The sequence below is a fragment of the Prauserella halophila genome (assembly GCF_024171895.1).
In the GTDB taxonomy this organism is placed as follows: Bacteria; Actinomycetota; Actinomycetes; order Mycobacteriales; family Pseudonocardiaceae; genus Prauserella; species Prauserella halophila.
The window spans coordinates 802041-858417 of sequence record NZ_JAMTCQ010000008.1 but is presented as its reverse complement, the minus strand read 5'-3'; the positions used below and the strand labels follow the sequence as shown (position 1 = coordinate 858417).

Here is a 56377-nt window from a genome sequence, read left to right as displayed (position 1 = left end):
CCTGGTCCGCGGCATCGTCGACAATCCCGACGATGTCCGCGTCGACCTGGTCACCAACCGCCGCGGGCGCACGCTCGAGGTCCACGTCCACCCGGACGACCTCGGCAAGGTGATCGGCCGCAGCGGGCGCACCGCGACGTCGCTGCGCACGGTGATGAACTCCGTCGGTGGCAAGGGCATCCGCGTCGACGTCATCGACACCGACCGCTGAACGGGAGCACCGTGCAGGTCGTGGTCGGCCGGGTGGCGAAAGCGCACGGCATTCGCGGTGAACTCGCCGTCGACGTGCGTACCGACTCGCCCGAAGAACGGTTCGCCGAGGGCTCGGTGCTCACGGGCAAGTCCCGTAACGGTGGTACGACACGACTCACCGTGGCAGCCGCCCGCTGGCACAGCGGGCGGCTGCTGCTGCGTTTCGAGGAAGTGCCGGATCGCACCGAGGCGGAACGGCAACGCGGGCTGCTGTTGCTCGCGGAAGCCCGCGAACTGCCGCCGATCGACGATCCCGACGAGTTCTACGATCACGAACTCGAAGGGCTGCGGGCGGAGCTGACCGACGGCTCGGTCGTCGGCACCGTGCGCGCGGTCGTCCATTCGCCGGGGGGAGAGCTGCTCTCCCTCGACCGGGACGGTGGCGAGGCACTCGTGCCGTTCGTGCGGGAGATCGTGCCCGAGGTCGACGTCGACGGCGGGCGCGTCGTGCTCGACCCGCCGGAGGGACTCCTCGACGACGGGCTCGACGACGGAGCGGTGGCCTCCGCCACAACCGACGCCACGACCGACGCCGACGCCACGACCGACACCGACGCCACGAGCGGCACCGAGGCGACGACAGACACCGGGGCGACGGCAGACACCGAGGCGACGGCCGACGTCGCGTCCCACACCGACGGCACGGCCGGATGACCGCCCCGTCGTCCGTGCTCGCTCCCGCCTCCGAACTCCGAAGGCTTCCGCTGTGAAACTCGACGTCGTCACGATCTTTCCCGAGTACCTGCAGCCGCTGCGGGCTGCGCTGCTGGGACGGGCGATCGACCGCGGCCTGATCGAGATCGGCGTGCACGACCTGCGGGACTGGACCTACGACGTGCACCGGGCGGTCGACGACGCCCCGTACGGCGGAGGCCCGGGCATGGTGATGAAACCGCAGGTCTGGGGTGAGGCGCTCGACGCCGTGTGCACCGACCGGTCGCGGCTGGTCGTGCCGACACCGGCGGGCAGGCCCTTCACGCAGGCCGTGGCACGTGAGTACGCCGAACAGGAGCACCTCGTCTTCGCGTGCGGTCGCTACGAGGGCATCGACCAGCGCGTGTTCGACGACGCCGCGCAGCGCATGCCCGTCGACGAGGTCTCCATCGGGGACTACGTGCTGGTGGGCGGTGAGGCGGCCGTGCTGGTCATGGCCGAGGCCGTGGTGCGGCTGCTGCCCGGGGTGCTGGGCAACCCCGTCTCGGCCGAACAGGACTCGTTCTCCGACGGCCTGCTGGAAGGCCCCAGCTTCACGCGTCCCGAGGTGTGGCGCGACCTGGCCGTCCCGGAGGTGCTGCGCTCCGGCAACCACGCCCGCATCGACCGCTGGCGTCGTGACCAGGCCCTCGAGCGCACCTTCCACCGGCGCCCGGACCTGCTCGACCGCCTGGCCGACGAGCTGGACGCCCACGACCGCACGGTTCTCGACGCCCTGCGCGCGCACGGCGGTGCATCGGACTCCGACGACGCCGGCCAGGTGCGCGACCAGGCATGACTCCGGCGGCCGACGGCCCCGTGTCCGGCGCGGACACCCCACGTGCCATACTTGACCGGTTGGCGCGACGTGTGAACACGCGCTGCCGAAACTCCTGGGCCGCCCGCTGTGAGGCCGGTGCGCGCCCGGACATGTCAAGCCACATTGCCACAAGGACGAGGACGGACCTGAAGATGAACACCCTGGACGCGCTGGACGCCGAGTCGCTGCGTTCCGACATCCCCTACTTCCGCCCGGGCGACACGCTCAAGGTTCACGTCCGCGTCATCGAGGGCAACCGCGAGCGGAACCAGGTCTTCGAGGGCGTCGTGATCGCTCGTCAGGGCGGCGGCATCCGCGAGACGTTCACCGTCCGCAAGATGTCGTTCGGCATCGGTGTCGAGCGCACGTTCCCGGTGCACACGCCGAACATCGCGAAGATCGAGGTCGCCAAGAAGGGTGACGTCCGCCGGGCGAAGCTCTACTACCTGCGCAACCTGCGCGGCAAGGCGGCCAAGATCAAGGAGCGCCGCGAGACCTCCGCCTCCTGAGCACTGTGGAGCTTCCCGTAGCCTGACGTCGTGGTCGAGCCTGTGCCTTCAAACTCCCCCCAGGACGAGCCGGAGAATCCGGACGACGAGCAGAACAATCCGTTCGCAACGTCCGCCGACGGATCCGGTCCTTCCGAGAGGGGCGAGGAGAGAGCACAGGCCGCCGACGGTGACGGGCCCAGGAAGCGCGGCAAGGGCACGTCGAAGAAGCAGCGGTCGTTCTGGAAAGAACTGCCGATCCTGATCGGGATCGCGCTCGTGCTGGCCTTCCTCATCCAGCAGTTCTTCGCCCGGGTCTACATGATCCCGTCGGGCTCGATGGAGCACACGCTGCACGGCTGCCCCGGCTGCACTCCGGACCGGATCCTGGTCGACAAGCTCGTCTACGACTTCGCGGATCCCGATCCGGGCGAGGTCGTCGTGTTCCGCGGTCCGGAATCCTGGGTCGGTCCGGGACTGGCCGACGACGGCGGCAATGTCGTGGCCGACTTCTTCCAGATGGTCGGCTCCGCCTTCGGTCTCGCCCCGCCGGACGAGCGCGACTTCGTCAAACGGATCATCGCGACCGGCGGGCAGACCGTCGAGTGCTGCGACGACCAGAACCGGGTCCTCGTGGACGGCGCGCCGCTCGACGAGTCGTATCTGCACCTCGCCGGTGGCCGGCCACAGGCCGAGTTCGACCAGGTGACCGTGCCCGAAGGGTACGTCTGGGTCATGGGCGACAACCGGAACAATTCGGCCGACTCCCGGTATCACAACGACGGTGGCGGCGCATCCGGTGCCGTTCCCGTGGACAACATCATCGGCAAGGCGCGGTTGATCGTGCTCCCGCCGTCCCGGTGGGGGATCATCCATGCGGAGAATCCGCAAGAGCAGTCCGCCGCGATGAGCGCGCCCGCCTGGCAACAGGGCATCCCGCTCGCCGCCGGTGCCGTGGCGGCCTGGCCCGTACGTGCGACCGGACGCCGCATCGGCACCGCCGTGGGCGGAGCGGTGCGACGCGATCGCTGACCTCCGGGCGAGTACTGGAGCGGTCCCGTGCCCAAGCCGTCGAAACGTTCCCCGGCGTCCTCGAAGCGGACGACGGGACGGTCGCTGCTGCCGGTGGGGCCGAGGCCGTCGCGCGCGATCATCCGCGGCGCGATGCCCTGGGCACTGCAGGGCGCACTGGACCGTCATGGACTCGGCCCGGTCGCGGGTGTCGACGAGGCGGGCCGCGGTGCCTGCGCAGGACCGTTGGTGGTCGCCGCGTGCATGCTGCGGCCCGGTGACGCGTCCCGGTTGCCGGAGCTCACCGATTCGAAGCTGCTGACGGCAGCGGCCCGGGACCGCGTGTACGACCGGGTGATCCACCGTGCGGTCGCCTACTCGGTCGTCGTCGTGCCGTCCGCGGAGGTGGATGTCCGCGGTATCCATGTCACCAACATCGAGGGCATGCGCCGGGCGGTGACGCAACTGGACGTGTCACCGGGCTACGTGCTGATCGACGGATTCCGGGTTCCCGGCCTGCCTGCGCCGAGCCTGTCCGTGCTCAAGGGCGATCGGGTGGCGGCGTGTGTGGCCGCGGCGTCGGTGCTGGCCAAGGTCACGCGTGACCGGATCATGGCCGAGCTGCACACCGAGCATCCGCAGTACGGCTTCGACGTGCACAAGGGATACACGACCGGCGGCCACGGCGAGGCGTTGACGCGACACGGACCGTGTGCGGCGCACCGGTGGTCCTACACGAACGTCGCCGTCGCGGCCGAGGAGCACGGCCTGCAGCCACCTCATCCGGTGCTGCTGACCGCGGCGGCGCTGCAGGCCAAACCGGCGCCCGCCGTCGACAATCAGGAAGCACTGTTCGACGTCCCCACCGGATGAGGCGGAAACCGGCGCGGCCCGAGCTCTCGGAGCCGCGGCGTTCCGGTGTCACAATGGTTGTTCGCCACCGACTGGTTGCAAGGCTTGCGAGGAGCAGATGAGCGCAGAGGATCTCGAGAAGTACGAGACCGAGATGGAACTGTCGTTGTACCGGGAGTACCGCGACATCGTCGGGCAGTTCTCGTACGTCGTGGAGACCGAGCGACGGTTCTACCTGGCCAACACCGTCGACGTGCAGGTGCGTGACAGTGGCGGCGAGGTGTATTTCGAGGTGCGGATGTCGGACGCGTGGGTGTGGGACATGTACCGCCCGGCGCGTTTCGTCAAGAGTGTCCGGGTGATCACGTTCAAGGACGTGAACGTCGAGGAGCTGGAGAAGCCCGAGCTGCGGTTGCCCGAGGAGGGCCCGTTCGGCGGATGACGTCCGGCGGGCGCCCGGTCTCGCCGTGGGCGTCGGTGCGATAGCACGGACCCCCGACGAACCGGAGCACTGCCTGCCCGTGCCAGCCGGGTTGTCCACAGTGCCCCGGTTGTCCACAACTTCGCAGAAACCCCCTGCCGCGGCGACGGCGATCCGGTGATCGTGGGTTCGGGGCCGGTGAGTGCCGGCCGCGGACCTTGGGGGTGAACGCGAGTGAGCACCACGTTGCGCGATCCGGGAGACGGACGTTCCCGGGCAGGCCGAGGCAGCCGATCCCACCTCGAACTCGGACGCCGGGGCGAAGACCTGGCTGCGCGATATCTGACCGACGGCGGCCTGATCGTGCTGAGCCGCAACTGGCGGTGCCGCGAGGGGGAGCTGGACATCGTCGCGACCGACCGGTCGATGCTGGTCGTGTGTGAGGTCAAGACGCGCTCCGGGCGCCGCTTCGGCGAGCCTGCCGAGGCGGTCACCGAGGACAAACAGGCGCGCATCCGGCGGATCACGTCACGGTGGCTGTCGGAGTTCCAGGTGTCCTGGTGCCCGATCCGGTTCGACGTGCTCTCCGTGGACTGTCCGCCGGTCGGTGAGCCGACGATCCGGCACATCCCGGGAGCGTTCTGATGCCTCTCGCACGTGCGTGGTCGGTCGCCCTGATCGGCATCGAGGGGCGGCCGGTGGAGATCGAAGCGGACATCGGTGCCGGATTGCCCGGAACGAAGCTCGTCGGCCTGCCGGATGCGGGTCTGCGGGAGGCCAAGGACCGGGTGCGGGCAGCGGTGCGCAACAGCGGCCAGCGCTGGCCCGACAGCAACGTCACCCTCGGACTGTCCCCGGCGGATCTGCCGAAGGACGGTTCGGGCTACGACCTCGGCATCGCGGCGGCCGTGCTCGCCGCGTCGGGCGCAGTACCGGCGCCGAAGCTGCTGGACACGGCCCTGCTCGGGGAACTCGCGCTCGACGGCAGAGTCCGGCCGGTGCGCGGCGTGCTGCCCGCGTTGCTGGCGGCGCGGAAGGCCGGGTATCGCCGTGCGGTCGTGGCGCTCGAATCGCTGGCCGAAGGTTCGCTGGTCGGCGGGATCGACGTCGTCGGCGCCGAGCGTCTCGGGGAGCTCATCTCCTGGTTGTGCGACGAGGGCTCGCTGGCGAGCGCCGAACCGGACCGCGGCCCTGCCCTGCCGGAGCACGCGGATCTGGCCGACGTCGTCGGTCAACCGGAGGCGCGCTGGGCCCTCGAGGTCGCCGCGGCCGGCGGGCACAACCTGCTGATGACCGGGCCGCCGGGGGTCGGCAAGACGATGCTGGCCAGGCGCCTGCCCGGTCTGCTGCCGGAGCTCGGTGACGACGAGGCCCTCGAGGTCACCGCGGTGCACTCGGTCGACGGCTCGCTGCAACCGGATTCCCCGCTGGTGCGGATGCCTCCGTTCGTCGCGCCCCACCATTCGATCTCGGTCGCTGCACTGATCGGTGGCGGCACCGGTATCGCGGCACCGGGCGCGATCAGCAAGGCGCATCGAGGTGTCCTCTTCCTCGACGAGGCGGCCGAGTACGGCGGCGAACGCCTCGACGCTCTCCGCACCGTCCTGGAGGAGGGCGAGGTGCGGATCGCCCGGTCACGGGGATCGGTGCGCTATCCGGCGCGGTTCCAGTTGGTGCTGGCCACGAACACGTGTCCGTGCGCGCCCCCGCGGGAAACGGAGTGCAGCTGCAGTCCGGCCGCGCGGCGGCGGTACCTGGCGAAGCTGTCCGGCCCGCTGCTCGACCGTGTCGATCTGCGGGTGCGGATGCGCCCGGTCACGGCGATGACCATGGCGGGCGGCGAGGCCGCCGAACCGACCGGGCGGGTCCGCGAACGCGTCGTCGCCGCCCGCGAACGTGCCGCGAAGCGGTGGTCGGACCACGGCTGGCAGACGAATGCCGAGGTGCCGGGCCCGGTGCTCCGTCGCGAGTTCGCCCTGCCCGCGGAGGTGACGCGACTGCTCGACCGCGGGCTGAACCGGGGCGCGATCACGGCTCGCGGGGCCGATCGCTGCCTGCGCATCGCGTGGTCCCTCGCGGATCTGGACGAGGCCGAGGAACCCGTCGCCGACCATGTCGCGGCGGCGCTGGAATTCCGGGACAGGAGGGCGGTATGAAGGACGGGTGCAACCCCGGAGAGGGCGGTCACGGCGACGGGACCCCCGATGCCGTGCACCGCGCTCGCGGGTACCTGCTCGGGGCCGCCGAACCACCCGCACCTGCGCTCGCCGCGTTCGTCGCCGGGCACGGCCCTGTGGATGCGGCCGAACGGGTGCGCCGAGGCGAGGTACCCGATGCGGTCGCGCAGGAGACCGAGGCGCGGCGCGCGACGGACCGGGCGGACAGGGATCTCGCGGCGGCGGCGCAGGCGGGCTATCGGCTCGTGACGCCGGAGGACGACGAATGGCCCGCATGGCCACTGCTGTCGCTCGAGGTGGCGACGGGCCGTGGGGTGGACGGCGTGGCACCGCCGCTGGGCCTGTGGATCCGGGGTGCGGCGCGACTCGACGAGGTGGTGGACGGTGCGGTGGCCGTGGTCGGCGCGCGGGCGGCGACCGAGTACGGCGAGCACACCGCGGCGGAACTCGCGTACGGGCTCGTGTCCGACGGTGCCACCGTCTTCTCCGGTGCGGCCTACGGCATCGACGGCTCCGCTCACCGCGGAGCGCTGGCCGCGGGCGGGCCCACCGTGGCGGTACTGGGCTGCGGCCTCGATGCCGGTTATCCCGCGGGTCATGTCGGACTGCTCAACCGGATCGCCGAGCGTGGTGCGGTCGTCAGCGAATACCCGCCGGGCACGCCACCCGCGCGCCACCGGTTCCTCGTCCGGAACCGGCTGCTCGCGGCCCTCACCGCGGGAACCATCGTCGTCGAGGCGGGAAGACGCAGCGGTGCCCGCAACACCTCGTCGACGGCGGGGGCACTCGGCAAGGTCGTCATGGCGGTCCCGGGGCCGGTCGGTTCGGCGACGTCCGTCGGCTGCCACGAGCTGATCCGCGAGGCGTACGCGACGCTGGTCGCGTCGGTGCCGGACGTGCTGAGCACCGTCGGACGGCTCGGCGAGGCCGTGCCCGACACCGCCCCGCGCCCCCGCAGGCCCACCGATGAGCTCGGACCGCAGGCCTTGCGGGTGCACGAGGCGCTGGGGGAGCGGCGAGGCCGGTCCCCGGATGCGGTCGCCGAGGAATCGGGTGTACCCCTCGCCCGCGTGCGGGCGCTGCTGCCGGAACTCGAACTGTCCGGGTTCGCCGAACGATGCGAGTCCGGGTGGCGACGAGCCGCCGGCGTCCCCGATCGGGTGACGTCGTTCGGCGGGGCGACGGAACAGGAGGAACGCGGCCCTCGCCCGGGCTGATTGCAGCTTGATCATCGAGGTGTGGCGATGCTTGACCCCATGGGTGGAGTGGCCCAGCGTCGGCGGCATGAGTTCTTCGACCGCGCGCGGGCGACCGGCCGCGGGCACCGCCGGTCGGCGCACGGACCTGCGCCGATTGCGTGAGCGGCTGCCGGCCCGCGTCGCAGCCGTCGTCGATGACTACGAGCGGCACTCGGCGTTCGAACGGGGGCTGTCGGACCACACGGTGCGCGCCTACACCGGTGACGTCGTCTCGATGTTGGCGTTCCTGCACGGAATCGCGGCCCCCGGGACCGACGACACCGACGACACCGACGGGACCGGCGGGACCGGCGGCACCTACGGGGCCGGTGGCACCGGCGGCACCGGTGACACCGACGACTCTGGCGAGCCCGAAGGAGCGCCCTGCGGGTCGGACCGTGCCGGCGGGGACGACTCTCATGGCGGGCACAGTGGGCACGGTTCTCACGGCGAAGGCGGTGCCGGCGGGCTCGACGACCTGGACATCGAGGTGTTGCGGGCCTGGCTCGCGCAGCAGCGTGGAGAGGGCCACAGCCGCACCACGCTCGCACGGCGGGCCGCCTCGGTGCGGACGTTCACCGCGTGGGCCGCCGACCGCGGGCTGCTGGCTGTCGATCCCGGACTCCGGCTGGCGGCGCCGAAGGCGCATCGCCGACTGCCGGGGGTGCTGCGGCAGGAGCAGACCGCCGACGTTCTGGGTGCGTCCGCCTCCGGTGCGCAGCAGGAGGATCCGGTCGCGCTGCGCGATCACGCGCTACTGGAGATGTTGTACGCGACGGGCGTACGCGTGGCCGAATTGTGCGCCGTCGACGTCGACGACATCGATCTCGGCAGCAGGCTCGTGCGGGTGTTCGGCAAGGGCTCGAAAGAGCGGATGGTCCCGTTCGGGCTGCCTGCGGAACGAGCGTTGCGATCCTGGCTCGACGCCGGCCGGGACGCGCTGGCCACCGCGTCGTCCGGGCCGGCGCTGTTCCTCGGTGCGCGGGGCGGGCGGATCGACCAGAGGACCGTGCGACGCGTCGTGCACGACGCCGTAGAGTCGGTCCCCGGCGCGGCGGGCACCGGCCCGCACGGGCTGCGGCACACGGCGGCGACGCACCTGCTCGAGGGGGGAGCGGATCTGCGAAGCGTTCAGGAACTGCTCGGTCACGCTACGCTGTCCACCACGCAGCTCTACACGCATGTGACCGTCGAGCGGCTGAAGGCGATTCATGACCGAACCCACCCCCGTGCCCGATGACGCCGGTGGAGTTTCGGCCCGTACGGTCGCGCGTGGGGCGGGTGATTCGGTGACGTCCACTCACGAATCGGCGCCCGTCCACGAGCGCGCCGGTTCGTCCGGCGCCGACCACGGCCCGCCCGTCACCGATGCGCCGGCTGTCGCGGATCCCGCTGTCGCGGATCCCGGCACCGATGCGCAGGCCGCCGAGAGCGGCACCCCCGCTGCCGCGTACGGCAACGGTGCGGCCGGCGAGGGCCGCACTCCGTCCCAGTCCCAGTCCCCGGCCCCGGCTGCGGAGGCTCTGCCGACCGCGGAGAGCCACGCGACGACGGCTGCCGGCGACGGCACCGGCGACGGCCACGGCGCCGGCTCCGGCACTGGCTCCGGCGCCGGCGGGGGACGGGCAGAGGCGGACGCAGCGATCAAAGCGTTGTGGCACGAGTTCGCCACCGAGCCGTCCCAGCGGGTCCGTGACCGCCTGGTGCTGCATTACGCCCCGTTGGTCAAATACGTCGCAGGCCGGGTGGGTACGGGTCTGCCGACGCACGTCGACGTCGCGGACCTGATCCAGTCGGGCATCTTCGGCCTCGTCGACGCCATCGAGAAGTTCGACCCGGATCGCGGACTGCGCTTCGAGACCTATGCGATGCAGCGCATCCGCGGTGCGATCCTCGACGACCTGCGTTCACAGGACTGGGTGCCGCGCGTCGTCCGCAGCCGTGCCCGTGAGGTGGAACGCACCCTCGAACGGCTCGGTGCGCGACTCGGCCGGACTCCCACGGACGCCGAGGTCGCCACGGAACTGGGCATCTCGCTGAACGAACTGCACGACCTCTACGGCCAGCTGCGCCTCACCAGCGTCGTCGCGCTCGAGACGCTGGTCGCGGCGGGCCGGGACAGCGAGTCGGTCGTCGAGTCGCTGCCCGACGACGACGCGGTCGATCCGGCCGCCGTGCTCGTCGACCGTGACAACCGCAAGCAGCTCGCCGACGCCATCGCCCAGCTCAACGAACGGGACCGGATCGTCGTCAGCCTCTACTACTTCGAGAGCCTGACGCTCGCCGAGATCGGCAAGGTCCTCGGCGTGACCGAGTCGAGGGTCAGTCAGCTGCACACCCGGGCGGTCCTGCGCCTGCGTGCGAAACTCCAGGGACAGTCCGGGGCCTGATCCGGTTCGCGTCGGCCTTCAGCCGGGCCACGGTTTCAGCCGCAGCGCGCCGGCGAGCGGTACGACCGTGACCGGGTCGAGGTACCGCTCGCCGCGGCGCAGGCCCCAGTGCAGGCAGGCTGCGGCCGCACAGTCGTCGTGGCCGCGGGCGACCGTGCCGATGGGCAGGCCCGCGCGGACCCGGTCGCCCTCATCGACCTGCACCGACAGCGGTTCGTACGTCGTGCGCAGGCCGTCGGGGTGCTCGATCGACACGACGCCCCTGCCCGCGAGGTCGCCTGCGTGCACGACCCGTCCGCCCGCGGCCGCGAGCACCGGCTGCCCGGCCGCGGCCGCGAGGTCCACGCCCCGGTGGCCCGGGCCGTACTCGCTGTCCGGCGCGTCGAACGGGCGCACCACACCGGGCTGCGGGTCCAACGGCCAGGCGAACGTCACGTCGGCCGCAGGCTGCGCCGCGGCGCCGACGGCCGTTCCGGCCCCGGCCACCGTCGTCGCGGACCGCGGTGCGGGTGCCGGGGTGGGGGCCGGCGGAGTCGCCACCATGAGGAGCGCGACCACGGTGGCGACGGCGGGAGTGAGGGCGGGAGTGAGGGCGGCGGCCGCGGTGACGGCACGTGCTCGGCCGCCCGGCGCCTCCGGAGCCGGCCGCGTCGTGCGCGCGTGCGGCGGCGGGCCCGCGGGCCCTCGTACGGTCGAACGGAATCTCATCCGCCCAGAGTGGCCGCCCGGAACGTCGGGTGTGGTCGTGCGCTGCGAATCTGTGGACAGCCGAGCCCGATGTGGACAACTCGCGGCGCTCGGGCGTCCGGGTCGAGCGCCGACAGCCGGGCGGCGTACACTACTCGACGCAGTCTGTGTTCACACAGGCTGACTTCGCGTGCACGTGCGCGCCCCGTGAGCGGCGTCGAGCTGCGATCGGGGCACCGGTGCCCGGCGGTCTCCCGGACCGAGTACTCCCGGGAGTCCGGACGCCGGCACGGCACCAGGGCGGCCACCGAACCCGGTGGACCGCGACAACCGGCCCGCGTACCGGACGAGACGTCCGGTACGCCCAGACAGAAGAGGTGCGAATCAGGCCATGGCCGTCGTCACCATGAAGCAGCTGCTCGATTCCGGCGTGCACTTCGGGCACCAGACCCGCCGCTGGAATCCGAAGATGAAGCGCTACATCCTCACCGAGCGCAACGGCATCTACATCATCGACCTGCAGCAGACGCTGAGCTACATCGACCGCGCGTTCGAGTTCGTCAAGGAGACGGTCGCGCACGGCGGCACGATCCTGTTCGTCGGTACGAAGAAGCAGGCGCAGGAGGCCATCGCGACGGAGGCCCAGCGCGTGGGCATGCCGTTCGTGAACCAGCGCTGGCTCGGCGGCATGCTGACCAACTTCCAGACCGTGCACAAGCGCCTCCAGCGCCTGAAGGAGCTGGAGTCGATGGAGCAGACCGGCGGTTTCGTGGGGCTGAACAAGCGTGAGATCCTCACGCTCACCCGCGAGAAGGACAAGCTGGAGAGGACTCTCGGCGGTATCCGCGACATGTCCAAGGTGCCGAGCGCCGTCTGGATCGTGGACACCAAGAAGGAGCACATCGCCGTCGGCGAGGCGCGCAAGCTCAACATCCCGGTCGTGGCGATCCTCGACACGAACTGCGACCCGGACGAGGTCGACTACCCGATCCCGGGCAACGACGACGCGATCCGCTCCGCCGCCCTGCTGACCAAGGTGGTGGCCGAGGCCGCTGCCGCCGGTCTGATGGCGCGTTCCGGTCGCAACGGCGCCGCTCCGGAGGGTGAGGACAAGCCCGAGGCCGCCGCCGAACCGCTGCCCGAGTGGGAGCAGGAGCTGCTCGCCGGCTCCGAGGCGGCGGGTCAGAGCACCGCTTCCTGATCCAGTACCGATACCACCTGCGCATCCAGCGACAGAGAACGGAAACGCACGATGGCGAACTACACCGCGGCAGACGTCAAGCGCCTCCGCGACCTCACCGGCTCCGGCATGATGGACTGCAAGAAGGCGCTGGAGGAGAGCGAAGGCGACTTCGACAAGGCCGTTGAAATCCTGCGCATCAAGGGCGCCAAGGACGTCGGCAAGCGTGCCGAGCGTTCGACCGCCGAGGGCCTGGTGGCAGGTGCCGGCGGTGCCCTGGTCGAGCTGAACTCCGAGACCGACTTCGTCGCGAAGAACGAGGAGTTCCAGCAGCTGGCCGACAAGCTCGTCCAGGTCGCCCAGTCGGAGAAGACCGACGATCTCGAGAAGTTCACGGCCGCCGAGGTCGACGGCAAGTCCGTCGGCGAGGTCGTCCAGGAGCTCTCGGCCAAGATCGGTGAGAAGATCAAGGTCCGCCGGGTCACGTACTTCGGCGGCAACGTCGAGACGTACCTGCACCGTCGCGGCTCCGGCCTGCCGCCCGCGGTCGGTGTGCTCATCGAGTACACCGGCGACGGCGAAGCGGCCGCCGAGGCCGCTCGCGGTGCGGCGCTGCAGGTCGCGGCGCTGAAGGCGCAGTACCTCACGCGTGACGAGGTGCCCTCCGACGTCGTCGAGAACGAGCGCCGGATCGCCGAGTCGACCGCCCGCGAGGAAGGCAAGCCGGAGCAGGCTCTGCCGAAGATCATCGAGGGCAAGGTGGGCGCCTACTACAAGGACAACGTCCTGCTGGAGCAGCCGTCGGTCACGGACAACAAGAAGACCGTGCAGGCGCTGCTCGACGAGGCCGGGGTCACCGTGACGCGGTTCGTCCGCTTCGAGGTCGGCCAGGCCTGAGTTCGTTCGCACTCATGTGCCCCGTCTCCTGCCAGGCCGGAGGCGGGGCACATGTGCGAGACCCGCACCGACCGAGATCCGACCGACCGAGATCCGACCGACTCTGACACCGTCCGATCGGCCACCGCAGACGCTGAAGGGACCACCGGATATGACCGAAGGACAGACCGATCGGCCCGGACGCGGTTATCGGAGAGTGCTGCTGAAGCTCGGCGGTGAGATGTTCGGCGGCGGCTCCGTCGGCGTCGACCCGGACGTGGTGCACTCGGTTGCCGTGCAGATCGCCGAGGTCGTCCGCGACGGTGCGCAGATCGCGGTCGTCATCGGCGGTGGCAATTTCTTCCGCGGTGCGGAGCTGTCGACGCGCGGTCTCGATCGTGACCGCGCCGACTACATGGCGATGCTCGGTACCGTGATGAACTCGGTGGCACTGCAGGACTTCCTCGAGAAGGAAGGTGTGCCGACGCGGGTGCAGACCGCCATCACGATGGGGCAGGTCGCCGAGCCCTACGTTCCGCGCCGCGCCGAGCGCCACCTGGAGAAGGGGCGGGTGGTCATCTTCGGCGCCGGCACCGGCATGCCCTACTTCTCCACCGATACGGCGGCAGCCCAGCGTGCTCTGGAGATCGGATGCGACGCAGTGCTGATGGCCAAGGCCGTCGACGGTGTGTTCACCGCCGACCCGCGCGTCGATGCGAGTGCCGAGCTGTACGACACGGTCACTCACCGCGAGGTACTCGAGCGTGGCCTCAAGGTGGCCGACACGACGGCGTTCAGCCTGTGCATGGACAACAACATGCCGATAATCGTCTTCAACCTCCTCACCGAGGGCAACATTGCCCGTGCGGTCAGCGGTGAGAGGATCGGGACACTGGTCAGTACACCGACGAACCTGGAGCAGCCGTGATCGACGAGACGCTCTTCGACGCAGAAGAGAAGATGGAAAAGGCGGTGTCTCACGCCAAGGAGGAGCTGTCGTCGGTGCGCACCGGCAGGGCGAGCCCGGCGATGTTCTCCCGCATCACGGTCGAGTACTACGGTGCGCCGACTCCGCTGAATCAGATGGCCAGCATCAACATCCCCGAGGCGCGCATGGCCGTGGTCAAGCCGTACGACGCGTCGCAGCTCGGGGCCATCGAGAAGGCCATCCGGGACTCCGACCTGGGCGTGAATCCGACGAACGACGGCCACATCATCCGCATCGTCATCCCGCAGCTCACCGAGGAGCGGCGCAAGGAGATGGTCAAGGTCGCCAAGCAGAAGGGCGAGGACGCCCGCGTCTCCGTCCGCGGCGTTCGGCGGAAGGCGAAGGACGAGCTCGACCGCATCGGCAAGGACGGTGAAGCCGGTGAGGACGAGGTCTCACGTGCCGAGAAGGAACTGCAGAACCTCACGGACAAGTACGTGGCGCAGATCGAGGAGCTCGTCAAGCACAAGGAATCCGAGCTTCTCGAGGTCTGATGCCGAACGTGACCGACGACCGGGAGCGGCGCTCCGGTGCTGCCGATCCTGGCCGGCGTCCGGACGAGAGCGACGACGCCGCATCGCCAGAGCCGGGTGAGGCGCCTCAGCGGCGCGCCTCACCGGGCGAGCCGTCCGGTCCGGAGCCGGCTCCGGACCGGACGAAGCAACAGGAGAAACAGGACAAGGCCGGGCGGAACCTCCCCGCCGCGATCGGCGTGGGCGTACTGCTCGGCGCCGCGATCCTGACGTCGCTGTTCACGGTCCGGTACCTGTTCATCGGGATCGTTGCGGTCGCCATCGCGATCGGGACGGTCGAGCTGAGCCGGGCGTTCCGCCGGGTCGCCGACATCCGGATCGCGATGACGCCGGTGCTGGTCGGTGGCCAGGCGATGATCTGGCTGGCGTGGCCGTTCGGCCGCGAAGGCGCGTTGACGGCGTTCGTCGTGACGGTGCTGGTCTGCCTGCTGTGGCGGCTGCCTGCCGGTGCGGACGGCTACGTGCGTGATGTCGGATCGTCGGTGTTCGCCGCGGCGTACCTGCCGCTGTTCGCCTCGTTCGCGGCGATGCTCGTGCCGCCGGACGATGGCGTGGGCCGGGTCCTGTCGTTCATGCTCGTCGTGGTCGCTTCCGACACCGGCGGCTACATCGCGGGTGTGCTGCGCGGCCGGCATCCGATGGCGCCGTCGATCAGCCCGAAGAAGACGTGGGAGGGCTTCGCAGGTTCGCTCGTCGCGGGCATCGCTGCGGGCTCGCTGGCACTGTCGCTGCTCGTGGACGGCCTCGCCTGGCAGGGTGTGCTGTTCGGCATCGCGATCGTGCTGACCGCGACGCTCGGCGACCTGATGGAATCGCTGATCAAACGTGACCTGGGCATCAAGGACATGGGCAACCTGCTGCCGGGACACGGCGGGCTCATGGACCGCCTCGATTCGCTGCTGCCGTCGGCGCTGGCGTCGTGGCTGCTGCTCAGCGCCTTCGTCCCAGCCTGACGCGCGCGCCGCCCGGCGTGACGGGCACGGTCAGTCGTCGTAGGGGTCGTCGACCTCGGCGCGGCCGATGCCGAGGTCGACGGGGCAGCTGTGATCGACCACCGAGAACATCGCACCGGCCGGGTCGGCGAGCACGGCGACGCGGCCGAACGGGGTGTCGAACGGCGGCGTGATCACCGAGCCGCCGAGCATCAGGCTCTGGCCGGCGACCGCGTCGGTGCCGCGATGGGGGTCGACCTGCAGGTAGGTCATCCAGTGGGGGCTGTATCCGGCCTGTTCGGGCGGCAGGACGTACCGGTAGATGAGGGGTTCGGCGCCGAGCCGCCACTCCAGGTAGTCGATGCCGTCCGTGCCGATCTGGTGGCTGGCGTAGCCGAAGAGTTTGTCGTAGAAGTCGTCGGCGCGAGCGGCGTCGTGCGTGTTGAGGTCGGTGCCGCTGAAGCTGCCGGGCAGGGTCCTGGCGAACGTCCAGCTGTCGGTGAGCTGCCAGAACACCACGGGCGTGCCGCTCGGGTCGAGCGCGTGCACGATCGTGCCGCGGTCGGGAATGTCGACGGGCCCGAGCGTCACGACACCGCCGAGGTGCTGCACCCATTCGGCCGTGGCGGCGGCGTTCGTGACGGACAGGTGCGGCATCCAGCCGGTCGGCTGGTTGCGGCCCGTCTGGTACATGCCGCCGACTTCCCAGCCGTCGAGGGTCGCGATGTTGTAGCGATGGGTGGCGGTCGCCGGGTCCCGCTTGACGGCGAACGTCCAGCCGAACAGCTGCTCGTAGTAGGCCCGGGCGGCGGATTCGTCGGGCGTGGCGAGTTCGATCCAGCACGGCGTGCCTGCGGCCAGAATCGCGGTGGATTCGTTCGTGTCGGACATGGTCACGAGACCTTTCGCCGCCGTCGTCGTCGAAACGCAACTTCCCGAGCGGAACCCCGCCGAGCAGAAACGTAGATGATCTTACGCCTGGGGGAGCGACGTCGATACGCTGTGTGCGTGAACCGGTTCGGGCGCGCCACCGCGGTCTATCCCAGCCCCAACATCTGGTACCACGCCGGCACCTACGAGCTCGAGAACCGGGTGCAGGATGCGGACGGGGCCGTCTGGGGGCAGCTGCACGAGCTGGCTCCGTGGGCGGGCAGGGACGTCGTCGACCTCGGTTGCGGGGACGGGTTCCATCTGCCCCGGATGGCCACCGAAGCCCGGTCGGTGCTGGGCATCGAGCCGTATGCGCCGCTGGTGCGCAGGGCAGAGGAACGGATCGGCGAGCTCACGAACGCGACGGTGCGGCGCGGACGCGCACAGCGCATCCCGGTGGGGGACGCGTCGGTGGATGTGGTGCACGCGCGCACGGCGTACTTCTTCGGCCCGGGCTGCGAACCGGGGCTGCGAGAGGTCGATCGTGTGCTGCGGCCCGGCGGCACGTTGGTGATCGTCGACCTGGACACGCGGCATGCGCCGTACGGCGCATGGATGCTCGCCGACCTGCCGCATTACGACTCCGCCGCGGTGGACGCGTTCTTCGCCCGGGCAGGGTTCGCGTGCACGCGCGTGGAGACGCGCTGGGTCTTTCCCGGCGCGGCGGCCGTGCGTGCGGTGCTGGGGATCGAGTTCAGCCCGCGGGTCGCGGCGCGGGCCGCGGCCGAGACGCTGGGCGAGGACACCGGTGACGGCCCGGTGGAGCTACCGGTGGGCTATCGGATACTGGTACGGCACAAGCCGGCGGGACTGGTCACCGCGAGCGGCGTCGGCGCGCGTGGTGCCGGAGTGCCTGGGGCCGGGGCGCGCGGGGCCGGGGCGCTGCGACGATTGCTGGCACGCGGTTGACCGGTGCGGCCGGGCGAGCACATGTCGACATGTGGGAGCATGGAGAGCGCTATGACTGCGCTTCCCCTCGTTTTCGACGCGCCCCGTCGCGGCCTGCCCGCGCGGCATCTCGCCGACCTCACGCCCGACGAGCGTGCGGAGGCCGTGACCGAGCTCGGTGAGAAGCCGTTCCGCGCCAAGCAGCTGTCGAACCACTACTTCTCGCGGCTGACCGTCGACCCCGAGGACATGACCGACATCCCGGTGGCTTCGCGGCAGAAGCTGATCGACGATCTGATGCCGTCACTGCTCACCGAGGTGCGTGCGCTCGACTGCGACGACGGTGAGACCCGCAAGACGCTGTGGCGGGCGCACGACGGCACCACGCTGGAGAGCGTGCTCATGCGGTACCCGGGCCGGGCGACGCTGTGTATCTCCAGCCAGGCGGGCTGCGGCATGGCGTGCCCGTTCTGTGCCACCGGACAGGGCGGGCTCGACCGCAACCTGTCGACCGCGGAGATCGTCGACCAGGTGCGGTCGGCCGCCGCGGTGATGCGGGACGGTGCGATGCCGGGCGGGGAAGGCCGGCTGTCGAACATCGTGTTCATGGGCATGGGGGAGCCGCTCGCCAACTACAAGCGCGTCGTCGCCGCGGTGCGCCGGATCACCGAACCCGCACCGTCGGGGCTGGGGATCGGGCAGCGTTCGGTGACCGTGTCGACGGTCGGTCTGGCTCCCGCGATCCGCAAGCTCGCGGACGAGCGGATGCAGGTGCGGCTGGCCGTGTCGCTGCACACGCCGGACGACGAGCTGCGCGACACGCTCGTGCCGGTGAACAACCGCTGGGCGATCGACGAGGTCCTGGAGGCGGCGCGCTACTACGCCGACACCTCCGGCAGGCGGGTGTCGATCGAGTACGCGCTGATCCGGGACATGAACGACCAGCCGTGGCGCGCGGACCTGCTGGCCAAGCGCCTGCGCCAGCACCTCGGCCACCTGGTGCACGTCAACGTGATCCCGCTGAATCCCACGCCGGGTTCGAAGTGGGACGCCTCGCCGAAGGACGTGGAGCGCGAGTTCGTCCGCCGCGTCAACGACGGCGGCGTCGCCTGCACCGTGCGTGACACCCGTGGTCAGGAGATCGCGGCCGCGTGCGGCCAGCTGGCCGCGGAGAGCTGACCCGCGAGCAGGTCCCCGACGAGCGCACGGTCGCGTGCGCTTCGCCGTCGACCGTGCGCGCAGCGTGATGCGTGCGCCAACCTCGTCCCTGCGTGAGACGCGCAGGCGACGATGGGGGTGTCATGAGCGGCTTCACGAACACGTTCGAGGGTGGGGTCGGGAAGCTCGTACAGATCGACCACGTGCAGGGCGGTGTCCACCTGCACGCCGACACGTCGGCTCCGGCAGTGCCGCCGCCGTGCCGGCTCGGCCCGCCGCTGCCGCACTACACCAACCACGCTGCCGCACTACACCAACCACGCTGCCGCACTACACCAACCACGAGTTCGCACGGTGGACGTCCGATTCGCGGCGGATCGCCCTGGCGAGCTTTCACTCCCGTCGCTGTCACAGATCGACGTCGCCGTGGACGGTACCGATCTGCACGTTCTTCTCGACGTTCCCGGCAGAACTGATGGGCGAACGCGGCGTCGTCGACATTCTGCGTGTTCAGTTGCTGCCATGCGGTCTGCAGTTGTTCGGCGAACTCGGGATCGTCCCTGCGGGCCTCGTCGAACCGCTGAGCCAGGGCGGTGAATCGTTGCTGATCGTCGGACCGGTCGCCCGCGGCCCGGCGCGACGCGGCCGCAGGCCGGTGGGTCAGCGCGCCGGGCCCGGCGTCACGGGACTCGAGCAGCGGGTCAGTTCTGGCGCCAGGCGGTGCGGCGGCGCTTGAGGTCGTACACCAGGCCGCAGGCGATGGCGATGGCCGTGCCGACGAGCCAGATGTTCTCGGTGTTGCTCTCGTGATTGCCGATCAGCATGACCAGCAGTGCGAACACGGTGAACCAGCCGGCGCCCTGCGTGGCCTTGGGGAACCCGCCGTGCCAGCCCCACTCGGCGGACGGCTCGTCGTGGGGGTCGACCCCGTTCGAGTAACTCACCTCGGTGCCGGTGCGCTTCTCGACCGCGTTGCCAGCCACGTTCACTCCTCCTGCGCTCGGACTCCTGCTCGCAGGCGATGATCCCACATGCCTGCCGTCGGGTCGCTGTCAGGAGTCCGAGACAATGGCCACGTGACCTACCCACGCAGCGTCCTCGTTCTCGGTTCCACCGGGTCCATCGGCACCCAGGCGCTCGACATCGCCGCCCGTCATCCGCAGCTGTTCCGGGTCGCGGGTATCGCTGCGGGCGGCTCCGATCCGAGGGCGCTGGCCACGCAGGCCCTCGAACACGGCGTCGGCTCCGTGGCGATCACGCGGGCCACCGCGGTCGAGGACCTGCAGCTCGCGCTGTACGCCGAGGCGCAGCGGCGCGGCTACGCCCGGGGCGAGTTCGCGCTGCCGCGGATCTTCGCGGGCGCCGAGGCCGTGCTCGACCTCATCGACGCCGAACGGGCCGACGTCGTGCTCAACGGTCTGCCCGGGTCGCAGGGACTGCGGCCCACCCTGGCCGCCGTCGAGACGGGCGCCTCGCTGGCGTTGGCCAACAAGGAGTCGCTGATCGCGGGCGGCCCGCTCGTGCTCGGCGCCGCGGCCCCGGGGCAGATCGTTCCCGTCGACTCGGAGCACTCCGCGCTCGCCCAGGCCCTGCGCGGCGGCCGGACCGAGGAGGTCGACCGGCTCGTGCTCACCGCGTCCGGCGGCCCGTTCCGCGGGCGCAGCCGGGCGGAGATGGCCGACGTCACGGTCGACGACGCCATGGCCCATCCCACGTGGGCGATGGGCCCGCTCGTCACGATCAACTCGGCGACCCTCGTCAACAAGGGGCTCGAACTGATCGAGGCGCACCTGCTGTTCGACATCCCGTGCGAGCGCATCGACGTGACGGTGCATCCGCAGTCGATCGTGCACTCGATGGTCACGTTCACCGACGGCTCGACGATCGCCCAGGCCAGCCCGCCCGACATGCGCCTGCCCATCGCGCTGGCGCTGCACTGGCCGGATCGCGTGCCCGGCGCGGCCAGCCCCTGCCGGTGGGACACCGCCGCGCAGTGGACGTTCGAGCCGCTGGACGACGAGGCGTTCCCCGCGGTGGAGCTGGCCCGCGAGGCCGGCGCGGCGGGCGGGTGCCTGCCCGCCGTGTTCAACGCGGCGAACGAGGAGCTGGTGGGAGCCTTCCTGGCCGGAAACGCCGGTTTCACGTCCATCGTGGACACTGTGGGTGCGGTGGTTGCCGCAGCCGACGAATGGCGCCGCGAACCCGCGGGCGTCGACGACGTCTTCGCCGCAGAGGAGTGGGCGCGTTCGCGCGCTCGCGAGGTCGGGGGATCGATGATCGGTAACGGAGGAAAGTAGCGGGTGCTCGTCTACATCCTGGGGGTCGTGCTCTTCGCGCTCGGCATCTGCATCTCGGTGGCGTTGCACGAGGCCGGCCACATGATCGCCGCCAAGTCGTTCGGGATGAAGGTGCGGCGGTACTTCGTCGGCTTCGGCCCGACGGTGTTCTCGTTCCGCCGCGGCGAGACCGAGTACGGCCTGAAGTGGCTTCCCTTCGGCGGCTTCTGCGACATCGCGGGCATGACCGCGCTGGACGAGGTCACCGACGACGAGCGCCCGCGTGCGATGTACCGGTTCAAGACGTGGAAGCGCACCGTCGTGATGGCGGCGGGCTCGTTCACCCACTTCGTCCTGGGCTTCATCGTGCTGTACCTGCTCGCGGTCACGATGGGCCTGCCGAACCTGTTCGGCACTCCGGAGATTTCACAGGTCTCGCGGTGCGTCCAGGACGCCCGCACCAATCAGCAGTACACGAACCCGGACTGCGAGCCGGGTGCGCCGGCACCTGCGCGGGACGGCGGTATCCGGCAGGGCGACGTGATCGTCTCGGTGAACGGGCAGGAGACCCCCACCTACAACGACGTCGTGGCCGAGGTGCAGAACCTGTCCGGCCCGACCGACTTCCGTGTCGAGCGCGGCGGCGAGGTCGTCCCGCTGACCGTCGACGTGGAGAAGGTCACACGGCCGGTCTCCGACCCGGAGGATCCCGAGGCCACGAAGCTCGTCGACATCGGCTCGATCGGCGTGACGTTCACCAGCCGCTGGGAGTACGGCGCCGCGGGTGCGGTCGGCGGCACGGCCGCGTTCACCGGCGATCTCGTGGTCGAGACGTGGCATCGGCTGCTGGAGCTGCCCGAGCGGGTGCCCGCCGTCGTCGAGGCGATCTTCGGTGAGGAACGCGACCCGAACACCCCGATCAGCGTCGTCGGGGCCAGCCGTATCGGCGGTGAGGCCGCGCAGGAGGGCCTGTGGGAGCTGTTCTTCTTCCTGCTGGCCAGCCTCAACTTCTTCGTCGGCATCTTCAACCTGCTGCCGTTGTTGCCGCTCGACGGCGGGCACATCGCGGTGACCTGGTACGAGCGTGTCCGCGACTGGCTGCGCAAACTGCGCGGCAAGGCGGCGGCGGGACCGGTGGACTACACGAAGCTCAACGCCGTGACGATGGTCATCATCGTCGTCGGTGGCGCGTTCGTGCTGCTCACCATCACCGCCGACGTCGTCAACCCGATCCGCATCACCGAATAGACGGTCCCGACGACGACGGCCGGTGTGCGCACGGCTCCGCCGAGGGTGGCCGGTGTGCGCACCGGCCCTCGGCCGGACGGGGTGAGTGCGGGCGCGGGTATCGTGGAAGCGAACGCGTTCGCCGACTTTGCAGAGGATTCGATGACCGTCGACCTTGGTCTGCCCGGCACTCCGCCCCCCGTACTGGCCGAACGGCGTCAGACCCGGCAATTGCAGGTCGGACCCGTCGGGGTCGGCAGTGAGCACCCGGTCTCGGTGCAGTCGATGACCACGACCAGCACCGCGGACATCAACTCGACGCTGCAGCAGATCGCCGAACTCACCGCCTCGGGCTGCGACATCGTGCGGGTGGCCTGCCCGACCGCCGACGACGCCCAGGCGCTGCCCGCGATCGCGCAGAAGTCGAAGATCCCGGTGATCGCCGACATCCACTTCCAGCCCAAGTACGTCTTCGCCGCGATCGAGGCCGGCTGCGCGGGCGTGCGGGTGAATCCGGGCAACATCCGCAAGTTCGACGACCAGGTCGCCGAGATCGCACAGGCCGCGAAGGACCACGGCACGCCGATCCGTATCGGTGTCAACGCCGGCTCGCTGGACAAGCGGCTGCTGGAAAAGCACGGCAAGGCCACGCCGGAGGCACTCGCCGAGTCGGCGCTGTGGGAGGCGTCGCTGTTCGCCGAACACGACTTCCACGACCTCAAGATCTCGGTCAAGCACAACGATCCGGTCGTGATGGTGCGCGCCTACGAGCTCCTCGCCGAGCAGTGCGACTACCCGCTGCACCTCGGCGTCACCGAGGCCGGGCCCGCGTTCCAGGGCACGGTCAAGTCTGCCGTGGCGTTCGGTGCGCTGCTGCGGCAGGGCATCGGCGACACGATCCGCGTCTCGCTGTCGGCACCGCCGGTGGAAGAGATCAAGGTCGGCACGCAGATCCTGCAGTCGCTCAACCTGCGCCCGCGCAAACTCGAGATCGTCTCGTGCCCGTCGTGCGGCCGCGCGCAGGTCGACGTCTACAAGCTCGCCGACGAGGTCACCGCCGGGCTCGAAGGCATGGAGGTGCCGCTGCGCGTGGCCGTCATGGGGTGTGTCGTCAACGGCCCCGGCGAGGCGCGGGAGGCCGACCTGGGCGTCGCGTCCGGCAACGGCAAGGGGCAGATCTTCGTCAAGGGCGAGGTCATCAAGACCGTGCCGGAGGCGCAGATCGTCGAGACCCTCATCGAGGAGGCCATGCGCATCGCCGAGGAGAACGGCGACGTCGACGCCGCTGGGGAGCCGGTCGTCACGGTGGGCTGACCCCCGCGGCAGGCCGATGGCCGCGGGCCGCCGCTTCTGCCAGGATCGATGCTTGTGGGAGACGGATGGGCCGCCGCGCGACCGCAGCCACGGCTTCGGCCGTGGGTGGCGCGGTACGTCGGGTACCGGTCCGCCGGGGCAGCGGCCGCGGCGGCCGGGCCGCAGTCCGTCCATCGCGGCCTGCCGAGCGGACATCTGACGCTCAACATCAGCCTGGGCGAGCCGGTCCGCATCGTGGGCATGCCGCGCGGCGACCAGGCACCCGGCGAGTTCCGGGCGCTGCTCGGCGGGTTGCACACGGCGCCGGTGCTCATCGCGCGCGGCGGCACGGAGTTCGGGCTGGAGGTGGCGCTCGAACCCGCAGGGGCGGCCGCGGTGCTGGGCGTGCCCGCCGCCGAACTCACCGGTCACGTCGTCGACCTGACCGAGTTCGGCCGCGACCTCGCCCGGTTGCCGGAGCGGCTGGCGGAGGCGCCGGACTGGGCGCACCGGTTCGCGATCCTCGACGACGTGCTGAGCGCCCGCACAGCCGGCGACTCCGATGCGGTCGACGCGGCCGGGGCGGCTGCGTCGGACGTCGAGTGGGCGTGGCGCCTGATCCGCCGCTCCGGCGGCACCGTCCGGGTGGCGGACCTGGCCCGCGAAACCGGGTGGAGCAGACGCCGTTTCGGCGAACGGTTCCGCCGTGAGATCGGGTTGACGCCCAAACAGGCAGCCCGCGTCGTCCGGTTCGAACGTGCCGCGGGGCTGCTGAAGGCGGGCCGCGGCCTCGCCGAGACAGCGGCGCTGTGCGGCTTCTCCGACCAACCGCACCTGACGGGGGAGTGGCGGGCGCTCGCCGGCTGTGTGCCCACGACGTGGCTCGCCGAGGAGCGCCCGTTTCTCCAAGACCCGCTCCCGGTTCCGGACCCAGACTCGGAGCCATGACGGAGACAACAGACACCACGCACACAGCGCACACAGCGGCTGCACCGGATCCAGCGGACACCACGGGCACAGTGGATGCGGCGACCGGCGCCGGCACCGGCCCGGCCACGGAACTCTCCGGCCGGACCACCTCCGACGACGCCGTGGCGCGGCCCGGCGTGTGGCCCGGCGTGCTCTACGACGACATCACCCCGGCCCGCCGGTTCCTGACCGGCGTGCTCGGCTTCACCGAGGCCCTGATCGTGCCGGACGGGGATGACCGCGACCGGGTCGTGCACGGCGAATTGCGCTGGCCCGAGGGAGGCGGCGTTATGATCGGCTCCCGCAGGCCCGAAGCGCACGACGGAGCCGGAGCAGCCCAGCAGGCTCCGCAGTGGATCTACGTCGTGACGACCGACCCCGACGCCGTGTACGAGCGCGCGCTCGCCGCGGGCGCCGTCGTCGCACAGGAACCGCACGACACCGACTACGGCTCCCGCAACGTCGCGATCGCCGACCCCGAGGGCACCGTCTGGGTGTTCGGCACCTACCCGGGCACCTGACATCGCCGCCGATCGGCCCGTCGCGGGTACACCGACCGGGGTGGTCGTTCCCCGCTGCGAGCCGATTTCTGGCAGGCTGGACGACGTGTTGCGGGTTGCTGGCGCGCGGCTGCTCGATGACAGGGACTATCCGGCCGTCCGGGCCGTGCTCGGTGCGAACCCGGTGGCGAGCTGCATGGTGTCCGCGCGCGTCGAGATCGCGGGGGTGGACCCGTGGCGCCTCGGCGGTGAGTTGTGGGGTACCGACGGGCGCGAGGTGAACGGCGCGCTCGACGGGTTGTGCTTCGCCGGGCCGAACATGATCCCGCTCTGCGGTGGCGGTGCCGCGATCCGGTCGTTCGCCGACCGGGCGCTGCGCCGGTCGCGGAGGTGTTCCTCGGTGGTCGGGCCGTCCGAGCAGGTGCTGGGCCTGTGGGACGAACTGGCCGTGGACTGGGGACCCGCCCGCGAGATCCGCGCCGAACAGCCGCTCCTGGCGCTCGAACGCAGCCCCGACGTACTGCCCGACCGGTTCGTCCGACCCGTGCGACCGGACGAACTCGAGCGCTATCTGCCCGCGGCGATCGCGATGTTCACCGAAGAGGTCGGCATCGACCCGCGCGCAGGCGACGGCGGTGCGGGATACCGGGCCCGGGTGGCGGAGCTGATCGCGAGCGGACGTGCCTTCGCACGGTTCGAGGACGGCGAGGTCGTGTTCAAGGCCGAGATCGGCGCGTTGTCGCAGCACATCGGCCAGATCCAGGGCGTGTGGGTGCATCCGGACCGCCGCGGTGAAGGTCTCGGCGCGTCCGGCACCGCCGCGCTCGTGCAGCACCTGGTGAAGGACATGGGACGGGTGGCGAGTCTGTACGTCAACTCGTTCAACACACCGGCGCTCGCGTCGTACCGCAGGATCGGATTCCGCCAGGTCGGCAGCTTCGCGACGGTGCTGTTCTGACCCATGGCGAAACGTGTGGGTACCGCCATCGCGTTGGCGGCCGTGCTGACGGTCTCCGGCTGCAGCGTGTTCGGCGGAAGCGGAGCCGAATCCGCCCTCGACGAGTTCCTCGCCACGTGGCAGGAGAACGAGCTCGACGAGGCGGCGGCGCTGACCGACGCGCCCGACACCGCCCGGGCGGCGCTGCGCGGAACTCAGAAGGCGCTCGGCGCGGGGTCACTGTCGGCGGAGCCGGGTGAGGTCACCGAAACCGCAGGAGGGGAGAGCGCCGACGGCCGCTACTCGCTCGCCTGGACACTCGGCGACGGACGCACCTGGCGCTACGACGCGCAGGCAGAACTGCGCTCGACCGACGACGGGTGGAAGGTGCATTTCGCGCCGACGGTCGTGCATCCGGACCTGGGCGCGCAGCAGAGCCTCTCGCTCGTCACCGACACGCCCGCGCCGGCGCCCGTGCTCGACCGGGACGGCGCCGCGCTGCTGAAGACCGACACGGTCATCGGCGTCATGCTCGACCGGAAGGCCGCGGGGGACCGGCTGGACGAGGTCGCCGGCACGCTGGCCGGTGCGGTCTCGCAGTTCGACGACCGCATCACCGCACGCTCGATCCTCGACGGTGTCCGTGACACCGAGGACGGGCAGGGCTACCTCGTCGTCAGCCTGCGGTCGGCGGACTACCAATCGGTCAAGCCGCGGATCTACGAGCTACCGGGGGTGACGTTCACCAGCCGGAAGCGATTGTTGTCGGCCGAACGGGGGCTCGGCGACAAGATCCTGCCGATGATCCGGAACCACGTGTCCGAACGTGTGGCAGGTGAGGACGGCTGGCGGGTCGTCGTCAACGACAGTGCGGGCGCCGAGGTGCGCGAACTGCACGCGGTGGAAGCCGAACCGGCGTCGGCCGTGCGTACGGCCCTGAGCCTGCCGGTCCAGCAGGCCGCCGAGCGTGCACTGCAGAAGGTGGACGGGCCCGCGGCGATCGTCGCCGTCCGCCCGTCGAACGGTGACCTGCTGGCGATCGCGCAGAACGATGCGGCCGACCAGCAGGGCGCGATCGCCCTGACCGGCCGGTATCCACCGGGTTCGACGCTGAAGATGGCCACGGCCGCCGCCGCGCTCGACGTCGGGGAGACCCGGCCGGACGCCACCGTGGCGTGCCCGGCCACGACCACGATCGGCCACCGGCGCATCCCGAACGAGGACCGGTTCGACCTGGGCAGGGTGCCGCTGCACACGGCGTTCGCCGAATCCTGCAACACGACGTTCTCCCAGCTGTCGGCGAGGCTGCCCGCCGATGCGCTCACGAACGCCGCGCGATCGCTGGGGATCGGCGCCGACTTCGTCGTTCCCGGGATCACGACGGTCACCGGATCGGTACCGGAATCCGATGACCGGGTCCAGCGAGCCGAGAACGGCATCGGCCAGGGCACGACCCTCGCCAGCCCGTTCGGGATGGCGCTGGCCGCCGCGACGGTCGACGCCGGCGAGATGCCCACACCCGGGCTCATCCGCGGCGACCGCACCAAGGCGAGCAAAACCGGCGAGCCGCTGTCCGGCGACGTGCTGCGACCGCTGCGGCGGATGATGCGTGAGGTCGTCACCGACGGCACCGCGAGGGCACTGCGGGAACTGCCGGGCGTGCTCGGCAAGACCGGCACCGCACAGTACGGCGACGGCAGCAACTCGCACGGCTGGTTCGCCGGCTACGGCGACGACGGGACGCTCGACGACGTGGCGTTCGCGACGCTGCTCACCGGCGCCGGCTCGTCGAAACCCGCCGTCGACGTCACGCGCGACTTCCTGTCCGGATTGCGGTGACCGGGCCCGCCCGTCTCCCGGCCGCCACCCCCCGATGCCGCGCTGCCGCGCGACTAGGCCCGCCCGTCTCCCGGCCGCCACCCCCCGATGCCGCGCTGCCGCGCGACTAGACTTTTGGGTATGCCCGTTCGTGCTCCGTTGAAGCCCGGCGTTCAGACGCCGCGTCGTGATGTTCCGTCGTCGATCGCCCGCCCCGAATATGTCGACAAACCCGCTCCGAAGCGGGACGACAGCGGCGCGGTGCGTACCCCCGAGACCATCGAGGCGATGCGGGTGGCGAGCAAGGTCGCGGCGCAGGCGCTGCAGGAGGGCGGCAAGGCCGTCAAGCCCGGCAACACGACCGACGAGGTCGACAAGGTCGTGCACGAGTTCCTGATGGATCACGGCGCGTACCCGTCGACGCTCGGCTACCGGGGCTTTCCGAAGTCGTGCTGCACGTCGATGAACGAGGTCATCTGCCACGGCATCCCGGACTCGACGGTCATCGAGGACGGCGACATCTGCAACATCGACGTCACGGCGTTCATCGGCGGTGTGCACGGGGACACGAACGCGACCTTCCTGGCCGGTGACGTCGACGACGAAGCGCGTCTGCTGGTGGAGCGCACCGAGGAATCGTTGAAGCGCGCGATCAAGGCCGTCAAGCCGGGCAGGCAGCTGAACATCATCGGTCGGGTCATCGAGGCCTATGCCAAGCGGTTCGACTACGGCGTGGTCCGCGACTTCACCGGCCACGGTGTCGGCCCGGCGTTCCACACGGAGCCGACCGTGCTGCACTACGAGGAGCCGAACGTCACGACGCTCATCGAGGAAGGCATGACCTTCACGATCGAGCCGATGATCACTCTCGGCACGATCGACTACGACGTGTGGGACGACGACTGGACGGTCACCACCAAGGACAAGAAGTGGACCGCTCAGTTCGAGCACACTCTCGTGGTGAACGCCGACGGCGCAGAGATCCTCACGCTGCCCTGACTGCGTGCCCTGACTGCGTGCCCTGACTGCCGTCCGGACCGGTGGTTCTGTCGTCGAAGGTCGGCGGTTGTGTCGCTGCCGGCTCTGCTCCCACCGGCTCCGGCCCCTGTTGCGGGTGCCGTCGTTTCATCAAGGCCCTCGGAGCCCGTCGTTCCGGACCGCTCCGTGCGGGACGACGCCGGGTGGGGTGGTGGATCGGTTCGGGTGCGGTGGTGTGCACGGCCCCGTTGGACGTGGTCACCGTGGTGACGCCCGTGTCGGAGTCGTGCTCGATGCGCCACGCGAGGTCGTCCTTGCGGGAGTGATGGTGGTCGCACGTGGGGCTGCCGTTGACCGTTGCCGTGCCGCCACCGTCGGCCCACGGGGTGTTGTGGTCGAAGTCGCACTGCCGGGCGGGGCGGTGGCACCACGGGACGCAGCACTCGCGGTCTCGCACGGCGACCAGGTCCCGGACGAGGGCAGTGGGATGGCGCCGGGTGCGCCCGAGATCGATGGGCCGGCCGGTCCCGAGGTCGCAGAGCACGGCTCGCCAGGTGCTGTGCGGGTTGGTCATGATGTCGCGGGCGATCGGTCCGGGGACGGGTCCGTAGCCGTCGAGTTCGCACCCGTCGTCGGTGATGGTCAGGACGGTGTCGACGGGCAGGTGCAGGTGCACCGCGGCTGCTGTCTCCGGCGTGGTGACTCCGGGGCTGCGGCCGAGGAGCAGGTCGGTGGCGACGTCGGCTCGTAGCTGGTCCAACGTGCGCCCATGGCGGTCCTCTCCGCGGAGTTTCCGCGCCAGAGCATCGATGTGACTCTTGACTGCTGCGGCGCTTTCAGCGGGCACGTCCACGTCAACACCGTGGCCAGTGGCTCGAACGCGTGTCCTCGCTCCTGGGTGAGGACTGGCACCAGCCCGAGCGTGCACTCGAACTCCAGCTCGCGCTGCGGCTGTACCGGCTCGGCTGACGGTGCGATCGTCACCGCGTCCGCAACACGGCCCCTGGAATGCACAACACGGCCCCTGGAATCCGCAACACGGCCCCTGGAATCCGCAACACGGCCCCTGGAATCCGCAACACGGCCCCTGGAACCCGCAACACGGCCCCTGGAATCCGCAACACGGCCCCTGGAATGCGCAACACGGGCTGGGAATCGCGATCCGGGGTTCGTCGGTGCGCCGTCCGCCGGTGCGCTCAGCCCATGTCGCTGTGTGCGTCGAGTTCGGCGAAGAACGCGCACACCTCGGTGGCCGCGCGGTCCGCGTCCTGGGCGACGAGTGCGGCGAGCAGGTCGCGGTGGCCGGCCTCCTCGGGGTGGGGGAGGCCGAGTCGGGTCATCGCTGCGACGCTGGCGACGACGACCTCGGTCAGTCCGCGGTACAGCTCGGTGAGCACGGAGTTGTGCGCCGCTTCGACAGCTGCCTGGTGGAACGCGGCGTCGATGCGGACGTAGTCGTCCATGTCTCCGTAGGCCCACGCGCGGTCGCGGCCGTCGAGCAGCTCGCGGAGCCGGCCGAGATCGTCGTCGGTGCGTGCCGTGGCGGCGAGGCGGGCACCCTCGACTTCGAGGGGTTTGCGTACCTGGAGCACTTCGCGCAGTTCGGTGCCCGCGAGCTTGCGGATCGCGCCGGACACCTCGTTCGTGGCACGCACGTACGTCCCGTCGCCCTGCCGGACCTCGAGCAGGCCGCTGTGCGCCAGCGCACGTATTGCCTCGCGCACGGTGTTACGCCCCACGCCGAGGTCGCCGGCCAGTGCCGCTTCCGTGGGGATGCGCTCGCCGAGAGGCCATTCGCCGCTGCGGATCGCCTCGCGGAGCTGGCCGATCACCTGGTCGACCAGCCCGGAGCGCTGGGGTGCGGACAGTGGCACGGGCGGCACCTCCTTCGGACCGGTCATTCTGCCGAACGCCGATCACGCGACGAAAGGTTGGTTCGCCCGGTCATCCTACCTTTTGTTAGCGTGAAGGATATGGTGAGTTCTTCCGCGGAGTCCCGCGCTGCCGACCCCGACGTTGCGGACGCAGCGGTGGCGGCCGGCTCGGCCGCGGCGCAGCCGGGGCGCTCCCGGTGGCGTGGCGCGGCGGGCGCCGGTGTCGGCCTGCTCGCCGTCGCGGTGGTGCTGGCGGCGATGAATCTCCGGCCGTCGGTGACCTCCGTGGGCGCCATCCTCGACGAGGTGACGCGCACACTCGGCGCGAGCGGCACGTGGGCGGGCGCGCTGACCACGATGCCCGGGCTGTGTTTCGCGCTGGCCGGGTTCGGGGCGCCGTGGCTGGCACGCCGGATCGGACTGTCCGCCGCCGTCGCCACGGCGCTGGCCGTGCTCACCGGCGGGCTGGTGCTGCGCGTGGTCGACGGCCCGTCCGTGGTCCTGGCAGGGACGTTCGTCGCCAGCGCGGGTATCGCGCTGGCGAACGTGCTGATCCCCGTCGTGGTCCGAACCTCCTTCGCCGCCCGCGTCGGCCTCATGACGGGGATCTACACGGCGGCGCTGCAGACCGGGGGTGCGCTGGGCTCGGCCGTCACCCCGCCGCTGACGGAGGCCACCGGCGGCTGGCGGGGCGGGCTCGGCAGCTGGGCCGCCCTGGCTGTGGCGGCGCTGATGCTGTGGTTCGCGGCGACCCGCGGTGGCGGCCTGAACGCGTCGCACGCGGCGCAGTCGGCCGAGCCCCACCGGTCGCTGCTGCGCAACCGGCTCGCGTGGATCGTCACCGGCTTCTTCGGTACGCAGGCGTGCTTCGCCTACATCATGATGGGCTGGATGCCGCAGGTGCTCATCGACGCCGGCGTGGGCCGGACCAGCGCAGGACTGCTGATGGGGCTGGTGTCGCTGCTGGGCCTGCCCGTCAGCTTCTTCGTGCCGCCACTGGTCGTCGCCCGCGGCGGCCTCGGGTTCTGGTCGGTCGCGCTCGGCGTGCTCGGCCTCACGGGACTGACCGGCCTGCTGCTGGCGCCGGGTGCCGCGCCGCTGGTGTGGTCCGTCCTCATCGGACTCGGCATGGCGGTGTTCTCCCTGGCCATCACCGCGATCACGCTGCGTGGACGGACCGGTGCCGACACCGCGTCGCTGTCCGGCATGGCGCAGGGGATCGGCTACCTGCTCGGCGCGCTCGGGCCGTTCGCCTTCGGCGTGCTGCACGATCTCACCGGCGGCTGGACGGTGCCACTGACGATGGTGATCGTCATCGTGGCCACCCAGCTCGTCTTCGGCTGGTACGCGGGCAAACAGCGGTACGTGTAGCGGCGCCTGCCCGAGACGTGGTGCGGGCCCGCGCGAAGCATGATCGTGGGAAGATTCGTGGCTCCCGCCCGCCGGCCCGACCACCGCCCCTCGAGGGCACGCTGACGCGTGGCTGTGTTCATGCCCCGAAGGTGCCCTTGGAGGCATGAACCGGGGGACGGGAGGTTCAGTCGAGCGGCAGGTTCAGCAGGGCGTTCTCGATCAGCTCGGGCATGGCCGGGTGGATCCAGTACTGGCCGCGGGCCATGCTGCGCGCATCGAGGTCGAAGCTCATCGCCTGGATGAGCGGCTGGATCAGCGTCGGCGCCTGCGGGCCGATGACGTGCGCACCGAGCAACCGCCCGGTCGACGGATCCGCGAGCAGTTTCGCGAAGTGCGACTCGTCCTCCATCGCCCAGCCGTAGGCGATGCCGCCGTAGTCCTGCGTCGCCGTCACGTACGCCACGCCCTGGGCCACCGCGTCCCGCTCGGTCAGCCCCACCGACGCGATCTGCGGTGAGCCGAACACCGCGTGCGGCACGAACCGGTGGTCGGCCGCCACGGGCGAGTCCTCGATGCCGAGTTCGTGCAGCAGGTTGTGCTGCACCACGCGCGCCTCGTGGTTGGCGACGTGCTTGAGCTCGGCGGGGGAACTGAGATCGCCCAGCGCGTAGATGCCGTCGACGGCTGTGCGCTGGTACTCGTCGACCGCGACGTGTCCCGACCGCGTCACCGCGACACCGGTCGCCTCGACGCTCAACAGGTCCGCGTTCGACCGCCTGCCGGTGGCGACCAGCAACAGGTCGCCGTCGACGGTCTCGGCGCCGCCCGGGCCCTCGAGGTCCAGCGCGATTCCCGTCTCCGTGCGGCGGGCCTGCGTCGTGGTGCGATTCAGGCGCACGTCGATCCGCTGCGCGGCGAGTTCGGTGTAACGCCGGCTGACGTCGTCGTCCTCCGTGCGCAGCATCGCCCCGGAGCGGGCGACGAGCGTCACGTCGACGCCGAACGCCGAGAACACGTGCGCGAACTCGGCCGCGACGAACCCGCTGCCGAGGATCACCAGGCGCCGCGGCAGCTCGTCGATCCGCATCACGGTGTCCGACGTGTGGAAACCCGTCTCGGCCAGGCCGGGCACGTCGGGCGCGACCGCCCGGCCACCCGCGGCGAGGACGAACCGGTCCGCGGTGATCGTCTCCGGCCCGCCCGCGAGCTCGACGGTCAGCTCCTTGTGCCCCGTGAACCGGCCCTGGCCCTCGTAGACCGTGACGTTCGCGTTGTCGTCGTGTTCGATGCGGTACTCCCGACCGCCTGCGGCGATGGAGTCGATGCGCCCGAAGATGCGGTCGCGGATGTCGCGCCAGCGCACCCCGTCGAGCGTCTCGTCGACCCCCAGTCGCGCCGCCGACGCCGGCGTGGCCGCAAGGTCCGCGGGGTGGACGAACATCTTGGTCGGGATGCAGCCGACGTTCAGGCACGTGCCGCCGAACACGCCCTTCTCGACGACGGCGACCTTCCGGTCGGCGAAGCGCTGGTCGAGGATCGAGTTCCCCGAGCCGGTCCCGATGATGACGATGTCGTAGTGCGGCACGTCGGTACCCTCTCAAGCCGTGGGTTTGCCGGTCTGTCCGCCTACCTCAACCCGTCCCGACGTCCGAGTGTTCCCAGGAGGCCGACGCATGGTTGTGAGCAGTCGGGACCGGCGCAGCCGATCCCGGGCCGGCGCCGCAGGCCGCAGCAGGTCCCGGCGTGTGCCGGTCGTGATTCTCGCCGGTTTCCTCGGCGCGGGTAAGACGACGCTGCTCAACCACCTGCTCGCGGGCACACGCGGCACCCGCATCGGCGTCGTCGTCAACGATTTCGGCAGCGTGAACGTCGACGCGCTGAGCGTGGCCGGGCAGGTCGATTCGACGGTCTCGCTCGAGAACGGGTGCCTGTGCTGCGCGGTCGACGCGAGCGGACTGGATCGGATGCTGTCGACCCTCACCGATCCGGCGGCCGACCTGGACCTCGTCGTCGTGGAGGCGAGCGGGCTGGCCGAACCGCGCAGCCTCGTCCGGCTCGTGCTGGCCAGCGAGGACCCGTATCTCGAGTACGGCGGCCTGGTCGAGCTCGTCGACGCCGCCGAGTTCCCCGCGATGCGCGAGCGGCATCCGGAGCTGGCCGGCCAGGTGGCGATGGCGGACCTCGTCGTGCTCAACAAGGTCGACCGCGCCGCCGACGGGGTCGCGGAGCTGGTCCGTGAGCTGGCGGGTGCGACGCCGGTGCTGCACGCCGAGTTCGGGCGGATCGACCCGGAGTTGTTGTTCGATCGCGTCGACGCCGCCCCGGACGACGGCCCGCGCCAGCTGACGTTCGACGATCTGCGCTTCGAGGAGCCGGGCGCGGGTGACGACGGGCACGGCCACGGCGACTGCGACCACGACCGGGCCGGCGACCACGCGTCGCATGCGCATGCCGTCTACGACACCGTGACCGTCGAGACCGGACCGCTGCACCCGCGCCGGTTCGCCGCATTCCTCGAGACCCGGCCCGCCGGGCTGTACCGGATGAAAGGCACCGTGACCGTCGGTGCGGGCGGCCATCGCGACGCCTACGAGGTGCACACCGTCGGGGCGTACGTCCGTGCGGAGCGGGTGGCGCCGGTCGGCGATCCGGCGAGCAGGCTCGTGCTCATCGGCGTCGGAGTGGACGCCGAGGGCCTGCGCGCCGAGGTCGAGCAGTGTTCGACGGCCGTGGCGGGCGAGGCCGTCGAACAGGACCTGCTGCCGTTGCTGCGGTACGTCGCCGATCCGTCGCGGGGTGCCGGAGATGGCGTGGCCGGCGAGGCTCCGGCCGGCGCTGCCGACATCACCGACAACCTCGACCCCGACGACCCCGACCCCGACGACCCCGACCCCGATGGCCCCGACCCCGACGATTCCGACGACGCCGACCCCGACACTGCCGACTCCGGCACTGCCGACCGTGCGGCTGCCGTCGACACGGTGACTGCTGTGGACACGGTGACTGCTGTGGACACGGGGGCTGGCGTGGGCACGGGGGCTGGCGTCGACCTCGCGGAATCGGAGCCCGCGCCCACCGGCTGTGTCGCCCACCCCGAGGCGTTCGACGGACTGGTCGCGCCGGACGAGGTCGATCCCGAACGGTAGGCAGCGCATGCGGATGGCTACCCGAACCCGCAACACGGCCCCCGGAACCCGCAACACGGCCCCCGGAACCCGCAACACGGCCTCCGGAACCCGCAACACGGCCTCCGGTGGGCTCAGCTCTTCGTGAACCTCAGCGTCGGCAAATCGGTCGGGACGCCGTCGGTGATCAGTTGCTCCAGCGCGGCCGCGTCGACGTTCTCGTCGATGGCGTCGGCCAGGTTGTCGAGCATCGCCTCCCGCCGCTCGGCGAACCCGGGCGCATCGGCGGGAGCCCAGTCCACCCCGGACTGGCGGGCGGCCTCGGTGAGCCAGGCCCGGCGGAACGCGTCGCTTTCGAACACGCCGTGCCACATCGTGCCCCACACCGCGCCGGTGCGGAGGCCGTCGAGGAACGGTTCCGCGGCGTGGTCGCGGTCGTGCCCGGCCACGCCGTGGTGGATCTCGTAGCCGCGCACGTCGTGGCCGCGCCACTGCGCCGACGGCGTGGCGAGCGTCTTGTCGGCGCTGAACGCCACCGACATCGGCAGTAGTCCCAGTCCGGTGGTCTCGGCAGCGGTGGACTCGACACCGTCGGTGATGTCCCCGCCGAGCATCTGGTAGCCGCCACAGATGCCGAGCACCGGCTTGCCCTGCTCGGCGCGGTGGCGGACGGCGGTGTCGATTCCCCGTCGCCGCAGCCATTCCAGATCGTCCACGGTGGACCGCGTGCCGGGCAGGACGGCGATGTCGGCGGCGGCGACCACGTCCGGGTCGGCCGTCACGGTCACGTCGACGCCGGGTTCGGCCGCCAGCGGGTCGAGGTCGGTGGCGTTGGACACGCGGGGGAACCGCACGGCCGCCACCCGCAGGGTCGCGGCCGCACCGGGGGCGTGCCCGTCCCAGCCTGCGATCGCGAGTGCGTCCTCGGAGTCGAGCCAGACGTCCGGCAGCCAGGGCAGGACGCCCAGCACGGGACGGCCGGTCAGTTCGGTGACCGACCGCAGGCCCGGTTCGAGCAGCGCCGCATCGCCACGGAACTTGTTCACCAGGAACGCGGCGAGGTGTGCCTGGTCGGTCTCGTCGACGATCCCGACGGTGCCGGCCAGCGCCGCGAGCAGCCCGCCCCGGTCGACGTCACCCACCACCAGCACCGGCAGGTCTGCCGCGCGGGCGAGGCCCATGTTCACGTAGTCGCCGTCGCGCAGGTTCGTCTCCGCGGGGCTGCCCGCGCCTTCGCAGACGACGACGTCGAACCGTTCGCGCAACTCGTCGAGCGCGGCGAACGCGGCGTCCGCCAGTTCCCGGCGGCCGTGGGCCCAGTCCCCCGCGTGGAGGTCACCCCACGGGGTGCCGCGCAGCACGACGTGACTGCGCCGGTCGCCGCCCGGTTTGAGCAGGACGGGGTTCATCGCCGACTCGGGCTCGACGCCCGCCGCGACGGCCTGGAGCCACTGCGCCCTGCCGATCTCCGCGCCGTCGGCGCACACCATCGAGTTGTTCGACATGTTCTGCGCCTTGAACGGCGCCACCCGCACGCCGCGGCGCGCGAGCCATCGGCACACACCGGCGGCCACTGTGGACTTGCCGGCATCCGAGGTCGTTCCTGCGATCAAGAGGCCACCACGCACGCCAGCACGGTAGTCCACCCGATCCAGCGACCCCGGATTCGGGCATGTGGGCCGTAGCCTTGGCCGGGCCCGACCAGCAGATCTTCGAGGGGGCCGCTATGCCCGTGATGTCCGCATCGTCGTGTTCCGGCCGGTCCGGCCCGGCTCGGCGCGCCCTGTCCGTCCTCGCCGCACTCGCGCTGACGGTACTGACGGGCGCCTCCCTCGTGCCGGCCGCCACGGCGAGTGCGGCGGAACCGTACGTCGTCGGCGGCGACGAGGCGTCGATCACCGACCACTCGTACGCGGTGTACCTCGTCGACGACGACGGCAGGCAGTTCTGCGGGGGCACGCTCACGTCGTCGCGCAAGGTCGTCACCGCGGCACACTGCGCCGCCGCGCTGCCCGCCGACGAACTGGGTGTCGTCGCGGGCAGGCAGGACACGCGGACCGGCCGCGGCATCGAGACCGGTGTCCGTGACGTGTGGATCGCGCCGACCTACGTCGATCCGATGTCGGGCGGCGACATCGCCGTGCTCTCCCTCGACCGTGCCGTTCCGTTCCGCACCGCGGAGATCGCCGACGCGTCCGACGGGGCGAAGTACCGCGCGGGCACGAAGGCGACGGTCCTCGGCTGGGGCCGGGTGGCCGAGTCGGGCGAGCGTTCGTACACCTTGCGTTCGGCCCGCGTGCCCGTCGTCGCCGACGACACCTGCTCGGAGGCGTACGGCGAGTACGACTCCGAGTCGATGGTCTGCGCCGGTTACCCCGAGGGTGGCGTCGACGCCTGCCAGGGCGATTCGGGTGGCCCGCTGATGGTCGGTGACACGCTCATCGGCGTCGTGTCGTGGGGTGACGGCTGTGCCCAGGCGGGCAAACCCGGTGTCTACACGCGCGTGTCGACGTACGCACCGCAGCTGGGCGGACAGGACATCGACTCCTGAGCGACGGGACTCGTGACTTCGCGGGACTCCGGGCCGACGGGACTCCCGACTTCAGGGCCGACGGGACTCCCGACTTCGCGGGACTCCTGACCTGATGGGCCCGGGTCGGCGACCTCGCCCGGCCTGCAGTCCCGCCTTTCGGCGCCGACCGGTCCGGCACGGTCGTGTCACACTGATCCGGTGACCGACCTGGTGACTCGTCGCGGACCGGACCTCACGGCCGCGGAACTGTACGACCTGCTCCGGCTCCGCGTGGACGTGTTCGTCGTGGAGCAGAACTGCCCCTACGGCGAGATCGACGGCAGGGACCTGCTGCCGACGACGTGGCACCTGTGGGCGCCCGGTGAGGCCGGCGGTGCGGGGGCCGCGGGCTGCCTGCGGATACTGGGCGAACCGGGCGGTGTCGCCCGGGTCGGCCGGGTGGTGACGGCTCCGGCTGCGCGCGGTACCGGCCTCGGTGCGCGGCTCATGGAGGCGGCGATCGAGCACATCGGCGGAGCCGAATCGGTGCTCGGCGCGCAGACCTACGCGCGGGGCTTCTACGCGCGGTTCGGCTACGAACCCGAGGGCGAGGAGTACGACGAGGACGGCATCCCCCACGTCGCCATGCGCCGGAAGGCTTGCGCATAGGCCCAGCGCCGGCCGGCCTCCTCATAGGCAGGCCGCCGGACGGCCCGAGCGCAGGACACGCGGGGCGGGGTGCGGTGCGGGATTCGCTACCGTGGACGCATGCCTCGACGCCATCGCCGATCGCGGGACGAGCGCCCGCGTCCTGCCGTGAGCGGGTGGGCGCGTTCCGAGTCCGGTGAGGACGGCGACTGGCTCGTGCGCACCGTTCCGGGTGCGCAGGCGACGAAGATGTACCGCTGCCCGGGGTGCGATCACGAGATCCGCCCTGGTGTCCCGCATGTCGTGGCGTGGCCCGCCGACGAGACGGGATCGGTGACCGACCGCAGGCACTGGCACAACGGCTGCTGGCAGGCACGTGGCCGCCGCGGCCCGGCCCGTCCCCGCTGAGTGATTCGCGGCCGGACAACTTCGCTGCCGAGCGTGCCGTGCTCGCCGAGGTGGCCGGTGATCGGGAAGAATCGGCTGCCATGGCCGACCTTCCCCTTGTCCTCCTGCACGCCTACCCGCTCGACGCGCGGATGTGGAATGCCGTCCGCGTACCGTTGTCGGCCCGTACTCGCGTGATCACGCCCGATCAGCGAGGTATGGGCCGCAGTCCGTTCCCGGACGGCTCGGCTGCGGGCGGCGAGCCGAGTCTCGACGACGCCGCGCGCGACGTCGTGGCACTGCTCGACCGGCTCGAACTCGACCGGGTGGTTCTCGGCGGCTGTTCGATGGGCGGGTACCTGACCATGGCCGTACTGCGAGCCGCGCCCGAGCGGGTCGGCGGGCTCGTGCTCGTCGACACGAAGGCCGGCGCCGACACCGACGAGGCGCGGGCGAACCGGCTGTCGGTCGCCGAGCGGGCCGAGACCGAGGGCGTCGCAGGGTGGCTCGCGGACGCGATGCTGCCGAATCTGCTGTCCGAACACACCCGCGAGCAGCAGCCGGAGGTCGAGGCGCTCGTACGCGAGCTCATCGACTCGCAGCAGCCCTCGGGGATCGCGTGGGCGCAGCGCGCCATGGCAGCGCGGCCGGACTCCACCGCGACCCTCCGCGCCGCGGACGTCCCCGCGCTGGTGCTCGTGGGCGAGCATGACGGGCTCGCGCCGCCGGACGCCGCCCGCGCCATGGCCGACGTGCTGCCGGACGCGCGGCTGGAGACGATCCCGGACGCGGGGCACCTCACGCCGCTCGAAGCCCCGGACGCCGTGGCCGCAACGATCACGGACTGGTACCCGGCGGGCTGAGGTGGACGTCGACCGCGTCACGCTCGCGGTGTCGTTCGGTGCGGGTCACGTCGGCGGTTCCGGTACCGCCGATCGATCGTGACGGACGTAACGCCAGAACGTCACCGCGTCCGCGCCCGTCCCGTGCGGGCCTGCGGGAGGGGCCGACGACGGCGCGGCGACCGGTGCGCCGGCCCGGGCGAGAAACCCGGCGAGCCGGACGTTCCGGGCGAGCGCGGCACCCGGATCGGGCCGCAGCGACGCTGTCGCGCCCGGTGGCCGCGCGACGACGTCCCCCAGTCTCACCAGCAGATTCGAGCCCGAGTCGAGCGCCTCCGGCTCGTCGGCGCGCACTCCGAGTCTGCGGGGCCGTGGCCAGCACGGAGGCGAGGCGCCGCGGGGTCGATCGGGCACTCGTGACGTGATGTTCGCAGCCGCGGGAACCATCGAAACTCGCGACGGCTACGATCTGTCGTAGCCAACGTGGGTCCCCGCCCGTGGCGCAGCAAGGATCGGGGTTCGAAGTGCAGGAGGCAGGAGTGACGGCCGTAGCCCCCCAGCCGATCGCGAAGCGCCCATACCCGGCGCAGAAGTCGGCAAAGGGTTCGTACCTGCTGAGTATGTTCCGGACGACGGATCACAAGCAGATCGGCATCATGTACATCGTCACCTGCTTCGCCTTCTTCATGATCGGCGGAGCGATGGCGATGCTGATCCGTACCGAGCTCGCTCAGCCGGGTCAGCAGTTCCTGTCCCAGGAGCAGTACAACCAGCTGTTCACCATGCACGGCACGGTGATGCTGCTGTTCTACGCGACGCCGATCGTGTTCGGCTTCGCGAACTTCATCCTGCCGCTGCAGATCGGCTCGCCGGACGTCGCGTTCCCGCGACTGAACGCCTTCTCGTACTGGCTGTTCACGTTCGGCGGTCTGATCGCGCTCGCGGGCTTCATGACGCCGGGCGGTGCGGCCGACTTCGGCTGGTTCGCCTACACCCCGCTCTCCGATGCGATCCACTCGCCGGGCGTGGGTGCCGACCTGTGGATCTCCGGCCTTGTCGTCAGTGGTCTGGGCACGATCCTCGGCGCGGTCAACATGATCACGACGGTCGTCTGCCTGCGGGCGCCCGGTATGACCATGTGGCGGATGCCGATCTTCACCTGGAACATCCTGGTCACCAGCATCCTGGTGCTGATCGCGTTCCCGATCCTGACCGCCGCGCTGCTGGGGCTGCTGGCCGACCGCGCGATCGGTGCGCACGTGTTCGACCCCGCCAACGGCGGTGTGATCCTGTGGCAGCACCTGTTCTGGTTCTTCGGCCACCCCGAGGTGTACATCGTCGCGCTGCCGTTCTTCGGCATCGTGACCGAGATCTTCCCGGTGTTCAGCCGGAAGCCGATCTTCGGCTACAAGGGCCTCGTGCTGGCGACGCTGGCGATCGCCGCCCTGTCGGTGTCGGTGTGGGCCCACCACATGTACGCGACCGGCGCGGTGCTGCTGCCGTTCTTCGCCTTCATGACCTTCCTGATCGCCGTGCCGACCGGCGTCAAGTTCTTCAACTGGATCGGCACGATGTGGAAGGGCCACATCACGTTCGAATCGCCGATGCTGTTCTCGGTCGGCTTCCTCGTCACGTTCCTCTTCGGCGGCCTGACCGGTGTCCTGCTGGCCGCGCCCGCCATCGACTTCCACGTGTCGGACAGCTACTTCGTCGTCGCGCACTTCCACTATGTGCTCTACGGCACGATCGTGTTCGCCACATTCGCCGGCATCTACTTCTGGTTCCCGAAGATGACCGGCCGGATGATGGACGAACCGCTGGCCAAGCTGCATTTCTGGCTGACATTCCTCGGCTTCCACGGCACGTTCCTCGTCCAGCACTGGCTGGGTGCCGAGGGCATGCCGCGCCGCTACGCCGACTATCTGGCCTCTGACGGCTTCACCACACTCAACTCGATCTCTACGATCGGTGCCTACGTGCTCGGTGCCTCGACGCTGCCGTTCATCTGGAACGTCTTCAAGAGCTACCGGTTCGGTGAGCTCGTCGACGTCGACGACCCGTGGGGCTACGGCAACTCGCTGGAGTGGGCGACGTCCTGCCCACCGCCGCGGCACAACTTCACCGAGCTGCCGCGGATCCGGTCCGAACGGCCGGCGTTCGAGCTGCACTACCCGCACATGATCGAGCGGCTCCACTCCGAGGGGCACATCTCGTTCACCGGTAAGACGATCGACAACCCGCATGCCGAGGAGGCGCCGTCACAGGTGGCCACCAAGACTGACGTGCCGGGCGACCACGACAAGGACAACGCGAGCGAACAGTGAGTATGACCAGCACCCCAGTCCTGATCACCGCGACCGGACCGGACAAGCCGGGCGTATCGTCCGTCCTGTTCGCCGCGCTCACCGCACACGGCGTCGAGGTGCACGACGTCGAGCAGGTGGTCATCCGCGGACGATTGGTGCTGGGGGTGCTGGTCGCCGTCGACAACGATCCGGAAGCGCTCCAGGAGGCCGTCGAGCAGGCCATGGCGACGGTGTCGATGTCGATCGACGTCAAGATCGGCGACGAGATCGGCAGTGACCCGTTCGCGCAGGGCGCGCAGGATTCCACCCACATCCTGACGTTGCTCGGCAGGCCGCTCACGGCGCAGTCGATCTACGCGGTCGCGGGCAAGCTCGCGTCGGCCGACGCCAACATCGACGCGATCCGGAGCATCGCCGACTACCCGGTGACCGGTCTCGAAGTGGAGCTGTCCGTCGAGAAGGACACTCCGGAGGCCGATGCCGAGCTGCGCTCGATCCTGGCCGACTTCGCCAACCGCGGCGGCCTCGACGTCTCCATCCAGCGGTCCGGCTTGTCGCGGCGGGCGAAGCGGCTCGTCGTGTTCGATGTCGACTCGACTCTCATCCAGGGTGAGGTCATCGAGATGCTCGCCGCGCACGTCGGGGTCGAATCCCAGGTGCGGGAGATCACCGAGGCCGCGATGCGCGGCGAGATCAACTTCACCGAGTCGCTCGAACGGCGCGTCGCCCTGCTCGAAGGACTGCCCGAGACGGCGATGGACGAGGTGGCCGACACGATCGAGCTCACCCCCGGCGCCCGCACCACGATCCGCACGCTCAAGCGACTCGGCTTCCAGTGCGGTGTCGTGTCCGGCGGCTTCATGCGGATCATCGACCGCCTCGTGGACGACCTGGGGCTCGACTTCGCCGCGGCGAACGAACTCGAGGTCGTCGACGGCAAGCTCACCGGCCGCGTCGTCGGCGACATCGTCGACCGGCCCGGCAAGGCGAAGGCGCTGAACCGGTTCTCCGACGAGTTCGGCATTCCGGTCCAGCAGTGCGTTGCCGTCGGTGACGGCGCCAACGACATCGACATGCTGTCCGCGGCGGGCATGGGCATCGCGTTCAACGCCAAACCGGCGCTGCGCGAGGTGGCCGACGCCGCGCTGTCGTACCCGTATCTCGACGCGATCCTGTTCATGCTCGGCGTGACGCGCACCGAGGTCGAGGCCGCCGACGCGGCCGACGGCCTCGCGCTCGCCCGGCCGTGACCGGGTTGCTCGCCCCGCTCGCGGCGCGCTACGCGTCCTGGCTCGGCCTGCCCGCGGCCGACACGGCCGTCGTCGAGGCCGAACCCGCCGACGTGCGGGCCATGCCGGTGATCCTCCGGCTGGAGAAGGCCGCGCCGCCCGCACGCACGCCGCTGCTGGAGGCGGCGGCGACCGCCGCACTGGCCGTGTGCCTCGACGAGCGGTGCACACCCGGTGGGCCCTGGCACGAACCGATGCGGGATTGGCTCGCCGGCCACATCCGCAAAGTCTCGCGCCGGGCCAGGGGATCGCACTGGGACGCCGTACAGGCACTGCCCGGTGTCACCGTGGACGTCGACGGCGCGCAGGTGCGTGCCCTGCTGCCGGGGCGCGTGTCCGAGGTGCCCCCGGAAGTCTCACGCCTGCAGGTCGCGGGCACCGACCTGCCCGCGGACGAACCCGGTTCGGCGCCGGAGGACCGCCCGCTGCTGCTGTTGAACCCCGACGTGCCGATGACCGCGGGCAAGGCGGCCGCGCAAGTCGGGCACGCCACGATGCTGCTGGCCGCCGTGCTCGGCGACGCGGAACGCGAACGCTGGCGCGGCCGCGGCTTCCGCTGCGCCGTGCGGACGGCCACACCCGCCCAGTGGGCCGACCTCGCCCCGGGTGATCCGGCCGCGACGTGGCGGGACCGGGGCGTGATCGCCGTGCGCGATGCCGGCTTCACCGAGATCGCTCCCGGCACGGTCACCGTGCTGGCACAGGCGCGGGGCGTCTGAGCCGCCGGAGACCCACGCCGAGGACGTTCTTGCCGTTTCCGCAAGGAAATTGGCGTGATTGAGCCACCCGTGGCACAGTCACGGACGTGGAGGCGACCTTCGACCGTGACTTCTGGGAGCACCGCTGGGACCGGGTGGCACGCGACCATCCGGAGGCGGTCGCGAACCGCCCACCCAACGCACATGTGATCACCGAGCTGGCCGACGTGCGCCCCGGCGTGGCACTCGACGCGGGATGCGGTCACGGCGCCGAGGCGCACTGGTTGTCCGCGGCAGGCTGGCGGGTCACGGCGGTCGACTTCTCGCCCACGGCCCTCGACGTGGGCCGGTCGACGGCCCGCAGGCTCGGCGCGGACATCGCCGAGCGGATCGAGTGGCGCGAAGGTGACCTCGCCACGTGGAGTCCGCCGCAGCGGCACTACGATCTCGTGGTGTGCCTGTACGTGCACATCGCCGGTTCGGTCGCCGAATTCGTCACACGGCTGGCGCGGGGCGTCGCCGCAGGCGGAACGCTGCTGCTCGTCGGACATCGGCCCGTGGATCCGGAAACCGGCGCGGACACCGCGGCGGCCGGACAGGTACAGGTCTCGGTCGAGGAGACGGCCGCGGCACTGGATGCACTCGGCGGTTGGCGGATCGACGTGGCCGAGGAACGCCGGCGCGCGGCCGAGGGAAGCGGTGTCGACGCCGTGATCCGCGCCGTCGCGCCCGAATGAGGGACGGGTCTCAGGCGCCGGTGTCGCCGCCCGCCTTCCACACGACGTAGGCCTGGTCGGCGTCGGTGGTCATGGCTTCCACGAACGTCTCGTGGTCGAACCCTGGCAACGTCTGCAGCCGCTCGATGAGCGCGTCCGCCGCGGGGTCGCCGCTCGGCACGGCGGTGCCGGTGCCGTCCGCGGCCGCGAGCATCAGGAAGACGTCCTCGTCCGACAGTCCCTCGGGAATCACACGGACGACCACGGCGGCGAGGTCGTCCCAGTCGACCCGCTCCTCGGAGCCGTCGGCGAGCTGCCGCCGGACACCGGTGTCGTCGACACTGACGGCGCGGGAATGGGCGGTGGAGGAATCAGGGGACACGAACTCTCCCTCGGGTTTCGGGGTTGTCGTTCACGGTAACGCGGTGGGCTTCGCCGCCCGGTTCGGGGCGGCCGCGTCGAGCCGGGTGAGCGCCTCGCGCGCAACGGCGGGATCCTGCGTTGGCCAGAACGGCGGAATCGAGGCGCGCAGAAAGCCGCCGTAGCGCGCGGTCGCGAGTCGCGAGTCGAGCACGGCGACGACTCCGCGGTCGTCCGACGTGCGGTGCAGCCTGCCCGCGCCCTGGGCCAGCAGCAGCGCCGCGTGCGTGGCCGCGACGGTGAGGAAGCCGTTGCCGCCCTTGGCCTCGATCGCGCGCTGCCTGGCCGAGGCGACCGGATCGTCGGGCCGCGGGAACGGCAGCCGGTCGACGATCACCAGCTGCAGCGACGGCCCCGGCACGTCCACGCCCTGCCACAGCGACAACGTCCCGAACAGGCAGGTCCGCGGCTCCTCGGCGAACTGCGACACCAGCGTCGACGTCGCATCGTCGCCCTGGCACAGGATGTCGTAGGGCAGGCGTTCGCGCAGCTCCTCGGCGGCCCGTTTCGCGGCGCGCATCGAGGAGAACAGCCCCAGCGTGCGCCCGCCCGCGGCGTCGATGAGCGCGGCGATCTCGTCGAGTGCGGGCTCGCCGAGGCCGTCGCGGCCCGGCGGCGGCAGGTGCTTGGCGACGTACAGGATGCCGTTGCGGCCGTAGTCGAACGGCGAGCCGACGTCGAGTCCGCTCCACCGCAGGCCGTCGTCGGCATCGTCGGCCGGGGCCGGCTTGTCGGTGGCGGTGCCCTCGTCGGCCGGTGCGGGTGTCGGTTCCGGAGGCAGGCCCCACTGGCGGGCGAGCGTGTCGAACCGGCCGCCGAGTGCGAGCGTCGCCGACGTCAGGACCGTCGTCGAGCGGGCGAACACGCGCTCGCGCAGTAGACCTCCCACGGCCAGCGGCGCGACGTGCAGCGACGGCGGACGCGGGGACGAGGAGTACGTGTCGTTGGAGACCCACACGACGTCCGGCCGGTCGGCCTGGTCGGCGTCGAACGCGTCGAGCAGCCGTACCGCGGTGTCGTGCACCTCTTCGACGGCCGACCGCGCCAGTTTGCGCGCGGTGGCCTCGTCGACGTCCTCCTTGCGCTCGCTGCCCAGCGCGGTCAGGCAGGTGTGCGCGGCGTCGCGGACCACGGTGACCGCCCCGCCGAGCGCCTGCGGCATCGTGTCGAGCCGCCCCGCGGGCAGGTCGTCGAGCACGAGCGCCAGGCCCTCACCGGCCTCGAGGAGGCGGTCGGAGGTGTCGGCGTCGATGATGCGGCCGCAGCGCCGGGTGGCCGCCGAGACGGCCGAGGCCGTCAGCTCGGCCGTGGCCGCCGACGTGACCCGGTCGACCAGTTCGTGGGCCTCGTCGATGACGACGAGGTCGTGTTCGGGCAGCACGCGCTGTTCCTGGAGCGCGTCGATCGCCAGCAGCGCGTGGTTGGTCACGATGACGTCGACGCGGCCCGCGTCGGCACGCGCCTTCTCGGCGAAGCAGTCGTCGCCCACGGGGCAGCGCGCGGCGCCGAGACATTCGCGGGCGCTGACCGACACCTGCCGCCACGCCTGTTCGGACACGCCGGGTACGAGCTCGGTGCGGTCGCCGGTCTCGGTCTCCGAGGACCACTCGTGCAGCCGTTTCACCTCGCGGCCGATGCGCGAGACGGTGAACGCGTCGAACAGCCCGCTGTCCTCGGGTTCCTCGGGTGCGCCGGAATGCACGCGGTGCATGCACAGGTAGTTGCGCCTGCCCTTGAGGATCGCGAACGTCGGTTCGCGCCCGAGCGGCTTCTTCAGTGCTTTCGCCAGCCGGGGAAGGTCGCGGTCGACGAGCTGGTTCTGCAGCGCGATCGTCGCGGTCGACACGACGACCGTGGTGTGCTGCTGGACGGCGTGGCGGATCGCGGGCACGAGGTAGGCCAGCGATTTGCCCGTGCCGGTGCCCGCCTGCACGGCGAGGTGCTCACCGGTGCGGATCGCCCGCGTGACGGCTTCCGCCATGCGGACCTGGCCGTCGCGTTCGGTGCCGCCGACGGAGTCGACGGCGTCGGCGAGCAGCTCACGGACCCCGGCAGGCTCGCGGGTCTTCTGCAGGGTGCTGATCTCGGCGGGCACGGAGCGCCACCTTACCGATGGGGGCCGACGATTCCGGGCACGACCGCGTGGTCACACGGCCGGGTGGTGTGCGGTAGTGCGGGTCAGGCTGTCGCACGCGGCTGCCGATGTCGGGTATGCGCCAGGCCACGATTCGGGAGGACGTCACATGACACGCACGCGCACCGCACGCCGAGCAGGCCGACTGTCGGCGGCCGGGCTCGCCTCGCTGGCGCTGACCGCCGCACTCGCCGTGCCCGCCCAGGCCCAGCACGCCGGGGCCCAGCACACGGGATCCCAGCACGCCGGGGCCCAGCACGCCGAGGGCCGGGCCACCGCGGCTCAGGACGTGGAGACTCAGGCCGTTCAGGGCCGCGATTCCTGGGAGCCGACGTCGACCGGAGCGGTGGGCATGGTCGACGTGGTGCAGGACGGCACCGACGTGCGGGTCGGCCCGATCGCGGCGTGCCACGTCGACGGGGAGAACGCCAACAGCACGCCGGGTATCGCGGTCGGCGAGGACGGCGACCTGGCCAGCTACGGCCGGGGCGAGACGTCGTGCGTGCGTGAGGGCGGCCAGGCACACGCGGAGGTGTCGGGGAACCGGTTCTCGACGGCCGTGCTGGAACCCTACGGCGGCCCGAAGATCCGCGTGCGCTCCTACACGGCGTCCTGTCACACGACCGACAACGGCAGCGCGTCGTCGATGTGGCTCTCCGGCGTGACCGGGTTCGACGTGCCGGAGGACATCCCGCCGAACCACGAGGTGCTGATCCCCGGCGCCACCGAGAACGACCCGCCGCTGGCGCGCATCGTGCTCAACGAGTTCACCGCGCCCGAACCGCCGGACGGCAGCCTGGCCATGTCGGCGATGCGCATCGAGCTGTTCCCCGAAGGCGGGCCGGTCACCGGCGACATCCGCGTCGGCTCGTCGCGCTGCGCCCCCTACGGCGACTGACGCGCGAGCCGGTGCTGGCGGGGCAGGTCCACCAGATCGGCGCGTTCCGGCAGGCTGTCGGCGCCGCCGGGCACGGTCATCGCCGCTGCCCGGCACGCCGCGGCGGTGCGCACGCGCCGGTCGGCGGGCTCACCCGCCACCAGGTCCGCGAGATAGCCCGCGACGAACGCCTCGTCCGCGGCGTCCGGGTCGATCTCGTGCACCGGGTAGGACGGCACGTCGTAGCGGACACCCAGGCTCTCGGCGACCGCGCCGCGCGGTCCCTGCGTCACGATCACGTCGTCGGGACCGAGCCGGGCGAGTTCGGCCACGAGGGAGTCGGCGTCGCCGTCGAAGCCGAGCAGCCGGGCCTCGTCGGTGCGGGCGAACACGACGTCGGCGTGCGAGACGAGGTCCAGGAGCGTGTCGCGGGCGTCCTCGGGATGCCACAGCGCCGGCCGGTGATCGAGCGACAACGACACGGGCACGTTCGCTTCGCCCGCGATCTCGGCGGCGGCGAACGCGGCGTCGTCGGCCGTCTCGGACAGTGCCGCGGTGCTGCCGGACAGGTGCAGCACGCCCGCTCCGGCGATGAGGTCCTCGCGCAGGTCCTCCGGTGCGATGCGGGTGCCCGCGCTGCCGGTGCGGTAGAACGCCGACCGGTTGGCGTCGCGGGAACGGAAGTCCCGCAGCACGAGACCGGTGGGCGAGTGCGCATCGGTGACGGCCGCGGACGTGTCGACGCCCTCCTCGCGCAGGCGGGTCAGCACGAGCGCACCGGGCTCGTCGGCGCCGATCCGGCCGGTCCACGCCGCGCGGGAACCGAGCCGGGACACGCCGACGGCCACGGTCGCCTCGGTGCCGGCGATGCCGACGTCGACGGTCGTCGCGTGCCGGAGCTTGCCCGTCGAGGTGCGGAAGGACGCCAGCGCCTCGCCGAACGTCACCAGGCCTGGGCTCACGCGCCGACCCGGGGAGTGCCGACGATCTCGACATCGGCGTCGACGAAGTCGGACAGCGCCCGTTCGGTCGTCTCCACCGCGACGCCTGCGGTCAGGTCCGCCAGTACGCGCACCGTGAACCCGGCCCGTGCGGCGTCGAGCGCGGTGGCACGGACGCAGTGGTCGGTGGCGATCCCCACGACGTCGAGTGCCTCGATCTCACGGGAACGCAGCCAGTGCTCGAGCGTCTCGCCGGTGTCGGTGGCCGATTCGAAACCCGAGTAGCCGTCGCTGTACTGGCCCTTCGAGAACACGGCGTGCACCGGTCCGACGTCGAGTGCCGGATGGAAGCTCGCACCGGGTGTGCCGGCCTCGCAGTGCCGGGGCCAGGACGTGACGAAGTCCGGCTCGTCACTGAAGTGCGCGCCCGGGTCGATGTGGAGGTCGCGGGTGGCCGCGACGCAGGCGTAGCCGCCCCGGCGCAGCAGTTCCGACACCTCGCCCGCGACGGCCGTGCCGCCCGCGACGGCGAGCGCGCCTCCTTCACAGAAGTCGTTCTGTACGTCCACGACGATCAACGCAGTGCCCATGACCGCCTCCTGCTCGTCTCAGCTGAATGTCGTCGGGATGGCGGGCTCGCCCCGGGAGAGCTTGAGGCCTTCCCAGGGCAGGCTCACCATGGCGCGGCGCAGTTTCGTGCGCGCGTCTTCCAGTGTGGGCAGGTCGCCCGCCGTTCTGCCCGCCCGCAGCAACGGGATCGGCAGCACCCGGTCGTGCTCCCCGAGCTCCGGTGGCGCGTCCGCGGGGTGCACCACCTCCTCCAGCGCGGTGCCGGTGGCCTTGTGCCTGCGTACCGCCGACTTCCTGCCACCACGGGACGCCTTGTCCTCACTGCGCTTGGCCACCGGGCGGCCGTCGACGTCGACGAGTTTGTACACCATTCCGGCGGACGGCGCGCCGGATCCGGTCACAACGGACGTTCCCACGCCGTAGGCGTCCACCGGTTCGGCGCGCAGCGCGGCGATGGCGTGCTCGTCGAGGTCGCCGGAGACCGTGATCCGCGTGTCCGTGGCGCCGAGGTCGTCGAGCTGTTCGCGGGCCTTGCGCGCGAGCACGCCCACGTCGCCGGAGTCGATGCGGACCGCGCCGAGTTCCGGGCCGGCCACGCGGACGGCCGTCTCGATCCCCCGGGTGATGTCGTAGGTGTCGACGAGCAGCGTCGTGTCCGGACCGGCCTTGGCGACCTGTGAGCGGAACGCGGCCTCCTCGCTGTCGTGCAGCAGGATGTAGGCGTGCGCCGTGGTGCCGCGGGTGGGGATGCCGTAGCGCCTGCCCGCCTCGAGGTTCGACGTCGTGGCGAAGCCGGCCAGGTACGCAGCCCTGGCTGCGGCCACCGCGGCCAGCTCGTGGGTGCGACGGCCGCCCATCTCGATGATCGGCCTGCCCGAGGCGGCACCCGACATGCGCGCGGCGGCCGAGGCGATGGCCGAGTCGTGGTTGAGGATCGACAGGATCAGCGTCTCGAGCACGACCGCTTCGGCGAAGCTGCCGCGCACGGTGAGGATCGGTGAACCGGGGAAGTACAGCTCGCCCTCGGGGTAGCCGTCGATGTCGCCCGAGAAGCGGTAGTCCGCCAGCCAGGACAGCGTCGTCGAGTCGACCACGGCGGTCCGCTCGAGCTGGGTGAGCTCGGCGTCGGTGAACCGGAAGTCGGCGATCGCGTCGAGCACCCGGCCCGTGCCCGCCACCACGCCGTAACGCCTGCCACCGGGAAGCCTGCGCGCGAAAACCTCGAACACGCAGTCACGGTCGGCCGACCCGTCGGCGAGCGCGCTGCCGAGCATGGTCAGTTCGTAGTGGTCGGTCAGCAGTGCCGTGCTGGGGCCGATCTGTTCCATGCCGCAGAACCTATCCGCGAGCGGGTGGGCACCACCGTCGTGGGTGCCGACACCGGGGTGCGCGCATCCCGCGCCGGCGTGTCGGTCCCGCGCCGGCGTGTCGATGAGGGGTGGTGGGTAGGCCGACGGGTGGGGGAGGTGATGCCCCGAAGGGCACCGTCGTGGCACTCGACGCCCCGAAGGTGCCCTTCGGGGCGTCGGACACGGGTGACGCGGGACTTGCGGGGTTCCGGGTGGGGCGTTACGGCGGGCGTGCCAACATGGAGGGCATGACGACGCCGGTCGAGGCCGAACAGACACTCGGCGAGGGCACCAGCGCCGGGGACCAGCCGTGGCAGACGATCGTGTGGAACGACCCGGTCAACCTGATGTCGTACGTGACGTACGTCTTCCAGAAGCTGTTCGGGTACAGCCGTGACCACGCCACGAAGTTGATGCTCGACGTCCACCACAAGGGTCGGGCGATCGTCACCTCGGGCAGCAAGGAGAAGGTCGAAGGCGACGTCGCGAAACTGCACGCGGCGGGCCTGTGGGCGACGATGGAGCAGACGTGAAGAGCTGGCGGCGCAAGGGCGGGCGCGTGCTCGGCGGGTTCGAGCAGCAGGAGGCCGCCGTGTTGCGGGGCCTGGTCGGCCAGATCGACGACATGCTCCGCGCCCGCGTCGAGGAAGCGCCGCAGGACGAGCTGGCGGAGCTCACCGGCATCAAGACCGGCCCGTCGGAGGGCCCGGACGACCCGGTGATGGGCAGGCTGCTTCCGGACTTCCACCGGCTCGACCCCGACCAGCCGTCGCAGGAGGACGTCGACTCGGCCGCCGCGCTGCGTTCGCTGCACGAGCCGGAGGTGCTCGAGGCCAAGCTCGGCGTCGCTGCGGAACTGCTGACCACGCTTCCGCCCGAGGGCGGAAGCATCAAGCTCACCTACGAGCAGGCCGATGCCTGGGTGTCGGCGCTCAACGACGTCCGCCTGGCCCTGGGTACAGCGCTGGACGTCGGCGACGAGATGCCCGAGGAACTGCCGGAGGACGATCCCCGTGCGTCACATCTGGGTATCTACCACTGGGTGACCTGGGTACAGGAAAGCCTGGTGCAGACCCTCACCGAATAGCGCGACGAGGAGCGGAGGGCCGTCATGCCGGGGGAGTTCAACGCGATCACGGACGTGCCCGGTGTGCTCGTCGGCCATCACCAGCGGCTCGGTCGCGGCTGGGCCACGGGCGCGACCACGGTGCTCGTGCCCGGGCAGGCCGTCGCCGCGGTCGACCAGCGTGGCGGAGCTCCGGGTACGCGCGAGACCGATCTGCTGGCGCCCGAGAATCTGGTGCAGCGGGTCGACGCGATCTGTCTGTCCGGCGGCAGTGCCTACGGACTGGCTGCCGCCGACGGCGTCGTCCGCTGGCTCGGTGAGCGGGGGCGTGGCTTTCCCGTGGGAACCCGCCCGTTCGAGGTGGTGCCGATCGTGCCCGCCGCTGTCGTGTTCGACCTTCCCCGCGGCGACTGGGGCAACCGTCCGGATGCGGCCTTCGGTTACGCCGCGTGTGAGGCGGCCACCGCGGGTCCGGTCGCCCAGGGCACGGTGGGTGCCGGCACGGGCGCACAGGTCGGGTCGCTGAAGGGCGGCGTCGGCACGGCGAGCGAGCGGGTGGGCGAGTTCACGATCGGCGTGCTGGTCGTGGTCAACGCTGCGGGAGAGGCGGTGCGCGCCGGCACGGGCGAGCCGCGTGCCGCCGATCACGGGCAACCGGGCGAGTTCGGCCTCGTGCGGTGGCCACACCGCGCTGTCGACCTCGGCGCCGGGGTGGAGCGGGGCGACCTGAACACGACGATCGGCGTGGTCGCCACCGACGCGGAACTGTCGAAGGCCGAGGCGCGCAGGCTGGCCGTCGCCGCGCAGGACGGCCTGGCTCGCGCGGTGCGGCCCTCGCACACGATGTACGACGGGGACACCGTGTTCGCGCTGGCCACGGGTGCGCGGGAACTGACGGAACAGGAGGGCAGGCTCGGCGGGCAGCACGAGGCTCGGCGGGCCGCGGCGCTGGACCGGCTGTGCTCGGCGGCTGCTGACGTGTTCACGCGGGCGATGGTCCACGGGATGGTGGCCGCCACCTCCGCGGGCGGCCTGCAGGCCTACCGTGATCTCTGGCCCGAGGCCTTCGGCGACTGACGTCCCCGGTCAGGCGGGTAGTGGCCGCCTGCGGGAGGGATGGGCCACAGCCGTCGTCTCACACTGTGAACGCACTTCATTCAGTCAGTAAGATGGGTGTCGTGCTTCGGATTCGCCGTGACCATGTCGACGCGATCGTCGCCCACGCCCGTCGTGACCACCCCGACGAGGCCTGTGGGGTCATCGCGGGGCCCGACGACGGCCGCGACACCCCGGAGCGTTACATCCCCATGGTCAACGCGGCGCGCTCGCCGACGTTCTACGAGTTCGACTCGGGCGACCTGCTGAAGCTGTACCGCGAGATGGCCGCCAACGACGAGACACCCGTCGTGATCTACCACTCGCACACGGCCACCGAGGCCTACCCGTCGCGTACCGACATCGCGTTCGCCTCGGAGCCTTTCGCGCACTACGTGCTGGTGTCGACACGGTCCGGCGACGTCGCGGACTTCCGGTCGTACCGGATCGTCGAGGGCGAGGTCACCGAGGAGCCGGTCGAGATCGTCGGGGAGGCAGGCGCCGAGAGCCCGGCGATCCGGCTGGGCCCGGACGTCACGCCCGTCGAGTCGTACATGTTCGCCAACACCGGCAGCGACGACGTCCCCGACGCCTGATCGCGGCCCGGCGTGGTCCGGGTCACACGCGGAATTTTCCCGCGTGCGCCAACGTCTGTCCTCATCGACAAGCCATTCTGCGGAGGTAACCCATGGCCGTGACCGTGTCCATCCCGACGATCCTGCGTACGCACACCGGCGGCGAGAAGGCCGTCGAGGCGGACGGCAAGACCGTCGCCCAGGTGATCGACGACATCGAGGCGCGCCACGGCGGCCTGAAGGATCGCCTGGTCAAGGACGAGAAGCTGCACCGGTTCGTCAACGTCTACGTCAACGACGAGGACGTCCGGTTCGTCGGCGGCCTCGACGCCGAGGTCACCGACGGCGACACCGTGACGATCCTGCCCGCTGTCGCCGGCGGTATGCGCTGATCATGGCCCGCTACGAGTCCTTGATCGACACACTGGGTGGCACCCCGCTCGTCGGTTTGCCGCGCCTGTCCCCGTCGGAGGACGTCCGACTGTGGGCGAAGCTCGAAGACCGCAACCCGACCGGGTCGATCAAGGACCGTCCGGCGCTCAAGATGATCGAGGCCGCCGAGAAGGACGGTTCGCTCCGCCCCGGTGCCACGATCCTCGAGCCGACGTCGGGCAACACCGGCATCTCGCTGGCCATGGCCGCCAAGCTCAAGGGCTACGGCCTGGTCTGCGTGATGCCGGAGAACACGTCCGCCGAGCGCAAGCAACTGCTGCAGGCCTACGGCGCACGCATCGTCTTTTCCGAGGCCGCGGGCGGGTCGAACGAGGCCGTCCGCAAGGCCAAGGAGCTCGCGAAGCTCAACTCGGACTGGGTGATGCTGTACCAGTACGGCAACCCGGCCAACCTCGTCGCCCACTACGAGGGCACCGGTCCGGAGCTGCTCGCGGACCTGCCGACGATCACGCATTTCGTCGGCGGGCTCGGCACCACGGGCACGCTCGTCGGTGTCGGGCGGTACATGCAGGACGCCAAGCCGGACGTGCAGATCGTCGCCGCCGAGCCGCGGTACGGCGAACTCGTCTACGGCCTGCGCAACCTCGACGACGGCTTCGTTCCCGAGCTGTACGACCCGGACGTGCTCAGCGGCCGTTACTCCGTCGGCGCCTACGACGCGCTGCGGCGCACGCGGCAGCTGCTCGAGCACGAGGGCATCTTCGCCGGCATCTCGACCGGTGCCGTGCTGCACGCGGCGCTGGGCATGGCCGAGAAGGCGATCGCGAAGGACCAGTCGGCCGACATCGCGTTCGTCGTGGCCGACGCGGGCTGGAAGTACCTGTCGACCGGTGCCTACGCCGGTTCGCTCGACGAGGCCGCCGAGCGCCTCGACGGCCAACTCTGGGCATAGCGACGGTCTCGCACGATCCTGCTTCGACACGACTGCGGTCCCGCCGGGTTTCCGGCGGGACCGCAGTCGTGTTCAGTCCTTGACCGCCGGGTTCCGCGGGTGGTCCACGCGCACGAGGACGTCCGCGGTGTCGGTGGGGGAGACCTCGCGCTCGTACCGTTCGTACGCCGGCAGCGCCCAGTGGTCGCCGGTCGGCAGCTTGCGGGTCAGCGCCGCGGGTGACAGCCACAGGTGGACCGTGAGGTCGAAGTCCAGTCCGCGGCCGAGCAGCAGTTCCCCGTCGACGAGCACGACCGTGCCGCCGGGCAGCGCCGTACGCGGCCGCCGGTAGGCCCGGTCCGCGTCGGCGTCCCACAGCGCCGGCAGCACCTCGCCCGTGCCGCCCGGCCGCAGCGGGTCGAGCACCTCGCGGCGCAGCGCTCCGACGTCGAGCCAGTCCTCGTATCGCGTGTCGGGGTCGTGGCGGCCGCGTTCGAACCGCAGCGAGGCGGGCCGCAGGAAGTCCCACGTCGACACGCGCAGTACCTCGCGCCCCGTGACTCGCAGCGGGTCGACGAGGGCGTCCGCGAGTCCGGCCGGGTCGGCGGCGCCCGCCGCGCCGTCGAACGCCACGACCGGGTGCCGGTCGGTGGGTGAGGCTCCGATCCGTTCGGCGAGTTCGGTCACGAGACGGTCGAACGAGACGGGCCGGAAACGCACGCCGGCGATCCTACGGACCGGCGGCGCCGGGAGGAGTCGTCACGTCCGCAGGTTCCGCGGCGGCGGCCACGTGGCACCGGGCTCACGGTCGGCGAGTAGGCCCCGCGGCAGCCGGCGGGCGCTCGTGCCGACACGGAACCCGCAAGGTGTTGCGAGGACCAGAACCCGCCCGACCCGGTCCCCGGAACCCGCAACACGGGCCCCGGAACCCGCAACACGGGCCCCGGAACCCGCAACACGGGCCCCGGAACCCGCAACACGGGCCCTGGAACCCGCAACACGGGCCCTGGAACCCGCAACACGGGCCCTGGAACCCGCAACACGGGCCCTGGAACCCGCAACACGGGCCCTGGAAGGCGCAACACGCGGTGCTGAGTGCAGGACACGCGAAGGTGCAGTGCGCGGCAGCGCATTGTCGAGGGACGGGCGACGGGCGGGCGGATTTCAGGGTCGTCACCGAGGCCGGGCCGGGGTTCCGAGACGTAATCTGGACCTGTGAGTATGCAGCCCGTTCCCACGCCCGGCGCCGGTGACGCACAGCAGGCGCGTCCGCTCGCCAAGCGGATCCTGCCGCCGAAACCGCTCGCCGCGGGCATCGTCGCGCTGGCGTTCATCGTCGTGCTGTACGTGATCGAGCTGATCGACGTCATCCTGCCTGCGCGGCTCGACGACGGCGGCATCGTCGCGCGGTCGCTCGGCGGGCTCGACGGCATCGCGTGGGCGCCGCTGCTGCACCACGGCTGGGCGCACTTGCTGGCCAACACCGTCCCGGTGCTGGTCTTCGCGTTCCTCGCGATGGCGGGCGGCATCGGCCAGTGGGTAATGGTGACGGCGACGATCTGGCTGGTCGGCGGCCTCGGCGTGTGGCTGACCGCGGCTCCCGGTGACATCACCGTCGGCGCGTCCGGCCTCGCGTTCGGCTGGCTGGCGTTCCTGCTGGTGCGGGGCGTGTTCAACCGGAGCCTCGCGCAGCTCGCCGTCGCGGCGGTGCTGCTGGCGATCTGGGGCGGCATGCTGTGGGGCGTGCTGCCCGGCCAGGCCGGA

General features: G+C 71.1%; 58 protein-coding genes and 2 pseudogenes (2 of these 60 only partly in view). 46 read left to right on the top strand and 14 right to left on the bottom strand.

Translation table 11 applies throughout. From position 1 onward, the window contains the following. The 12 genes and pseudogenes from LY41_RS04280 to LY41_RS04225 form a co-directional block, all read left to right on the top strand. On the top strand, positions 1 to 211 hold the 3' portion of the coding sequence (locus tag LY41_RS04280; RefSeq protein WP_183778450.1) for an RNA-binding protein. 29 nt of this gene lie to the left of the window's left edge; 211 of the gene's 240 nt are visible here — the last part of the coding sequence; its start codon lies off the left edge, out of view; it ends in the stop codon at positions 209 to 211. 11 nt (positions 212 to 222) lie between these two features. Continuing rightward, positions 223 to 729: pseudogene (rimM, locus tag LY41_RS04275) on the top strand (ribosome maturation factor RimM); the annotation flags it as partial. 229 nt (positions 730 to 958) lie between these two features. Then, positions 959 to 1744: a tRNA (guanosine(37)-N1)-methyltransferase TrmD gene (gene trmD, locus LY41_RS04270; protein WP_253862480.1), complete on the top strand. Its 786-nt coding sequence runs from the start codon at positions 959 to 961 to the stop codon at positions 1742 to 1744. A 173-nt stretch (positions 1745 to 1917) separates the two neighbouring features. After that, positions 1918 to 2274 (top strand): 50S ribosomal protein L19, encoded by a 357-nt coding sequence (rplS, locus tag LY41_RS04265; protein WP_253862479.1) that lies wholly within the window; start codon positions 1918 to 1920, stop codon positions 2272 to 2274. 30 nt (positions 2275 to 2304) lie between these two features. Beyond that, positions 2305 to 3285, top strand: coding sequence for a signal peptidase I (gene lepB, locus LY41_RS04260; protein ID WP_253862478.1), 981 nt, complete (start codon positions 2305 to 2307; stop codon positions 3283 to 3285). A gap of 132 nt (positions 3286 to 3417) precedes the next feature. Further along, on the top strand, positions 3418 to 4137 hold the full coding sequence (locus LY41_RS04255) for a ribonuclease HII (RefSeq protein WP_301296697.1): 720 nt from the start codon (positions 3418 to 3420) through the stop codon (positions 4135 to 4137). Positions 4138 to 4234: 97 nt separating this feature from the next. Beyond that, positions 4235 to 4558 carry a DUF2469 domain-containing protein gene (locus LY41_RS04250; RefSeq protein WP_253862477.1) on the top strand — a complete coding sequence of 108 codons (324 nt, stop codon included), beginning with the start codon at positions 4235 to 4237 and terminating at the stop codon, positions 4556 to 4558. A gap of 213 nt (positions 4559 to 4771) precedes the next feature. Further along, the gene (locus tag LY41_RS04245; RefSeq protein WP_372493078.1) at positions 4772 to 5182 is read left to right on the top strand and encodes a YraN family protein; all 411 of its coding nucleotides are present in this window, start codon (positions 4772 to 4774) and stop codon (positions 5180 to 5182) included. After that, positions 5182 to 6693: a YifB family Mg chelatase-like AAA ATPase gene (locus LY41_RS04240; protein WP_253862476.1), complete on the top strand. Its 1512-nt coding sequence runs from the start codon at positions 5182 to 5184 to the stop codon at positions 6691 to 6693. The genes LY41_RS04245 and LY41_RS04240 overlap by 1 nt, the downstream gene beginning before the upstream one ends. Beyond that, a complete protein-coding gene (dprA, locus tag LY41_RS04235) occupies positions 6690 to 7931 on the top strand; it encodes a DNA-processing protein DprA (RefSeq protein ID WP_253862475.1) in 1242 nt (413 codons plus the stop codon). The genes LY41_RS04240 and dprA overlap by 4 nt, the downstream gene beginning before the upstream one ends. A gap of 67 nt (positions 7932 to 7998) precedes the next feature. Beyond that, a complete protein-coding gene (locus LY41_RS04230; RefSeq protein WP_253862474.1) occupies positions 7999 to 9192 on the top strand; it encodes a tyrosine recombinase XerC in 1194 nt (397 codons plus the stop codon). 283 nt (positions 9193 to 9475) lie between these two features. Next, positions 9476 to 10342 (top strand): FliA/WhiG family RNA polymerase sigma factor, encoded by an 867-nt coding sequence (locus LY41_RS04225; RefSeq protein ID WP_253862890.1) that lies wholly within the window; start codon positions 9476 to 9478, stop codon positions 10340 to 10342. 18 nt (positions 10343 to 10360) lie between these two features. Here the strand turns inward: LY41_RS04225 and LY41_RS04220 are convergent, their stop codons facing one another. Continuing rightward, entirely contained in the window at positions 10361 to 11050 is a 690-nt protein-coding gene (locus LY41_RS04220; protein ID WP_253862473.1) for a murein hydrolase activator EnvC family protein, read from the bottom strand. A gap of 370 nt (positions 11051 to 11420) precedes the next feature. Between LY41_RS04220 and rpsB the strand changes: the two genes are divergently transcribed. From rpsB to LY41_RS04195, 5 genes are all read left to right on the top strand, one after another. Then, positions 11421 to 12230, top strand: a complete 810-nt coding sequence (gene rpsB / locus LY41_RS04215) for a 30S ribosomal protein S2 (protein ID WP_253862472.1) — start codon at positions 11421 to 11423, stop codon at positions 12228 to 12230. A gap of 51 nt (positions 12231 to 12281) precedes the next feature. Continuing rightward, complete coding sequence (gene tsf, locus LY41_RS04210) at positions 12282 to 13106, top strand: translation elongation factor Ts (protein ID WP_253862471.1); 825 nt, start codon at positions 12282 to 12284, stop codon at positions 13104 to 13106. A 151-nt stretch (positions 13107 to 13257) separates the two neighbouring features. After that, entirely contained in the window at positions 13258 to 14013 is a 756-nt protein-coding gene (gene pyrH, locus LY41_RS04205) for a UMP kinase (RefSeq protein WP_253862470.1), read from the top strand. Further along, positions 14010 to 14567, top strand: a complete 558-nt coding sequence (frr, locus tag LY41_RS04200; protein ID WP_253862469.1) for a ribosome recycling factor — start codon at positions 14010 to 14012, stop codon at positions 14565 to 14567. The genes pyrH and frr overlap by 4 nt, the downstream gene beginning before the upstream one ends. After that, positions 14567 to 15559 carry a phosphatidate cytidylyltransferase gene (locus LY41_RS04195; RefSeq protein WP_253862468.1) on the top strand — a complete coding sequence of 331 codons (993 nt, stop codon included), beginning with the start codon at positions 14567 to 14569 and terminating at the stop codon, positions 15557 to 15559. Before frr ends, LY41_RS04195 begins: the two co-directional genes overlap by 1 nt. A gap of 30 nt (positions 15560 to 15589) precedes the next feature. Here LY41_RS04195 and LY41_RS04190 read toward each other — a convergent pair whose 3' ends face one another. Next, the gene (locus LY41_RS04190) at positions 15590 to 16429 is read right to left on the bottom strand and encodes a VOC family protein (protein WP_253862467.1); all 840 of its coding nucleotides are present in this window, start codon (positions 16427 to 16429) and stop codon (positions 15590 to 15592) included. Between the two features lie 117 nt (positions 16430 to 16546). On the opposite strand from LY41_RS04190, the gene LY41_RS04185 reads away from it, so the two are divergent. After that, positions 16547 to 17377, top strand: coding sequence for a class I SAM-dependent methyltransferase (locus LY41_RS04185; protein ID WP_253862466.1), 831 nt, complete (start codon positions 16547 to 16549; stop codon positions 17375 to 17377). 51 nt (positions 17378 to 17428) lie between these two features. After that, positions 17429 to 18535 carry a dual-specificity RNA methyltransferase RlmN gene (gene rlmN, locus LY41_RS04180; RefSeq protein ID WP_253862465.1) on the top strand — a complete coding sequence of 369 codons (1107 nt, stop codon included), beginning with the start codon at positions 17429 to 17431 and terminating at the stop codon, positions 18533 to 18535. A gap of 680 nt (positions 18536 to 19215) precedes the next feature. On the opposite strand, the gene LY41_RS04175 is transcribed toward rlmN, so the two are convergent. After that, positions 19216 to 19497, bottom strand: a complete 282-nt coding sequence (locus LY41_RS04175; protein ID WP_253862464.1) for a DUF2631 domain-containing protein — start codon at positions 19495 to 19497, stop codon at positions 19216 to 19218. A 93-nt stretch (positions 19498 to 19590) separates the two neighbouring features. On the opposite strand from LY41_RS04175, the gene dxr reads away from it, so the two are divergent. The 8 genes from dxr to map all read left to right on the top strand — a co-directional run bounded on the left by dxr (position 19591) and on the right by map (position 28533). Then, positions 19591 to 20811: a 1-deoxy-D-xylulose-5-phosphate reductoisomerase gene (dxr, locus tag LY41_RS04170; protein ID WP_253862463.1), complete on the top strand. Its 1221-nt coding sequence runs from the start codon at positions 19591 to 19593 to the stop codon at positions 20809 to 20811. A 3-nt stretch (positions 20812 to 20814) separates the two neighbouring features. Beyond that, entirely contained in the window at positions 20815 to 22038 is a 1224-nt protein-coding gene (locus LY41_RS04165) for a M50 family metallopeptidase (RefSeq protein ID WP_253862462.1), read from the top strand. Positions 22039 to 22179: 141 nt separating this feature from the next. Further along, positions 22180 to 23331, top strand: a complete 1152-nt coding sequence (gene ispG / locus LY41_RS04160) for a flavodoxin-dependent (E)-4-hydroxy-3-methylbut-2-enyl-diphosphate synthase (RefSeq protein WP_253862889.1) — start codon at positions 22180 to 22182, stop codon at positions 23329 to 23331. Positions 23332 to 23379: 48 nt separating this feature from the next. Then, positions 23380 to 24258 (top strand): helix-turn-helix domain-containing protein, encoded by an 879-nt coding sequence (locus LY41_RS04155; protein ID WP_253862461.1) that lies wholly within the window; start codon positions 23380 to 23382, stop codon positions 24256 to 24258. Continuing rightward, positions 24255 to 24800 (top strand): VOC family protein, encoded by a 546-nt coding sequence (locus LY41_RS04150; protein WP_253862460.1) that lies wholly within the window; start codon positions 24255 to 24257, stop codon positions 24798 to 24800. Before LY41_RS04155 ends, LY41_RS04150 begins: the two co-directional genes overlap by 4 nt. 85 nt (positions 24801 to 24885) lie before the next feature. After that, positions 24886 to 25737, top strand: coding sequence for a GNAT family N-acetyltransferase (locus LY41_RS04145; RefSeq protein WP_253862459.1), 852 nt, complete (start codon positions 24886 to 24888; stop codon positions 25735 to 25737). 3 nt (positions 25738 to 25740) lie between these two features. Further along, complete coding sequence (locus tag LY41_RS04140; protein ID WP_253862458.1) at positions 25741 to 27555, top strand: penicillin-binding transpeptidase domain-containing protein; 1815 nt, start codon at positions 25741 to 25743, stop codon at positions 27553 to 27555. 120 nt (positions 27556 to 27675) lie between these two features. After that, complete coding sequence (map, locus tag LY41_RS04135) at positions 27676 to 28533, top strand: type I methionyl aminopeptidase (protein ID WP_253862457.1); 858 nt, start codon at positions 27676 to 27678, stop codon at positions 28531 to 28533. Here map and LY41_RS04130 read toward each other — a convergent pair. Then, positions 28520 to 29365 (bottom strand): HNH endonuclease, encoded by an 846-nt coding sequence (locus LY41_RS04130; protein WP_253862922.1) that lies wholly within the window; start codon positions 29363 to 29365, stop codon positions 28520 to 28522. The two genes, map and LY41_RS04130, sit on opposite strands and share 14 nt — an antisense overlap. Between LY41_RS04130 and LY41_RS04125 the strand changes: the two are divergent. Continuing rightward, positions 29357 to 29481: pseudogene (locus tag LY41_RS04125) on the top strand (helix-turn-helix domain-containing protein); the annotation flags it as partial. The gene LY41_RS04130 and the pseudogene LY41_RS04125 sit on opposite strands and share 9 nt — an antisense overlap. A 227-nt stretch (positions 29482 to 29708) precedes the next feature. Here LY41_RS04125 and LY41_RS04120 read toward each other — a convergent pair. Further along, on the bottom strand, positions 29709 to 30386 hold the full coding sequence (locus LY41_RS04120; protein ID WP_253862456.1) for a FadR/GntR family transcriptional regulator: 678 nt from the start codon (positions 30384 to 30386) through the stop codon (positions 29709 to 29711). 99 nt (positions 30387 to 30485) lie between these two features. On the opposite strand from LY41_RS04120, the gene LY41_RS04115 reads away from it, so the two are divergent. Further along, complete coding sequence (locus tag LY41_RS04115) at positions 30486 to 31757, top strand: MFS transporter (protein WP_372493077.1); 1272 nt, start codon at positions 30486 to 30488, stop codon at positions 31755 to 31757. 166 nt (positions 31758 to 31923) lie between these two features. Here the strand turns inward: LY41_RS04115 and LY41_RS04110 are convergent, their stop codons facing one another. Next, the gene (locus LY41_RS04110) at positions 31924 to 33324 is read right to left on the bottom strand and encodes a mycothione reductase (RefSeq protein WP_253862455.1); all 1401 of its coding nucleotides are present in this window, start codon (positions 33322 to 33324) and stop codon (positions 31924 to 31926) included. 160 nt (positions 33325 to 33484) lie between these two features. Here LY41_RS04110 and LY41_RS04105 point away from each other — a divergent pair, with 160 nt between their 5' ends. Beyond that, positions 33485 to 34885, top strand: coding sequence for a CobW family GTP-binding protein (locus tag LY41_RS04105; RefSeq protein WP_308292199.1), 1401 nt, complete (start codon positions 33485 to 33487; stop codon positions 34883 to 34885). Between the two features lie 113 nt (positions 34886 to 34998). Here LY41_RS04105 and LY41_RS04100 read toward each other — a convergent pair whose 3' ends face one another. Beyond that, on the bottom strand, positions 34999 to 36492 hold the full coding sequence (locus LY41_RS04100; protein ID WP_253862454.1) for a cobyric acid synthase: 1494 nt from the start codon (positions 36490 to 36492) through the stop codon (positions 34999 to 35001). 98 nt (positions 36493 to 36590) lie between these two features. Here LY41_RS04100 and LY41_RS04095 point away from each other — a divergent pair, with 98 nt between their 5' ends. The 4 genes from LY41_RS04095 (at position 36591) to LY41_RS04080 (ending at position 39274) form a co-directional block, all read left to right on the top strand. After that, the gene (locus tag LY41_RS04095) at positions 36591 to 37415 is read left to right on the top strand and encodes a S1 family peptidase (protein WP_372493116.1); all 825 of its coding nucleotides are present in this window, start codon (positions 36591 to 36593) and stop codon (positions 37413 to 37415) included. Between the two features lie 180 nt (positions 37416 to 37595). Further along, on the top strand, positions 37596 to 38045 hold the full coding sequence (locus LY41_RS04090; protein ID WP_253862453.1) for a GNAT family N-acetyltransferase: 450 nt from the start codon (positions 37596 to 37598) through the stop codon (positions 38043 to 38045). Between the two features lie 99 nt (positions 38046 to 38144). Next, positions 38145 to 38432 (top strand): Rv1322 family protein, encoded by a 288-nt coding sequence (locus LY41_RS04085; protein ID WP_253862452.1) that lies wholly within the window; start codon positions 38145 to 38147, stop codon positions 38430 to 38432. 80 nt (positions 38433 to 38512) lie between these two features. Then, entirely contained in the window at positions 38513 to 39274 is a 762-nt protein-coding gene (locus LY41_RS04080; protein ID WP_253862451.1) for an alpha/beta fold hydrolase, read from the top strand. Between the two features lie 45 nt (positions 39275 to 39319). Here the strand turns inward: LY41_RS04080 and LY41_RS04075 are convergent, their stop codons facing one another. Further along, entirely contained in the window at positions 39320 to 39607 is a 288-nt protein-coding gene (locus LY41_RS04075) for a hypothetical protein (protein WP_253862450.1), read from the bottom strand. A 185-nt stretch (positions 39608 to 39792) separates the two neighbouring features. Here LY41_RS04075 and ctaD point away from each other — a divergent pair, with 185 nt between their 5' ends. The 4 genes from ctaD to LY41_RS04055 all read left to right on the top strand — a co-directional run bounded on the left by ctaD (position 39793) and on the right by LY41_RS04055 (position 44283). Continuing rightward, positions 39793 to 41577, top strand: a complete 1785-nt coding sequence (ctaD, locus tag LY41_RS04070) for an aa3-type cytochrome oxidase subunit I (protein WP_253862449.1) — start codon at positions 39793 to 39795, stop codon at positions 41575 to 41577. 2 nt (positions 41578 to 41579) lie between these two features. Beyond that, positions 41580 to 42809: a phosphoserine phosphatase SerB gene (gene serB / locus LY41_RS04065; protein WP_253862448.1), complete on the top strand. Its 1230-nt coding sequence runs from the start codon at positions 41580 to 41582 to the stop codon at positions 42807 to 42809. Next, positions 42806 to 43567: an aminoacyl-tRNA hydrolase gene (locus tag LY41_RS04060; RefSeq protein ID WP_253862447.1), complete on the top strand. Its 762-nt coding sequence runs from the start codon at positions 42806 to 42808 to the stop codon at positions 43565 to 43567. The genes serB and LY41_RS04060 overlap by 4 nt, the downstream gene beginning before the upstream one ends. An 86-nt stretch (positions 43568 to 43653) precedes the next feature. Further along, positions 43654 to 44283 (top strand): class I SAM-dependent methyltransferase, encoded by a 630-nt coding sequence (locus tag LY41_RS04055; RefSeq protein WP_253862446.1) that lies wholly within the window; start codon positions 43654 to 43656, stop codon positions 44281 to 44283. Positions 44284 to 44293: 10 nt separating this feature from the next. On the opposite strand, the gene LY41_RS04050 is transcribed toward LY41_RS04055, so the two are convergent. After that, positions 44294 to 44644: a hypothetical protein gene (locus LY41_RS04050; protein ID WP_253862445.1), complete on the bottom strand. Its 351-nt coding sequence runs from the start codon at positions 44642 to 44644 to the stop codon at positions 44294 to 44296. A gap of 30 nt (positions 44645 to 44674) precedes the next feature. Continuing rightward, a complete protein-coding gene (locus tag LY41_RS04045) occupies positions 44675 to 46777 on the bottom strand; it encodes an ATP-dependent DNA helicase (RefSeq protein WP_253862444.1) in 2103 nt (700 codons plus the stop codon). Positions 46778 to 46925: 148 nt separating this feature from the next. Here LY41_RS04045 and LY41_RS04040 point away from each other — a divergent pair, with 148 nt between their 5' ends. Continuing rightward, entirely contained in the window at positions 46926 to 47714 is a 789-nt protein-coding gene (locus LY41_RS04040) for a hypothetical protein (protein WP_253862443.1), read from the top strand. On the opposite strand, the gene LY41_RS04035 is transcribed toward LY41_RS04040, so the two are convergent. From LY41_RS04035 to LY41_RS04025, 3 genes are read right to left on the bottom strand one after another with little or no spacing between them, the layout of a single operon-like run. Beyond that, positions 47702 to 48655 carry a sugar kinase gene (locus tag LY41_RS04035; RefSeq protein WP_253862442.1) on the bottom strand — a complete coding sequence of 318 codons (954 nt, stop codon included), beginning with the start codon at positions 48653 to 48655 and terminating at the stop codon, positions 47702 to 47704. The genes LY41_RS04040 and LY41_RS04035 overlap by 13 nt on opposite strands. Continuing rightward, positions 48652 to 49224, bottom strand: a complete 573-nt coding sequence (locus LY41_RS04030) for a nicotinamidase (protein ID WP_253862441.1) — start codon at positions 49222 to 49224, stop codon at positions 48652 to 48654. Before LY41_RS04030 ends, LY41_RS04035 begins: the two co-directional genes overlap by 4 nt. Before the next feature lie 18 nt (positions 49225 to 49242). Further along, positions 49243 to 50532, bottom strand: coding sequence for a nicotinate phosphoribosyltransferase (locus LY41_RS04025; RefSeq protein WP_253862440.1), 1290 nt, complete (start codon positions 50530 to 50532; stop codon positions 49243 to 49245). A gap of 269 nt (positions 50533 to 50801) precedes the next feature. On the opposite strand from LY41_RS04025, the gene clpS reads away from it, so the two are divergent. The 6 genes from clpS (at position 50802) to LY41_RS03995 (ending at position 54634) form a co-directional block, all read left to right on the top strand. Then, positions 50802 to 51086 carry an ATP-dependent Clp protease adapter ClpS gene (gene clpS / locus LY41_RS04020; protein ID WP_253862886.1) on the top strand — a complete coding sequence of 95 codons (285 nt, stop codon included), beginning with the start codon at positions 50802 to 50804 and terminating at the stop codon, positions 51084 to 51086. Further along, positions 51083 to 51640 carry a DUF2017 domain-containing protein gene (locus LY41_RS04015; RefSeq protein ID WP_253862439.1) on the top strand — a complete coding sequence of 186 codons (558 nt, stop codon included), beginning with the start codon at positions 51083 to 51085 and terminating at the stop codon, positions 51638 to 51640. The genes clpS and LY41_RS04015 overlap by 4 nt, the downstream gene beginning before the upstream one ends. 24 nt (positions 51641 to 51664) lie before the next feature. After that, on the top strand, positions 51665 to 52696 hold the full coding sequence (locus LY41_RS04010; RefSeq protein WP_253862438.1) for a P1 family peptidase: 1032 nt from the start codon (positions 51665 to 51667) through the stop codon (positions 52694 to 52696). A gap of 92 nt (positions 52697 to 52788) precedes the next feature. Beyond that, positions 52789 to 53310 (top strand): M67 family metallopeptidase, encoded by a 522-nt coding sequence (locus tag LY41_RS04005; protein WP_253862437.1) that lies wholly within the window; start codon positions 52789 to 52791, stop codon positions 53308 to 53310. A 92-nt stretch (positions 53311 to 53402) separates the two neighbouring features. Next, entirely contained in the window at positions 53403 to 53681 is a 279-nt protein-coding gene (locus LY41_RS04000) for a MoaD/ThiS family protein (RefSeq protein WP_253862436.1), read from the top strand. 2 nt (positions 53682 to 53683) lie between these two features. Continuing rightward, a complete protein-coding gene (locus tag LY41_RS03995; protein WP_253862435.1) occupies positions 53684 to 54634 on the top strand; it encodes a PLP-dependent cysteine synthase family protein in 951 nt (316 codons plus the stop codon). Between the two features lie 72 nt (positions 54635 to 54706). Here LY41_RS03995 and LY41_RS03990 read toward each other — a convergent pair whose 3' ends face one another. Continuing rightward, the gene (locus LY41_RS03990; RefSeq protein WP_253862434.1) at positions 54707 to 55333 is read right to left on the bottom strand and encodes a nucleoside/nucleotide kinase family protein; all 627 of its coding nucleotides are present in this window, start codon (positions 55331 to 55333) and stop codon (positions 54707 to 54709) included. A 501-nt stretch (positions 55334 to 55834) separates the two neighbouring features. Between LY41_RS03990 and LY41_RS03985 the strand changes: the two genes are divergently transcribed. After that, positions 55835 to 56377, top strand: the 5' portion of a protein-coding gene (locus LY41_RS03985) for a rhomboid family intramembrane serine protease (RefSeq protein WP_253862885.1). The gene runs 123 nt beyond the window's last position; only the first 543 of its 666 coding nucleotides appear in the window; the start codon lies at positions 55835 to 55837; its stop codon lies off the right edge, out of view.

Excerpts from the sequence above, each read along its gene's own strand:
- rplS (WP_253862479.1), top strand. The coding sequence starts at position 1,918 with ATGAACACCCTGGACGCGCTGGACGCCGAGTCGCTGCGTTCCGACATC.
- LY41_RS04255 (WP_301296697.1), top strand. The coding sequence starts at position 3,418 with ATGCCCTGGGCACTGCAGGGCGCACTGGACCGTCATGGACTCGGCCCG.
- LY41_RS04250 (WP_253862477.1), top strand. The coding sequence starts at position 4,235 with ATGAGCGCAGAGGATCTCGAGAAGTACGAGACCGAGATGGAACTGTCG.
- LY41_RS04240 (WP_253862476.1), top strand. The coding sequence starts at position 5,182 with ATGCCTCTCGCACGTGCGTGGTCGGTCGCCCTGATCGGCATCGAGGGG.
- dprA (WP_253862475.1), top strand. The coding sequence starts at position 6,690 with ATGAAGGACGGGTGCAACCCCGGAGAGGGCGGTCACGGCGACGGGACC.
- LY41_RS04230 (WP_253862474.1), top strand. The coding sequence starts at position 7,999 with ATGAGTTCTTCGACCGCGCGCGGGCGACCGGCCGCGGGCACCGCCGGT.
- LY41_RS04220 (WP_253862473.1), bottom strand. The coding sequence starts at position 11,050 with ATGAGATTCCGTTCGACCGTACGAGGGCCCGCGGGCCCGCCGCCGCAC.
- rpsB (WP_253862472.1), top strand. The coding sequence starts at position 11,421 with ATGGCCGTCGTCACCATGAAGCAGCTGCTCGATTCCGGCGTGCACTTC.
- tsf (WP_253862471.1), top strand. The coding sequence starts at position 12,282 with ATGGCGAACTACACCGCGGCAGACGTCAAGCGCCTCCGCGACCTCACC.
- pyrH (WP_253862470.1), top strand. The coding sequence starts at position 13,258 with ATGACCGAAGGACAGACCGATCGGCCCGGACGCGGTTATCGGAGAGTG.
- LY41_RS04195 (WP_253862468.1), top strand. The coding sequence starts at position 14,567 with ATGCCGAACGTGACCGACGACCGGGAGCGGCGCTCCGGTGCTGCCGAT.
- LY41_RS04190 (WP_253862467.1), bottom strand. The coding sequence starts at position 16,429 with ATGTCCGACACGAACGAATCCACCGCGATTCTGGCCGCAGGCACGCCG.
- rlmN (WP_253862465.1), top strand. The coding sequence starts at position 17,429 with ATGACTGCGCTTCCCCTCGTTTTCGACGCGCCCCGTCGCGGCCTGCCC.
- ispG (WP_253862889.1), top strand. The coding sequence starts at position 22,180 with ATGACCGTCGACCTTGGTCTGCCCGGCACTCCGCCCCCCGTACTGGCC.
- LY41_RS04155 (WP_253862461.1), top strand. The coding sequence starts at position 23,380 with ATGCTTGTGGGAGACGGATGGGCCGCCGCGCGACCGCAGCCACGGCTT.
- LY41_RS04150 (WP_253862460.1), top strand. The coding sequence starts at position 24,255 with ATGACGGAGACAACAGACACCACGCACACAGCGCACACAGCGGCTGCA.
- LY41_RS04140 (WP_253862458.1), top strand. The coding sequence starts at position 25,741 with ATGGCGAAACGTGTGGGTACCGCCATCGCGTTGGCGGCCGTGCTGACG.
- map (WP_253862457.1), top strand. The coding sequence starts at position 27,676 with ATGCCCGTTCGTGCTCCGTTGAAGCCCGGCGTTCAGACGCCGCGTCGT.
- LY41_RS04115 (WP_372493077.1), top strand. The coding sequence starts at position 30,486 with ATGGTGAGTTCTTCCGCGGAGTCCCGCGCTGCCGACCCCGACGTTGCG.
- LY41_RS04095 (WP_372493116.1), top strand. The coding sequence starts at position 36,591 with ATGCCCGTGATGTCCGCATCGTCGTGTTCCGGCCGGTCCGGCCCGGCT.
- LY41_RS04085 (WP_253862452.1), top strand. The coding sequence starts at position 38,145 with ATGCCTCGACGCCATCGCCGATCGCGGGACGAGCGCCCGCGTCCTGCC.
- LY41_RS04080 (WP_253862451.1), top strand. The coding sequence starts at position 38,513 with ATGGCCGACCTTCCCCTTGTCCTCCTGCACGCCTACCCGCTCGACGCG.
- serB (WP_253862448.1), top strand. The coding sequence starts at position 41,580 with ATGACCAGCACCCCAGTCCTGATCACCGCGACCGGACCGGACAAGCCG.
- LY41_RS04040 (WP_253862443.1), top strand. The coding sequence starts at position 46,926 with ATGACACGCACGCGCACCGCACGCCGAGCAGGCCGACTGTCGGCGGCC.
- LY41_RS04030 (WP_253862441.1), bottom strand. The coding sequence starts at position 49,224 with ATGGGCACTGCGTTGATCGTCGTGGACGTACAGAACGACTTCTGTGAA.
- LY41_RS04025 (WP_253862440.1), bottom strand. The coding sequence starts at position 50,532 with ATGGAACAGATCGGCCCCAGCACGGCACTGCTGACCGACCACTACGAA.
- clpS (WP_253862886.1), top strand. The coding sequence starts at position 50,802 with ATGACGACGCCGGTCGAGGCCGAACAGACACTCGGCGAGGGCACCAGC.
- LY41_RS04010 (WP_253862438.1), top strand. The coding sequence starts at position 51,665 with ATGCCGGGGGAGTTCAACGCGATCACGGACGTGCCCGGTGTGCTCGTC.
- LY41_RS04005 (WP_253862437.1), top strand. The coding sequence starts at position 52,789 with ATGGGTGTCGTGCTTCGGATTCGCCGTGACCATGTCGACGCGATCGTC.
- LY41_RS04000 (WP_253862436.1), top strand. The coding sequence starts at position 53,403 with ATGGCCGTGACCGTGTCCATCCCGACGATCCTGCGTACGCACACCGGC.
- LY41_RS03995 (WP_253862435.1), top strand. The coding sequence starts at position 53,684 with ATGGCCCGCTACGAGTCCTTGATCGACACACTGGGTGGCACCCCGCTC.